Annotated in this window: 55 protein-coding genes and 2 pseudogenes (1 of these 57 running past the window's edge); 19 read left to right on the top strand and 38 right to left on the bottom strand. The window is 67.9% G+C overall.

Annotated features, from left to right (window positions below; translation table 11 throughout):
* From ACH35V_RS40760 to ACH35V_RS40705, 12 genes are all read right to left on the bottom strand, one after another.
* Positions 1-1,596, bottom strand: the 5' portion of a protein-coding gene (locus ACH35V_RS40760; protein ID WP_395980251.1) for a replication initiator. Its footprint begins 486 nt before the window's first position; the window shows 1,596 of its 2,082 coding nt (coding positions 1-1,596); the start codon lies at positions 1,594-1,596; its stop codon lies off the left edge, out of view.
* 341 nt (positions 1,597-1,937) lie between these two features.
* A complete protein-coding gene (locus tag ACH35V_RS40755; RefSeq protein ID WP_395980250.1) occupies positions 1,938-2,642 on the bottom strand; it encodes a hypothetical protein in 705 nt (234 codons plus the stop codon).
* Positions 2,639-2,944, bottom strand: a complete 306-nt coding sequence (locus ACH35V_RS40750) for a hypothetical protein (RefSeq protein WP_395980249.1) — start codon at positions 2,942-2,944, stop codon at positions 2,639-2,641. Before ACH35V_RS40750 ends, ACH35V_RS40755 begins: the two co-directional genes overlap by 4 nt.
* Positions 2,941-3,381 carry an RRQRL motif-containing zinc-binding protein gene (locus ACH35V_RS40745; protein ID WP_395980248.1) on the bottom strand — a complete coding sequence of 147 codons (441 nt, stop codon included), beginning with the start codon at positions 3,379-3,381 and terminating at the stop codon, positions 2,941-2,943. Before ACH35V_RS40745 ends, ACH35V_RS40750 begins: the two co-directional genes overlap by 4 nt.
* A gap of 113 nt (positions 3,382-3,494) precedes the next feature.
* Positions 3,495-4,139 (bottom strand): hypothetical protein, encoded by a 645-nt coding sequence (locus ACH35V_RS40740; protein WP_395980247.1) that lies wholly within the window; start codon positions 4,137-4,139, stop codon positions 3,495-3,497.
* Positions 4,136-4,501, bottom strand: a complete 366-nt coding sequence (locus ACH35V_RS40735; RefSeq protein WP_395980246.1) for a hypothetical protein — start codon at positions 4,499-4,501, stop codon at positions 4,136-4,138. The genes ACH35V_RS40740 and ACH35V_RS40735 overlap by 4 nt, the downstream gene beginning before the upstream one ends.
* The gene (locus tag ACH35V_RS40730; RefSeq protein WP_395980245.1) at positions 4,498-4,815 is read right to left on the bottom strand and encodes a hypothetical protein; all 318 of its coding nucleotides are present in this window, start codon (positions 4,813-4,815) and stop codon (positions 4,498-4,500) included. The genes ACH35V_RS40735 and ACH35V_RS40730 overlap by 4 nt, the downstream gene beginning before the upstream one ends.
* Positions 4,816-4,832: 17 nt before the next feature.
* Positions 4,833-5,717, bottom strand: a complete 885-nt coding sequence (locus ACH35V_RS40725) for an FtsK/SpoIIIE domain-containing protein (RefSeq protein ID WP_395980244.1) — start codon at positions 5,715-5,717, stop codon at positions 4,833-4,835.
* A gap of 198 nt (positions 5,718-5,915) precedes the next feature.
* On the bottom strand, positions 5,916-6,908 hold the full coding sequence (locus ACH35V_RS40720) for a hypothetical protein (RefSeq protein ID WP_395980243.1): 993 nt from the start codon (positions 6,906-6,908) through the stop codon (positions 5,916-5,918).
* An 86-nt stretch (positions 6,909-6,994) separates the two neighbouring features.
* The gene (locus ACH35V_RS40715; RefSeq protein ID WP_395980242.1) at positions 6,995-7,219 is read right to left on the bottom strand and encodes a hypothetical protein; all 225 of its coding nucleotides are present in this window, start codon (positions 7,217-7,219) and stop codon (positions 6,995-6,997) included.
* A 116-nt stretch (positions 7,220-7,335) separates the two neighbouring features.
* Positions 7,336-7,560: a hypothetical protein gene (locus ACH35V_RS40710; RefSeq protein ID WP_395980241.1), complete on the bottom strand. Its 225-nt coding sequence runs from the start codon at positions 7,558-7,560 to the stop codon at positions 7,336-7,338.
* A gap of 168 nt (positions 7,561-7,728) precedes the next feature.
* Positions 7,729-8,049 (bottom strand): hypothetical protein, encoded by a 321-nt coding sequence (locus ACH35V_RS40705; RefSeq protein WP_395980240.1) that lies wholly within the window; start codon positions 8,047-8,049, stop codon positions 7,729-7,731.
* Between the two features lie 143 nt (positions 8,050-8,192).
* Here ACH35V_RS40705 and ACH35V_RS40700 point away from each other — a divergent pair, with 143 nt between their 5' ends.
* The 3 genes from ACH35V_RS40700 (at position 8,193) to ACH35V_RS40690 (ending at position 11,286) form a co-directional block, all read left to right on the top strand.
* Complete coding sequence (locus ACH35V_RS40700) at positions 8,193-9,470, top strand: multiprotein-bridging factor 1 family protein (protein WP_395980239.1); 1,278 nt, start codon at positions 8,193-8,195, stop codon at positions 9,468-9,470.
* The gene (locus ACH35V_RS40695; protein ID WP_395980238.1) at positions 9,467-10,132 is read left to right on the top strand and encodes a 2'-5' RNA ligase family protein; all 666 of its coding nucleotides are present in this window, start codon (positions 9,467-9,469) and stop codon (positions 10,130-10,132) included. Before ACH35V_RS40700 ends, ACH35V_RS40695 begins: the two co-directional genes overlap by 4 nt.
* Positions 10,133-10,575: 443 nt before the next feature.
* Positions 10,576-11,286: a hypothetical protein gene (locus tag ACH35V_RS40690; RefSeq protein WP_395980237.1), complete on the top strand. Its 711-nt coding sequence runs from the start codon at positions 10,576-10,578 to the stop codon at positions 11,284-11,286.
* Between the two features lie 214 nt (positions 11,287-11,500).
* Here ACH35V_RS40690 and ACH35V_RS40685 read toward each other — a convergent pair whose 3' ends face one another.
* Positions 11,501-11,857, bottom strand: coding sequence for a hypothetical protein (locus ACH35V_RS40685; protein WP_395980236.1), 357 nt, complete (start codon positions 11,855-11,857; stop codon positions 11,501-11,503).
* A gap of 32 nt (positions 11,858-11,889) precedes the next feature.
* Positions 11,890-12,195, bottom strand: coding sequence for a LacI family DNA-binding transcriptional regulator (locus ACH35V_RS40680; RefSeq protein ID WP_395980235.1), 306 nt, complete (start codon positions 12,193-12,195; stop codon positions 11,890-11,892).
* Between ACH35V_RS40680 and ACH35V_RS40675 the strand changes: the two genes are divergently transcribed.
* The 3 genes from ACH35V_RS40675 to ACH35V_RS40665 all read left to right on the top strand — a co-directional run bounded on the left by ACH35V_RS40675 (position 12,175) and on the right by ACH35V_RS40665 (position 15,189).
* Positions 12,175-12,939: a tyrosine-type recombinase/integrase gene (locus ACH35V_RS40675; protein WP_395980234.1), complete on the top strand. Its 765-nt coding sequence runs from the start codon at positions 12,175-12,177 to the stop codon at positions 12,937-12,939. The two genes, ACH35V_RS40680 and ACH35V_RS40675, sit on opposite strands and share 21 nt — an antisense overlap.
* Before the next feature lie 109 nt (positions 12,940-13,048).
* A complete protein-coding gene (locus tag ACH35V_RS40670) occupies positions 13,049-14,227 on the top strand; it encodes an NAD(P)/FAD-dependent oxidoreductase (RefSeq protein ID WP_395980233.1) in 1,179 nt (392 codons plus the stop codon).
* 68 nt (positions 14,228-14,295) lie between these two features.
* Positions 14,296-15,189 carry an RNA polymerase sigma-70 factor gene (locus ACH35V_RS40665; RefSeq protein ID WP_395980232.1) on the top strand — a complete coding sequence of 298 codons (894 nt, stop codon included), beginning with the start codon at positions 14,296-14,298 and terminating at the stop codon, positions 15,187-15,189.
* A 205-nt stretch (positions 15,190-15,394) separates the two neighbouring features.
* Here ACH35V_RS40665 and ACH35V_RS40660 read toward each other — a convergent pair whose 3' ends face one another.
* The 4 genes from ACH35V_RS40660 to ACH35V_RS40645 form a co-directional block, all read right to left on the bottom strand.
* On the bottom strand, positions 15,395-15,595 hold the full coding sequence (locus ACH35V_RS40660; RefSeq protein ID WP_395980231.1) for a hypothetical protein: 201 nt from the start codon (positions 15,593-15,595) through the stop codon (positions 15,395-15,397).
* Between the two features lie 268 nt (positions 15,596-15,863).
* On the bottom strand, positions 15,864-16,847 hold the full coding sequence (locus ACH35V_RS40655) for a DUF397 domain-containing protein (RefSeq protein WP_395980230.1): 984 nt from the start codon (positions 16,845-16,847) through the stop codon (positions 15,864-15,866).
* Between the two features lie 1,388 nt (positions 16,848-18,235).
* Positions 18,236-19,207 carry an RNA polymerase subunit sigma-70 gene (locus tag ACH35V_RS40650; RefSeq protein ID WP_395980229.1) on the bottom strand — a complete coding sequence of 324 codons (972 nt, stop codon included), beginning with the start codon at positions 19,205-19,207 and terminating at the stop codon, positions 18,236-18,238.
* A complete protein-coding gene (locus ACH35V_RS40645) occupies positions 19,200-20,675 on the bottom strand; it encodes an MFS transporter (protein WP_395980228.1) in 1,476 nt (491 codons plus the stop codon). Before ACH35V_RS40645 ends, ACH35V_RS40650 begins: the two co-directional genes overlap by 8 nt.
* Positions 20,676-20,750: 75 nt before the next feature.
* Here ACH35V_RS40645 and ACH35V_RS40640 point away from each other — a divergent pair, with 75 nt between their 5' ends.
* Together ACH35V_RS40640 and ACH35V_RS40635 are read left to right on the top strand one after the other, a co-directional pair.
* On the top strand, positions 20,751-21,305 hold the full coding sequence (locus ACH35V_RS40640) for a helix-turn-helix domain-containing protein (protein ID WP_395980227.1): 555 nt from the start codon (positions 20,751-20,753) through the stop codon (positions 21,303-21,305).
* Between the two features lie 364 nt (positions 21,306-21,669).
* Positions 21,670-21,795: a hypothetical protein gene (locus ACH35V_RS40635; protein WP_395980226.1), complete on the top strand. Its 126-nt coding sequence runs from the start codon at positions 21,670-21,672 to the stop codon at positions 21,793-21,795.
* 63 nt (positions 21,796-21,858) lie between these two features.
* Here ACH35V_RS40635 and ACH35V_RS40630 read toward each other — a convergent pair whose 3' ends face one another.
* The gene (locus tag ACH35V_RS40630) at positions 21,859-23,340 is read right to left on the bottom strand and encodes a hypothetical protein (protein WP_395980225.1); all 1,482 of its coding nucleotides are present in this window, start codon (positions 23,338-23,340) and stop codon (positions 21,859-21,861) included.
* A gap of 231 nt (positions 23,341-23,571) precedes the next feature.
* On the opposite strand from ACH35V_RS40630, the pseudogene ACH35V_RS40625 reads away from it, so the two are divergent.
* Positions 23,572-23,850 (top strand): annotated as a pseudogene (locus ACH35V_RS40625) (transposase family protein); the annotation flags it as partial.
* A gap of 605 nt (positions 23,851-24,455) precedes the next feature.
* Here the strand turns inward: ACH35V_RS40625 and ACH35V_RS40620 are convergent.
* Positions 24,456-25,331: an NAD(P)H-binding protein gene (locus tag ACH35V_RS40620; protein WP_395980224.1), complete on the bottom strand. Its 876-nt coding sequence runs from the start codon at positions 25,329-25,331 to the stop codon at positions 24,456-24,458.
* Positions 25,332-25,448: 117 nt separating this feature from the next.
* On the opposite strand from ACH35V_RS40620, the gene ACH35V_RS40615 reads away from it, so the two are divergent.
* Both ACH35V_RS40615 and ACH35V_RS40610 read left to right on the top strand, forming a co-directional pair.
* Positions 25,449-26,396, top strand: coding sequence for an AraC family transcriptional regulator (locus ACH35V_RS40615; protein WP_395980223.1), 948 nt, complete (start codon positions 25,449-25,451; stop codon positions 26,394-26,396).
* Between the two features lie 833 nt (positions 26,397-27,229).
* The gene (locus ACH35V_RS40610; RefSeq protein ID WP_395980222.1) at positions 27,230-29,467 is read left to right on the top strand and encodes a hypothetical protein; all 2,238 of its coding nucleotides are present in this window, start codon (positions 27,230-27,232) and stop codon (positions 29,465-29,467) included.
* A gap of 615 nt (positions 29,468-30,082) precedes the next feature.
* On the opposite strand, the gene ACH35V_RS40605 is transcribed toward ACH35V_RS40610, so the two are convergent.
* The 4 genes from ACH35V_RS40605 to ACH35V_RS40590 form a co-directional block, all read right to left on the bottom strand.
* Entirely contained in the window at positions 30,083-30,313 is a 231-nt protein-coding gene (locus tag ACH35V_RS40605) for a tyrosine-type recombinase/integrase (protein WP_395980271.1), read from the bottom strand.
* Positions 30,310-31,011, bottom strand: coding sequence for a tyrosine-type recombinase/integrase (locus tag ACH35V_RS40600; RefSeq protein ID WP_395980221.1), 702 nt, complete (start codon positions 31,009-31,011; stop codon positions 30,310-30,312). The genes ACH35V_RS40605 and ACH35V_RS40600 overlap by 4 nt, the downstream gene beginning before the upstream one ends.
* A gap of 296 nt (positions 31,012-31,307) precedes the next feature.
* The gene (locus ACH35V_RS40595) at positions 31,308-32,531 is read right to left on the bottom strand and encodes a LuxR C-terminal-related transcriptional regulator (protein ID WP_395980220.1); all 1,224 of its coding nucleotides are present in this window, start codon (positions 32,529-32,531) and stop codon (positions 31,308-31,310) included.
* A gap of 127 nt (positions 32,532-32,658) precedes the next feature.
* Complete coding sequence (locus ACH35V_RS40590) at positions 32,659-34,116, bottom strand: heme peroxidase family protein (RefSeq protein WP_395980219.1); 1,458 nt, start codon at positions 34,114-34,116, stop codon at positions 32,659-32,661.
* Positions 34,117-35,613: 1,497 nt separating this feature from the next.
* Here ACH35V_RS40590 and ACH35V_RS40585 point away from each other — a divergent pair.
* Positions 35,614-36,261, top strand: coding sequence for a class I SAM-dependent methyltransferase (locus ACH35V_RS40585; RefSeq protein WP_395980218.1), 648 nt, complete (start codon positions 35,614-35,616; stop codon positions 36,259-36,261).
* A 120-nt stretch (positions 36,262-36,381) separates the two neighbouring features.
* On the opposite strand, the gene ACH35V_RS40580 is transcribed toward ACH35V_RS40585, so the two are convergent.
* From ACH35V_RS40580 to ACH35V_RS40555, 6 genes are all read right to left on the bottom strand, one after another.
* Entirely contained in the window at positions 36,382-37,017 is a 636-nt protein-coding gene (locus ACH35V_RS40580; RefSeq protein WP_395980217.1) for a hypothetical protein, read from the bottom strand.
* A 323-nt stretch (positions 37,018-37,340) separates the two neighbouring features.
* Positions 37,341-38,420 (bottom strand): DUF3500 domain-containing protein, encoded by a 1,080-nt coding sequence (locus ACH35V_RS40575; RefSeq protein WP_395980216.1) that lies wholly within the window; start codon positions 38,418-38,420, stop codon positions 37,341-37,343.
* Between the two features lie 522 nt (positions 38,421-38,942).
* Entirely contained in the window at positions 38,943-39,221 is a 279-nt protein-coding gene (locus ACH35V_RS40570; RefSeq protein WP_395980215.1) for a hypothetical protein, read from the bottom strand.
* A 128-nt stretch (positions 39,222-39,349) separates the two neighbouring features.
* Complete coding sequence (locus ACH35V_RS40565; RefSeq protein WP_395980214.1) at positions 39,350-39,868, bottom strand: hypothetical protein; 519 nt, start codon at positions 39,866-39,868, stop codon at positions 39,350-39,352.
* Positions 39,869-39,960: 92 nt separating this feature from the next.
* Positions 39,961-40,122, bottom strand: a complete 162-nt coding sequence (locus ACH35V_RS40560) for a hypothetical protein (protein WP_395980213.1) — start codon at positions 40,120-40,122, stop codon at positions 39,961-39,963.
* Between the two features lie 758 nt (positions 40,123-40,880).
* Complete coding sequence (locus tag ACH35V_RS40555) at positions 40,881-41,288, bottom strand: SgcJ/EcaC family oxidoreductase (RefSeq protein WP_395980212.1); 408 nt, start codon at positions 41,286-41,288, stop codon at positions 40,881-40,883.
* Between the two features lie 198 nt (positions 41,289-41,486).
* Here ACH35V_RS40555 and ACH35V_RS40550 point away from each other — a divergent pair, with 198 nt between their 5' ends.
* The gene (locus ACH35V_RS40550; protein ID WP_395980211.1) at positions 41,487-41,990 is read left to right on the top strand and encodes a TetR/AcrR family transcriptional regulator C-terminal ligand-binding domain-containing protein; all 504 of its coding nucleotides are present in this window, start codon (positions 41,487-41,489) and stop codon (positions 41,988-41,990) included.
* Between the two features lie 337 nt (positions 41,991-42,327).
* Here the strand turns inward: ACH35V_RS40550 and ACH35V_RS40545 are convergent, their stop codons facing one another.
* The 5 genes from ACH35V_RS40545 to ACH35V_RS40525 all read right to left on the bottom strand — a co-directional run bounded on the left by ACH35V_RS40545 (position 42,328) and on the right by ACH35V_RS40525 (position 47,822).
* Positions 42,328-42,948, bottom strand: coding sequence for an LmbU family transcriptional regulator (locus ACH35V_RS40545; RefSeq protein ID WP_395980210.1), 621 nt, complete (start codon positions 42,946-42,948; stop codon positions 42,328-42,330).
* Complete coding sequence (locus ACH35V_RS40540; RefSeq protein ID WP_395980209.1) at positions 42,945-44,507, bottom strand: FAD-dependent monooxygenase; 1,563 nt, start codon at positions 44,505-44,507, stop codon at positions 42,945-42,947. The genes ACH35V_RS40545 and ACH35V_RS40540 overlap by 4 nt, the downstream gene beginning before the upstream one ends.
* Positions 44,508-44,758: 251 nt before the next feature.
* Positions 44,759-45,850, bottom strand: a complete 1,092-nt coding sequence (locus ACH35V_RS40535) for a glycosyltransferase (protein ID WP_395980208.1) — start codon at positions 45,848-45,850, stop codon at positions 44,759-44,761.
* Positions 45,847-46,644 carry a DUF2334 domain-containing protein gene (locus ACH35V_RS40530; RefSeq protein ID WP_395980207.1) on the bottom strand — a complete coding sequence of 266 codons (798 nt, stop codon included), beginning with the start codon at positions 46,642-46,644 and terminating at the stop codon, positions 45,847-45,849. The genes ACH35V_RS40535 and ACH35V_RS40530 overlap by 4 nt, the downstream gene beginning before the upstream one ends.
* Positions 46,641-47,822 carry a glycosyltransferase family 4 protein gene (locus ACH35V_RS40525; protein ID WP_395980206.1) on the bottom strand — a complete coding sequence of 394 codons (1,182 nt, stop codon included), beginning with the start codon at positions 47,820-47,822 and terminating at the stop codon, positions 46,641-46,643. Before ACH35V_RS40525 ends, ACH35V_RS40530 begins: the two co-directional genes overlap by 4 nt.
* A gap of 268 nt (positions 47,823-48,090) precedes the next feature.
* Between ACH35V_RS40525 and ACH35V_RS40520 the strand changes: the two genes are divergently transcribed.
* From ACH35V_RS40520 to ACH35V_RS40510, 3 genes are read left to right on the top strand one after another with little or no spacing between them, the layout of a single operon-like run.
* Positions 48,091-48,996, top strand: coding sequence for a metallophosphoesterase family protein (locus ACH35V_RS40520; protein WP_395980205.1), 906 nt, complete (start codon positions 48,091-48,093; stop codon positions 48,994-48,996).
* A gap of 48 nt (positions 48,997-49,044) precedes the next feature.
* On the top strand, positions 49,045-50,271 hold the full coding sequence (locus ACH35V_RS40515) for an MFS transporter (protein WP_395980204.1): 1,227 nt from the start codon (positions 49,045-49,047) through the stop codon (positions 50,269-50,271).
* Complete coding sequence (locus ACH35V_RS40510; protein WP_395980203.1) at positions 50,268-51,209, top strand: hypothetical protein; 942 nt, start codon at positions 50,268-50,270, stop codon at positions 51,207-51,209. Before ACH35V_RS40515 ends, ACH35V_RS40510 begins: the two co-directional genes overlap by 4 nt.
* A 246-nt stretch (positions 51,210-51,455) precedes the next feature.
* Here the strand turns inward: ACH35V_RS40510 and ACH35V_RS40505 are convergent.
* Both ACH35V_RS40505 and ACH35V_RS40500 read right to left on the bottom strand, forming a co-directional pair.
* A pseudogene (locus ACH35V_RS40505) lies at positions 51,456-51,703 on the bottom strand (transposase); the annotation flags it as partial.
* A 64-nt stretch (positions 51,704-51,767) separates the two neighbouring features.
* Positions 51,768-52,058: a hypothetical protein gene (locus tag ACH35V_RS40500; RefSeq protein ID WP_395980202.1), complete on the bottom strand. Its 291-nt coding sequence runs from the start codon at positions 52,056-52,058 to the stop codon at positions 51,768-51,770.
* A 132-nt stretch (positions 52,059-52,190) separates the two neighbouring features.
* On the opposite strand from ACH35V_RS40500, the gene ACH35V_RS40495 reads away from it, so the two are divergent.
* Together ACH35V_RS40495 and ACH35V_RS40490 are read left to right on the top strand one after the other, a co-directional pair.
* Entirely contained in the window at positions 52,191-52,706 is a 516-nt protein-coding gene (locus ACH35V_RS40495; RefSeq protein WP_395980201.1) for a PucR family transcriptional regulator, read from the top strand.
* A gap of 317 nt (positions 52,707-53,023) precedes the next feature.
* Positions 53,024-53,947 carry a phosphotransferase family protein gene (locus tag ACH35V_RS40490; RefSeq protein WP_395980200.1) on the top strand — a complete coding sequence of 308 codons (924 nt, stop codon included), beginning with the start codon at positions 53,024-53,026 and terminating at the stop codon, positions 53,945-53,947.
* A gap of 238 nt (positions 53,948-54,185) precedes the next feature.
* On the opposite strand, the gene ACH35V_RS40485 is transcribed toward ACH35V_RS40490, so the two are convergent.
* A complete protein-coding gene (locus ACH35V_RS40485; protein WP_395980199.1) occupies positions 54,186-54,641 on the bottom strand; it encodes a MarR family winged helix-turn-helix transcriptional regulator in 456 nt (151 codons plus the stop codon).
* A 90-nt stretch (positions 54,642-54,731) separates the two neighbouring features.
* On the opposite strand from ACH35V_RS40485, the gene ACH35V_RS40480 reads away from it, so the two are divergent.
* Positions 54,732-55,604, top strand: a complete 873-nt coding sequence (locus ACH35V_RS40480) for a pirin family protein (protein ID WP_395980198.1) — start codon at positions 54,732-54,734, stop codon at positions 55,602-55,604.
* The last annotated feature ends 345 nt before the right edge of the window (positions 55,605-55,949 follow it).

Raw genomic sequence — 55,949 nt, 5'->3', positions numbered from 1 at the left:
TTTGGTGGCGTATTTGGCGAGGTAACCGGCCACCATGGCGTCACTGACGGACTCGCCGTGCAGGCTGATGATACGGACGTCGACCTGTTCACCCCAGGTGATGGGCCAGCCGCCGGGCCGGTCCGGGTGCGGGTCGGTGGTGTAGACGATGTGCACTGCGGCGTAGCGGATCGCGTCGTCGAGGTCGGCGGCGGTGATCCCGGACGGCGGTGGGACGATCAGCGTCGGGTCGTCGGGGTCGATGCCGTCCAGGCGGAGCAGGGCGTGGAAGTGGATCGCGCCGCGTGCCTGGAATTCGGCGACCTTGCCATGAGAGACCCGGACCGGGGGCAGGCCACGGCGGCGGGCCAGTTGGTTGAGGCGGCGGGTGATGGCTTGTTTGGTGCGTCGCCACAGTTCGCCCGCGTGGTTGTTCCAGATGACGTGGTGGTCGTGGTCGTAGCAGTCCGGGCACAGCGGTTGCCCAAGGCGTTCGTCGCGGGGGTCGTGGCGGGCGAAGCATGCGACAGGTTGACCGTGGGGGCAGTGGGTGAAGTTGCGGCGGGCGTGGCAGGGGTCGGGGCGGCAGCTGCAGCGTGCGCGGTCGGTGCAGGTGTGGCGACGGACGTGGCGGGTGTGGACGGGCCCGAAGGAGGGTGCGGTGAGGGTGGCGAACACGGCCGGATGCCGCGTGACAGTGGTGGGGATGGTTTTGCCTCCGGCCAGGCCGGAGCGGATGAGGTGGAAGGCGTCGCGGCGGTAGGTGTCGGCGCAGGAAGGGCAGACGGTGGCGCGGCGGTTGCCGCAGGCTTTGTAGATCACGCCGTCGGGCATGGCGGTGGTGGACAGGGTGCGGGTGATCTCGCCGGTGCGGGTGTCGACGGTGTCGAGGTCGCCGAACAGGCGGATGGGGTGGGTGCATCCGGCGGCGGGCCAGACGTGGTCGAGCCAGTCGAAGTAGCCGTCTCCGGCGCGTTGTAGGGCGGTGTCGGTGGCGAAGATGTTGGGGCGGGTGATTTTCGAGGTCGGCGTTCGCGTAGAGCGTGGGGTGCGGGGAGGCAGAGTTGCGGGTGTGGTGGTGGGGAGGGTGAGTTGGGCGGGGGCGGTGAGTTTGGTGATGATGCGGTGGTGCCATTGGTAGGCGTAGCGGGGGCAGTTGGCGCAGTTCTTGTGTCCGGTGCAGCCGGGGAGGGGTTGTTGGAGGCGGCGGGCTTCGTAGCTCCAGGCCATGGAGTCGGCTGAGGCGAGCAGATGGCCGTAGCGTTCTAGGCCGCGGGTTTTGATGCCGAAGCCGTGCAGGCGCAGGCCGAGTCCGGCGAGGGTGGTGATGATGTGGGTGATTTCGTCGGTGGATTGGCGGCGGCAGACCGAGCCGACGCCGACGCGGGGTAGTTCGGCGAGGTTGATTCCGGCGTCGGTGTACAGCTGGACGCAGGTGAGGTAGTCGTGCAGGGTCCAACCCTGGAGGACGGGGATGATGGGAAGGTCTGGGGCCAGACTGCGCAGTTGTAGGTAGTTGTCGATGGTGCGGTGTTGGTGTTCGGCGACGGTCAGGCCGGTGCCGATGAAGTGCTGTCCGCCGAGGGTGCCTCCGTGGATGACTGCTGGTTCGCACATCCAGTCCATTGGGGCGGCCCAGTCCAGGCGACCGATTTGGTCTTGGTAGCGACGGATCTGATCGATGTATTGGGCGGGGGTGATGGTCCAACGGCCGTGGTCTTTGAGTTCCTGGAATCCACCGGAATCCAGGGCCCAGCGCGTTGCCGCGCGGGGATAGGTTTTGCGGTCGCGTAGCCGCCGGTCGGAAATGAACAGCGGTACCGCTGCTGTGCTGAGCCAGTTGGGCAGGTGGGTGCCCAGGTAGAACACGGCAGGTTCGGTGTTCGCCCCCGTGCCCGGGGCCGGGAAAGCGGTCCCGGGCGCGAGAGCCAGCGTCGAACCAGACGCCAGATGGTGGTTCACAGGCCGTCCCCCTCCTGCTCAGAGGCGGTGGGGACGGGTGCCTGGAGGTCGCGCAAGATCGCGGCAGCTTGGCCGGTGGTGATGCCAAGGTGGTCGGCGAGAGCGTCGACGGTGATGGGTTGGCCGGTGTTTTGGTGGTGGGTGAAGGCCGCCATCCGGGCACCGGTGATCAGATGCGGCGGAACCGAATCGACCGAAGAATCGGCCGGGGTGTGGTGGTCGGCTTCGAGCGCGGGCAGGTCGGCCGGGACGGCCGGTGTATCGACATACGCGGCAGGTGCAGTGTCGGGGTGCGGAAGGCCGGGCCCGCTGATTGTGGTGGGTGTGGTGCGTGAGAGCACCAACTTCGAGAGGGCGAGGAAGGCCAGGGCCGGGACGGTGGCCAGGAGCCAGCCGGTGGGGCCGGGTTTGGCGACGGCGATTTGTGCGGCAATGGACAAGCTGGCGGCGGCGATCAGGACCGCCATCGGGTAGCCGATGGATTGGTGGTGGCGTTTACGGCGGCGGATCTCCAGTCCGGCGGCGGTGGGGGTGAGTTCGGAGATGACGGCGTTGGCCCAGCCGAACCAGTCACCGGTCCCTTCTGGGCTGTTGGCCATGGTCCAGTCGTGGACGTGAGTGAAGGAGGCGGCACCGGCCATGGTGCCGACCAGCAGCAAGATGAAGACCTGGACGAGGTTCTCGGCGCGTTCGGTGCTCATGGCTGGTCACCGCCGAAGCGCTGTTGGGCGGCTTGGCGGGTGATGCCGAGTGGGCGGGCGATGTCGGCCCAGGAGTAGCCGTAGGCGCGCAGGCCGGTAACGGCGGTGTGCATGGTGATGTGGAGTTCGTCGGCGACCTCGGCGAGGTGGGCGAGGGCTTCGACGTCGCCGGCGGCGATGCGTCGGCTGTAGGCGCGCAGGATGCGGCGCAGGAACGCGGCGTATTCGTCGTTCTCGACCACGCGCCGGACGCGGCGGGGCGTCTGGGGTGTCAGGGTGGGGTTGACGGTGAAGTCGCTCATGCCAGGCCCCCGGACTGTTCTGCGCAGTCGAGGCATTCGCCCAGCGAGCGAGGAATGTAGTACCAGCGCTCACGGCCGCAGGTGGAACAGGTACGCCGGGCGCGGAGCGCTTTGGCGATGGCGGCGAGCTGGGCCGCGGTAGCGGTGCGCTTGGGCTTGGCGAGGTCTTCGCGGTAGAGGTAGGCGACGCGGGCGCCGTCGCGCCACAGGATCTGTGCGGCGATGGGCTGTCCGCCGGGGCGCAGGCCCCGGGCGCGGAGTTGACGGGCGGTGAGCAGTCCTTGGGGTGCCCACCGGTAGGGGTAGGTGGGCAAGCCGAACCGGGCCCCGGTGGGGTCGTAGTACTTGAGGTAGATCATGCCGCCGCGCGCCGTGGCGTCCAGTTGCGGGACGCGCGCGGCGCTGGTCGGGGCATGGGTGTAGTGGGTAGCGTGCATGGGTGTCCACGTCCTTCACATCGAGGGGTGTGGGTGTGTGAAGGCGGAGGGCCGGGTGTCTTGGTGGATGACCGGCCCTCAGCCGTGTTCGGGTGCCGGTTGACGCTTAAGCGTCAAGGCGCTTGCTTGGGTTCGAAATCTCCTCCGCAGGCCCCGCAGGTGACGGCGGCCTGGTCGAGGGAGGATTGGGCGATCCGGATGGTGCGTTCGCATGGGCAGATCGCGGCGATGAGGTTGCTGCTTTTGCCGGTGGCGGTGGGTGCGGTGATCTCTTCGCGTCGCCACAGGACCATGGCCTTTTGCAGACCGCGCAGGGATGTGCGGTAAGCGGCTTGAGTGGTGTCGGGGACGGTTGTGATGGTCCAGCCGAATTTGTCGTTTTTGGCGACGTCGATGCCGAGTTCGGTGGCCAGGTCGCGGAAGCGGGTGTTGTGGTAGCGGCCTTGGCGGCTGGTGTCCTGGATGCCGCGTGCGTCGGCCAGGGCGTGGGCGGCTTCGTGGAGCAGGGTGCCGAGGACTTCGGCGGGGGTGCGGCGCAGGCCTTCGCCGCTGACCATGATTTCGGTGCGGTCGGTGTCGTGGACGCGCCAGCGGCCGGGGGCGTGGTGGCCCCAGCGGGCTTGTTTGCCTTCGGTGCCCGAGGCCAGGATCAGCACCGCGTCGGGGATCTCGGGGTGCCGGGTCCGGATCGAATGCCAGATGCCTTCCAGGGCGCGTAGCACGTTGCTGGCGGTGTCGGTCGGTCGCGCGGCGGTCATTGGTCGCCGTCCGGGTCGGGCGGGAACCACGAGGGCGGTTCGACGAGGAGGATGATTGCGCCGCAGTGGGCGCAGTCGACCAAGCCCGGGTGCTGCTGGTCTGGCGGGGCGTCAAGGTTGCAGGGCCAGAGCCGCAGGTCGATGCGGTCGCAGTCGGGGCAGCGCAGGGCGCTGGTGATGAGTTGGTCAGCCCAGGCGTTGAAGCAGTCGGGACAGTAGATGTTCATGTCGGGCCAGGGCGACACGAGCCATTCGGGGTTTTCGTGGCCGAGTAGGCGTGCGCTGTGGTGGCAGGTGTCGCATTCCATGACCCAGCGGTTCCAGTCGGGTTTGCCGTCTGGGCGGTAGTACTTGTGGATCATTGGGCCCACACTCCGTGGCATGCGCCGCACTGCAGCGCCATGTCTTCGGTGCGGTCGTCGACCAGCACGCGGGTTTCGTAGATGTCGGTGGAGCCGCAGTACAGGCAGCGGGCGATGCGGTCGCCGATCAGTCCGGCGACGAGTTGGGCGCGTTCGGGGTTGCAGGTGTGTTCCTGCGCCCACTGACCGAGGGCCGGGTAGTCGCCGAGTGCGACGGTGTGGGGTTCGAAGCAGACCAGGCACAGGCCGGTGTATCCATTGATCTCCGGGGTGATGGCGGTGACCAAGAACCGTGCCGAGGGTTGTGGTGACATGAGGGGCTCCGTTCTGGTCAGGCGGCCAGTGCCGTGACCGGTGCCGGGACAGGTGACGGCGCGCGGGTGGTGCGGATCCAGGTGGCGTAGTCGACCAGGTGGTTGATCTGGTCGTCGGTGAGGTAGGCGGCCTTGAACAGGGCCGGTACGCCGCCTTCGGCGATGAGGTAGGCGACGCCCTGGTTGACCGGGGAGATGTCGGCGGCGTTGAAGCCGGAGTGGGCCCAGCCGTGGCCGAGGATGATGTCGCTGCTGTTGGGGGTTGTGCAGCGGAACGCGACGCGGAATCCGAAGATGTCGCGCAGCGAGGTGGGGATGATGTCCACGCTGGGGCGTTGGGTCGCGGCGATGACCGGGATGGCGCAGGCGCGGCCGCGGGCGACGATGTCGCGGACCAGGGCGATGAATTCGGCCTGCTGGTCTTTGGTGCCGATGGTGGCCGAGTAGTAGGCCAGTTCGTCGAGGATGACCGGGATCACCGAGACCCCGTCGGCGGGGGTGATCTTCCGGCGGTTGTGGGCGAGCAGCCAGGCGTAGCGGTTATTCATGACCTGCTGCACGCGCCGCAGCGTGGTCAGGGCATGGGTGATGTCAGGGCCGACGAATTCCTCGGCCAGGTCGGCCCACATGCCCAGCTCGACGAGCTTGGGGTCCAGCAGGACGGGCCGGGTGCCGGCGGCCAGGAAGCAGTGTGCGGTGATGTTCTGGATCAGGCCGGACTTGCCGCCGCCGGGTTCTCCGGCGATCAGCATGTTGCGGTAGGCCAGCACCACATACACCGGCTGGCCGAACTCATCGACGCCCAGATAGACGGGGTCGAACATCGACAGCAGTGGTCCCACCGGCACAGCGGCCGACGCCGCAGCCGGTCCGGCCGCAGGTGAGACGGTCAGGGTTGCCATGAGGCGAGGTCCCTTCCAGGAAAGGGGGACCCGGGCACGAGGCGACCCACGACGGGTGACCTCATGCCCAGGACCCGTGCGAGATGGACACGGAACAGGCACGCCCCGTCAGGCGGTGGGATCACCAGGGGCGTCGGTCACCGGACGCAGAAGGGCACCAATCACAGGTGCCGCCGGTGGAGGAGAAGGACCAGGTGGTTACACCCAGTCGAGAACGTCGTCGGGGGTCGACGACTTGCCCGATGCCGGGGCCGGTTTCGGAGCCGGTCGGGCGTCCGCCCGGTCGGTGCGCCTATCAGCGCCCTTATCGCCGTGCTTCTTGGAGCGTGGCGTCTCGTCAGGGTCGACGGTGTCGGCCGGGATGTCGGGCAGGTCCAGCGCGGTCGGTGCCTCAGCGGCCGTCCGGGCAGCTGGAGGGGTGTCGGGGTCGATCAGGTCGACCAGCGGAGAGTCGACGGTGCCGGTCAGCGCGTCACGGCGCTTGATGTCGGCCCGCACGAACGCGGAGTTGCGGGACGAGGCCCGCTCCACGGTGATGTTCGCGGCCCAGCACGCGACCGCGATCTTGTCCAGGCGTGATTCCAGGTCGGCCAGCGACAGGCCGGGCCGCAGCCAGATCCACACGCGTTCCCCGACCGGGGTGGGCTTGGCCCACAGGATCAGCGGCAGACTGCCGGACCGGTTGGAGATGATGAACTCGTTGAAGCAGGCGCGCAGCCGGTGCCGGGAGATGACGCACCAGCCGAAGGCGATCAGCCTGCGGCGCACGACCGGGACCCCAGCGGGCACACCGGCCACCAGAGCGACGACCAGCAGACGCACCACCACGTTGGTGTGCATCGACAGCAGCACGAACCCGTACACGATCAGCGAAACCGTGATGATTTCGGGTGCCCACCACCAGAGGACCCGGATCACGGGCCAGGCGGCGATGAAGCCCGCGATGGGCAGCGCGATCCCGATCCCGATCCCGATTCCGGCGGCCAGCGCGAGGATGGGGTGCCAGGAGGACGCGGCGACCGTGGCGGCCAGCAGCCCGACCACGGCCGTGATGACGTAGAACGCGGTTTTGGCGGTGCGGGCGTAGGACCGGGTGACGCGGTCCTCGATCAGCGTGACGGTTCCGCCACGACGCCCAGAGCGGCCCGACGAGCCTCGCCCGAACGCGGGCAGGCCCTTAGACTTGGACATGATTCACCCTTCTGTTTGGTGTGGAGGGGTTTGGATTGGCGGGGCCGGAGGAGTGAGAGTCCTCCAGGCCCCGCACTTGGTTGAGGTCAGGCCCCGCCGCTGTCGGGGAGCAGGACGAACCCATGCGACCGCGATGCGGCGGCCAGGGTGTAGATGGCAGTGATCAGACCCTGCGCCAGCACCTCGGCGGCCAGGTCGCACGTCTCGGCCTCGTCGGCCTCGTAGACGTCGTTGAACCGGTTGAGCATGTCGCCGAGCTTGTTCAGCGACCGGGTGGCCGCATCAGCAGCCTCGTCAGCGGATGCGCCCAAGGCCGCATCCTGAATGAACATGATGTTGTCGGGCAGGCACATCTTGCACATGCAGGTGCTCCATTCCAGTGGGTCAGCGGACCTCGCGTCCGCAGCCGGAGGGTTGGGCCCGTGGGCTAAACGGTCACGGGCAGCTGGTTGGGTTCGAGTGCGAAGCACACGATGTTGGCGCGGGCGATGCCCGGGTTGTCGCTGTGGGCGTCCTGGACCAGCGCCCACACCTGGTCGTACATGTCCTGCCGGGTCTCGCCCGGACCGGCGGACACGACGCCGCTGTAGGTGGCGTAAGCCATCCCGCCGTGGTTGGGGAACAGCAGCGTGATGATGAAGTGGAACTCCATGCCAGACCTTTCCGTCTCACCGGACATGACGTCCGCGACAGATGGGTTCGGCCAGCTCAACAGGCTGGCAGCGTCCCGCCTCGGGGACAGTTCGATCTTGGGAGCCATACCTTCGGCCCCTTCGTGACTCGCCAGATACAGGCAGGAATGCAGTGACAGGAGTCTCGGTCAGGCCGACTTGGCCACCGGACCGGACGTCTTGATCTCCACCGCGCGGAACGCCACGCCGTTACGCCCGTTGGTCGCCCACGGCAGGGCCTCCAACCGGGACACGGTGACGAACTGCCCCACCTTCACACTCGGCTTCTCACCCGCCGTGGTGACGGTGATGACCTCGCCGCCGTCGTCGTCCTGGACGAACACCTGCGTCGACCACATCGGCCGGCCGGTGTCCCGCTCGGTACGCTGACGCCCGTTCTGGTCCATCTTCTCGACCGGGTCCTTCGACACCATGACCTGCTTCGTACTGGTGTCCACGTAGAGCTTCACGAAGCTCTCCTCTCGATCCAGGGCCGCACCGCCTCTCGGTGCGCTTCCCTTGCTGTGACACCAGGCTGCAAGAGGGCTCGTTAGGAGAACAGGGGATACATTAGGAGACGGACTCGCAATCGTCCTGATGAGGTGGTCCACTAGTGGCAGCTTTCGAAGTTCCCGACTGGGCTGTTCGACTTCGTGACGAGCGCAAAGCTCGGCTGTGGAGTCAGAAGAGCATGGCTGTGCGCCTCATCAACGCAGCGGACGATCGAACCCGCAAGAGTCTGCCGTCCGTCGAAAGTGTTCAGCGCTACGTCCGAGGCTGGGAGAACGGGGACCACAGGCCAAGCGACCTTTACGCCAGCCTTTATTGCCGCATCTTCGGACTCACGCATGAAGCTTTGTTCGGCGAAGCTGGGAAGACAGGCCAGTCAGACCAGGCCCGATCCTCAACGCCAACACTAAACGACGCCGCAGGCCTGATTTCTTGGCTGAGTTCCACTAACACCAGCCGAGAAGCACTCGATCACCTCACCGAGAGGTCGCTGATACTGGCGGACAATCACACACAAATGCCAGCATCCAAAGCGTTGCGCGAAGTGACACAACTGCACGATCAGGCTCAGGGACTGTTGCGCAGTGGACGACAAAAGCTGCATCAGACCCGCGAGTTGTACAAACTCGACGCCGATCTCTTGGCCCACGCCAGTGTGTTGCTCGGCGATCTCAACCAGGATCGAACCGCGATGGCACTCGGCAGAGCAGCATTGATGTGCACGCAGGAAGCTGCAACAAATGAGGCAGCCGCATGGGCCGCTATGTCCAAGACAGCTCGTTGGCAAGGCAAGTACCAAGAATCCGCGGAGTTCGCCCGCCGGGGCTTCGAATCCAGTTCGCCCAGCCCGCTCCGGGCGATGCTCGCCAGCTACGAGGCCAGGGCGGCAGGCCTGTTGGGCGACGTTCACCACGCCCGCGAAGCGTTGGCACGCGCCGAGGCAGCAGCCGAGGCCCTGGACGAGCCCGGCACCGGGGTGTCCGTTTGGTCCTTCTCCCGGCCACGTCAAGCCCTGCTAACGATCTCGGTGACCACGCGCATCGGTGAGCCCGACGCGTCCCTACGAGCCGTAGCCGCAGCCGACGCGGCATGGCAAGCAGGCCTAGCGCGTTCTCCCGGGACCTGGGCCCAGATCCGAGTAGGCGCAGGCATCGCCTACTTGATGAGGGGAGAGCTGGACGGAACAATGAACGAGGTCACCGCCATGCTCGACCTCGCACCAGAGTTCCGAATGGCAACAGTTACCCGCTACCTTGACGACCTTGCGGCCCGTTTGAGGCAGCGCAAGTTCCGAAACAGCCGAGACGCATCCGAACTACTGGCCAGAATCGAAGAATTCAATGCCAGTGCTCTACTCGCAAATAGCCAGGAGGAAGCTTGAGCCCGTTCCCCGTCCGTATGATCGATCGATGGGAGCACAGGGCAGAGCCGGGTCCCAACGAAGGGGCGGTCTACTGGCACATTCTGTTCCAGGATCAGCCGCAGGTCACCAAGCTTGCGCGGTACGCACAAGAGCGACTCGCCTCATTCAGTGGATTGCACATGACTCCACTGAAGTGGCTGCACATGACAACGCTCGCGCTTGGTGCCGCCGAATCCATCAAACCGGATCAACGGAGTCACCTAGTCTCCGAGGCTTCCAGACGCCTTCAAATGATCCAACCAACAACGATCAAAATGGACCGGGTGCTCTACCATCCGGAGGCCATCATGGCCGGAACCTCTTCCCCTGAATCGCTCAGCCCGATACACGAAGCAATCAAAGCCGCGAGCAGGACCGCACTCGGCAGAGACGTACACACCGAGCCCTCATCTTGGACGCCGCACATCACCTTGTGCTACAGCACCGAGGAGCAACAAGCAGCGCCCTTGATCGAGGCTCTCGGCAATGAGCTTCCCCCATACGAGATCACCATCCGAACTGTGAGTCTCGTCCTCCAGCGCGGAGCGGAACGCCTCTGGGACTGGCACCCGATCGCACATGTGCCACTTGGCGGGACGAACGGCGAAGCGAGGGACGACAGCCAGTTTCCGAGCCTGTGAGAACTTTCTGTACGTCTTCAAGGCGGCCCGAGAACCGGGCCGCACGCGCCGCCGACTCGGCGCCTGGCCCTCCGCCTCTGCTAAGGCGCCGGCTCCGAGACCAGGCCCACGCCGGTCGGCAGGCGCGAAGACCGGCAGAAGTCACGGGGCCGCACGAAGACGAAGACCAGCCACGGGGCCGAGCTGGCCGCGCCGGTGCCGCTGGCCGTTTCCTGACTTGCGCGGGGACCCCGCGCGGGGCCTCACGACGGGCCAATGCGGGCAGGCGGCAGCGCCAGCCCGTCCGCCGGTCCAGGCTACGAGGCCCCGCCCCCACGCAAGTCCGCAACCGTCCAGCTTGGATCTCGGATGCTCATCCTCACCAAACCCACGCAAAGCACCCATTGTTCTTAAGCACTAAAACCTGTGGCACGCAACATCAATAGCAGCTAACATTAAGCTCCATGAGTGGAATATTCATTACCAGTGGAATGACGCTACGAATTCCGGCCGGAGGTATCCGCATATCATTAAACGAAGAAAAAGTATCTCCGATAGTTGCGGAGGTCAGTCTCGACACATGGGATCATTGGCTAGATATTGCCAATGAATCACTGCAACAATCCAAAAGTGCGCATACGCTACTAATTCAAGCAATAGACAATAATTCCGACAACAAGAAATCTTCTGCGCTGGAGGCAGAATTTAAGGCCTCATTGACATCAATGTCAGCTACGGCCTTCGCCATGGATGCGCTCTATGCGTCAATCAAGGAGCGTATCCCCGCCTCAAATCATCCACCCACCTCACAGGGTAAGAAGACTCCTCGATACGCTCTAGTCACCGAAATGATTCGTAGAGGATTTCGGCTCACAAATGAGCAAAGCCAACAACTTCGGAAAATCCTAAAGGAGCTATACAAGTTCCGCGACTGGGCGGTTCACCCCCCAGGAGATTTCCGGCAACCCATTCTGCACCCTGATATTGACGCTGGTGTGGAATGGAGGTTTATCGCGTACAGTGCGTCTAACGCGAAAAAGATCTATGACGCCATTATGCAAGTGCTAACACTTCTGTTCCAGCGAGTCCGCCCCGGATTTGACGACCTCGAAAAGTGGGCGAATGCATGCAATAGCCGACTAACTCAGGATTCTCCGCGGTCAACAGCCTCTTGACCATGGATCCACCAGTATCCCGACATCGGTCTTGCCTACCGGCTCACGCCAATGAGGCGCTGCACTCACCCCTCAGGAAGGACATCAAGAACGGGGACCAGATGGGGACCACACGCCATGCATCCGAGCGAACAAGCATCTGATGAACGAACTACGAACGCGTGTTCGAATCATGCCGTGACCTGTAGAGACCTCTCCCCCGCCGTCCTGGGGGTCAAGGGGTCGTGGGTTCAAATCCCGCCGTCCCGACACAGCTCAGGCCTCCTTTTTGGGGCTTGAAACGGAGAACAGAAACGGTCTCTTGTGGGAATTCCGTGGGACGATCTTGTGATCGCTCCATTTCTTTCGCTCGCAGGCGTGCTCGCAGTAGTCCGTCCAGCGCAGCCACCGGTGAGCATGGAGACAGGGCGAGGCGGGCATCCGGAGACGCCTCCCACCGCGCCGTGAGCTCGTCGTTCAGTTCGTCCCGCATCGCCTGCGTGACGTGCGTATAGCGCCGCTGCACTGACCCGTCCTCGTGGCCCATCCGGTCGTCGATCAGCACCGGCCGGATACCGGCCTCCTCCACCATCGTCCGGTGGCTGTGCCAGAGGCCGTGCGGTGTCAGCTCCGGCGCGATCGGCGTCCGGCATGCCTGGGCCCGCCCCTGCGCGTTGCGGCTCGTAGCGGCCGTCCGGGGAACGGCTCGGCGGCAAGCGCCAACGGCCGCGCTGGCTGGGCCGCCTTCTTGGGGTACCAGCCCGAGGCGGCCGAGGCGAACACCCACGTGGCGAGCCCTGACCGCCGCCAGTGCCGAGAGCCCATCGTCGTCGCGCCGGAGGGTGTAAAGCCCAGCTCCGCGATTACCGTCTCGATTCGTTCGCGGGTGGCTTCGGTTACGTGGCTGGGGTGATTGAGAACGTTGGACACGGTGCCGACGCTCACACCCGCGCGCCTGGCGACCCGCACCCGACGCCGCCGCCTGGCCGCGCTCTCCTCCTTCTACACCTACTGGGTCATCGAAACGTCCTGGCCCGCAACCCCGCCGCACACGTCCGCCGACCTCGCCAATCCGACGAACCCAGCAGCATCGCGCTCACCCGCGCCCAAGCAGTCGCCCTGATCGCGGCCGCCGACACCGACGGGCTCCGCTCGGCGATCATCACCCGGCTGCTGCTCGAAATCGGAATGCGCGTCTCGGAACTGTGCGCCGCCGACGCCTTCGCTTCCACCTCCGGGCATCGAACCCTGGGCATCGTCCGCAAAGGCGGCAAGGTCGCCGCCCTGCCCGTCACACCGGCGACCGCGCACGTGATCGACCGCTACCTCAACGGCCGCACCGACGGGCCGCTGCTGTGCACCTCCGGCGCCAAGTGCGCTGGCGTGCCCCAGCCGCTCGACCGCGGCTACGTCCGCGACCTGCTTCGCCGCCTCGCCGTCGAAGCCGGGCTGCCGCGCGAGGTGTGTGAGGCGATGCACCCGCACGTGCTCAAGCACACCGTCGGCACTCTGCTCGATGAGGAGAACGTCCCGGTCCAGGAAATCCAGCGGTTGCTCGGGCACGCCGACCCGCGCACCACCCAGGGCTACGCGCTAGTTCAACCGGCGCTTTCGCCTCCGTACCAAGCGCCCGTGATCGTCGCGGGTCAGTTCCACGGTGCGCTCGAACGGTGAGCGGCAGGTGTGGTGTGGCTCACATCCAGAGGTGTCACGTCGGGTGCGGGTTGTTTGTCCCATAGGCGTCACCGGCACGGAGCGCGGTGCACGAACCAGGGAGAACGACATGAACAACGGCCACCACATCGTCGTCGTCGGCGCCGGCTACACGGGGATGTTCAGCGCGATCCGGCTCGCCCACCGCACCCGCCGGACCGGGGCGCGGATCACGCTGGTCAACCCGTCGAGCCGGTTCGTCGAGCGGCTGCGGATGCACCAGATCGCCGCCGGGCAGGAACTGGCCGACCACCAGATCCCCGGCCTGCTCGCCGGGACCGGCGTCACGTTCGTCCAGGGCGCCGCCACCGCCATCGACCCCGCCGCCCGGCGGATCACCGTCGACGGCGCCGAGACCCTCGGCTACGACACGCTCGTCTACGCGCTGGGCAGCTCGACCGACACCGGCAAGGTCCCCGGCGCCGACACCCACGCGTTCACCCTCAACAGCCCGGAGATCGCGGGCCGGTTCGCCGAGCGGCTCACCGAGGTCGCCGAGGCCGGCGGCACGGTCACCGTCTGCGGCGGCGGGCTGACCGGAATCGAGGCGGCCACCGAGATCGCCGAAAGCCGTCCCGGCCTGAACGTCACGCTGATCAGCCTGGACGAGCCCGGCGGCATGATGGGCGCCAAGGCCCGCGCCCACCTCTACCGCGCGCTGGACCGCCTCGGCATCACCCTGGAAACCGGCGCCCGGATCACCGCGGTGCGGCCCGACGCCGTCGAACTGGCCGACGGCCGGGTCGTCGGTTCCGACGCCTGCCTGTGGACCACCGGCGTCAAAGTGCCGCCGCTCGCCGCCGACGCCGGGATCGCCACCGACGACCGCGGCCTCATCCTGGTCGACGCCACGCTCCGGTCGGTGTCCCACCCGGAGATCCACGCCGTCGGCGACGCCGCCGCCGTCCGCCTGGCCTGGGGACAGATCCACGGCACCTGCCAGAGCGGCCTGCCCACCGCCCAGTACACCGCCGACACCATCGCGCGGCTCGTCCGCGGCAAGGCCGTCAAGCCGTTCCGCTTCGGCTACTTCCACCAGCCGGTCAGCCTCGGCCGCCGCGACGCCGTCATCCAGTTCACCAAGAGCGACGACACCCCGGGCCGCTGGCACCTCACCGGACGGGCCGCCGTCGCCTACAAGGAGTTCGTCAGCGGCAGCCCGCTCTGGACCTACCGGTTCAGCAAGCGCATGAACGTCACCACCATCGTGTCCAAGGGCGGGCGCGCCACCCGCAGGCCCGCGGCATGACCGCACCGACTCCCAGCGCCGTGCTCTCGGCCTTGCCGCCCAGATCACGGCGCTGGCAGCATGAGCCGATGACGGACCCCCGGGACGAGCAGGACCCCTACCTCGCGCATCGCAGGCTGCTGTTCGCAACCGCCTACCGCATGCTGGGCAGCGTCACCGACGCCGAGGACGTCCTCCAGGACGCCTGGCTCACCTGGACTGCCGCGGACCGCGACACGATCCGCCACCCCAAGGCCTACCTGGTGCGCACGGTCACCAACCTCTCGCTGAACCGTCTCACCTCCGCCCGCGCCACCCGCGAGACCTACATCGGCCCGTGGCTCCCCGAGCCCCTGCTCACCTCGCCCGACATCGCCCTGGAGACCGAGTTGGCCGACACCGTCTCCACCGCGATGATGGTCGTCCTGGAAACCCTCAGCCCCGTCGAACGCGCCGTCTTCCTGCTCCGTGAGGTCTTCGGCTACTCCCACGCCGAGATCGCCGAGACGCTGGAGCGCCCTGAGCCGACCGTCCGCCAGATCGCCCACCGCGCCCGCGAGCACGTCCAGGCCCGCCGCCCCCGGTTCGACACCGACCAGGCCCAGCGCCGGCAGGTCACCACCCGGTTCATGCAGGCCTGCGCGGGCGGCGATCTGAACGCCGTCCTGGAGCTGCTCGCCCCCGACGTCACCGCCTGGTCCGACGGCGGCGGCAAGGTCACCGCCGCCCGCCGCCCGCTCTACGGCACCGACCACGTCGCGCGCTGGATCGTGGGCTTCCTGGCCAAGCCCGAACTCACCGGCCTGACCATGGAACCCGCCGTCATCAACGGCGAACTCGGCGTCCTGGCCACCCTCGGAGGCCACACCATCGGCGCGCTCTCGTACGACCTCACCGACGGCCGCATCCAGAACCTGCGCTTCCAGGTCAACCCCGACAAACTTACCGGCCTGACCCCCAACAACAGCCTGACCACACCCTGAGGGCGATCACCCGTACATCTGCCTAACGAAGACGTGGGCCAAAGTACCTAAGCACGACAACTTCCCCATCGTTCTCGTCTCCCCAATCTGGCGGTCACAATGCCACGACCGCGGGGGCCTGCGGCCCAAACGGGCGCGCATCTCTCGGACGGACGACTGACCGATGCCCGCCGCGCAGGGTGTCGCCGCGGCGACCGCGTCTACCTCACAGCAGATCGGCAGCGCGGTCGGGCTTGCCGTGCTGGTGGCGATCACTGCGCCCGGTACGCGTGACACCGCCGACGCCTTCGTCAACCGGGATGCAGGCAGCGGTCATCGTCGCAGCGGCTCTGACTGTGGCCGGGGCACTGGTCGCGCTGGCCGTCCCGTCGACGCGCAGAGACACCGGCGCCGCCCAGCCGGACACCGGTCTCGAAGCCTCCTAAGCCACCCGGTGGGGCGCTCCCACGCCGGAGCGCACACCCGACCACAGCTGTCGAGTGCCACTGGATATGGCGAAGTGCCAGTCACTCTGACGGTACGAGTGGCGAGTGTCACTTGAACTGGCGAGGACCGTCTCAGGGGGATGGCTCAATTGGAAGCAAGCTACCTGCGGCGTTGGGCCTGCGGTCCACGTAGCCCGGCGAGCGGACTCCCGTCGCCAGCCGGGCTACGCGGCCCTCAGTCCCGGTCAACTAGGGCAGCGAGTCGTATTCTCCTTTCTTGATCCTTTGCTCGAGACGCCGCCACTGGTAATCGGAGAGTTCCAGGTGGTTGCCTGGCTCCGTGGTGTCGCGGACGCCGGCCCCGCCTGAAGCCAACCGTGCAACTTCCACGCAGTCGGCGGAATCGTCACATCGGCTGGACTTCCGCCAAGCGGCGCCGGACCCTTCTAGACTCCTCATGAGGGCTGGCCTCCTTGTTGAGCGCTGGTCCGTAAAGCCCGGCGCCCCCCTACTGGATGGGAGGCGCCGGGAACGGCCCTCCTTTCTTGTGGAGATGGGCCAGGGGGCCCGCGCCGGAGGCTCGCCAACCGTGTCGGCGCGGGTCCTTTCCTTGGTGCCACTTTGTGGCCAGATGCACACTACCGAGTCGAACGCTTTCTGCAAGAGGAAAGCCCATACAACATTGAGACTTCTTGGCTGTGTGGCAGTCCCCGGCGAATGGCGCAGGGCGAGCGACTGGTAGCCAAAGGGGCAACAACCAGGCCAACTAAGCGCATTATCCCAGGTCAGCGCCTCATTATGACCTTCGACGCGACACGGCCCGAACTTCTTCGTGGGCTGTTGAGCGTCGTCTCGATGGAGGTCGAGCGCCTCTTCGCAGTCGCCCAGCGCGCGCAGATCTAGCACCAAGTTGACGGCAGCCAACAGAATCTTTTTATGCTCGCGCCCGAACTTCGCCGTGGCGTGTTGAGCGTCGTCTCGACGGAGATCGAGCGCCTCTTCGCAGTCGCCCAGCACGCACAGATCTAGCACCAAGTTGACGGCAGCCAACAGAATCTTTTTATGCTCGCGCCCGAACTTCGCCGTGGCGTGTTGAGCGTCGTCTCGACGGAGATCGAGCGCCTCTTCGCAGTCGCCCAGCACGCGCAGATCTAGCACCAAGTTGACGGCGGAGGGGAGGTCGCGCGGGCGGTCGTGGCCGAGCCACAGCAGAACCTGTTGAACGTGCGCCAATCAGGTTCCTCAACCGCTTGGGTGCCGCCGGTCCGTGTCAGGCGAAGTGGCGAACGCAAGGTCAGGGCCAACCGACAGATCAATCGTCGCCTGTCAACAGCATCGACGTGCCGACCGCCACAGACTCTGTGGGAGTCGGCGTCGATGGCGCGCGTCTCGACGGTCGGTCAGGCGTGCCGCTGCGCCCGGGGGGCAAGCGCGCCCCGCGATGCAGGACAGGGCAGCGCCCAGGGTCGTTAACGTCCTGCAGGTTCGTTCCCGATCGTGAGCCGCTGCCCGCAGGGCAGAAAGATGATGGCGGTGCGGGCGGCGTCGGCCGGGTAGGCGAGTGTGACGGGGGCGTCGCATCCCGGGCATGCCGGCCACGGCCGCGAGGTGGTTCGGATGCCGTGCGGGGGTGGGAGGAATTGGCTGCCCTCGTCGGGGGTGCACCACCAGCGCCACCGATTTGGGAGCTAGCAGTACCCCTGCTTACGCGGCTAGCTCGCAGGCCACGCAGAATGCGGCCGGAGTCGGGGGAATTGAACCCGGCCCGCCGGTGCGGGCCGGGTTCCGTCGCCGATGTGATCCCGAATCGAGATCGCGTACGGAGCCGCCAACAAGAACTGGGAAGCTTCGCCAACTAAACCTGGGAGACCGGGCAACGTCGCCGGTCGCCACTCCCGCAGCCGCCATCTTTAGCTGGGGTCGCAGGTGCCCATTATCGATCTTGTGGGTGAGTTCGAGGGCGTAGGAGCCGAGGAGGGATGGAGTGCGGCGGTGGGCCCGTGGGGTCTTGGCGGATCCGGTAGCGGGCCTGCCGGCTGTCGAACATGAGCATGTTCGACTTGCCACCGTTGGCTCGGCGGTGCTCGTTGCTGATTAGTGGAGCGAGATGCTAGCCCCCTTGGGTGATGGCTGCCCAGACCAGGACGGATGCTGCACGACGTTTGCGGTTTCCCCAACTGCGTCGGCGCAAGGTTGGGCGTGATGCGATGAGTTGTTCGAGCAGGTCGTGCCGGTGGTCGGTGGGGATTTCCCAGTTTGCGAGTGCGGTTCGCCGGTTGCCGTAGTCGATCAAGCTTGTGGCGGTGTTGAGCTGGTCGGGGAGCACACGGGAGAGGTGCGACCCCAGGTATAGATGGCGGCTCCCAGTTATAGATGGCGGCTGGGGCTTAGTTCGCGGTGTCGATCGTTCGGGCGTGTCCTGTCGCACGAAACCTGGCCGAATCTCGGTGGTCCTGGCGCTCGTCTCTCGGCGCGAGCCCCGACTGCCGAGTTCGGTGACTCGACGGTGACGGTCTGGGTCCTCGCCGAGATCGACGCTCGCGGCCGCGTCCAAGCGGTGATCTTCGCCTTCGACACCCGCCTGGTCACCGCCCGCCTGACGTGCTCCCCGGGCGCCGGGGTCACTCCAGCGTTGGAGGGAGCGCGAAGAGCGGAAACAGCTCCGGGCGGTCGTAGTCGACGATCTCGGAGATCAGGCCGCCTTCGATGCGGAGCACTTCCACGGCCATCGGCCGGAAGAGCGTGTCGCCGGGGGCACGCAGATAGAGCGCGACCGCCGGCTGGCGGTTGGCGGCGGTGGCCAGCGTTCTGAGGTCCCCGGCGCGGGCGTGTTTCGCGCTGCCGGCAAGGAAGGCGTCCCGGCCTGCGTACCAGAGTCCGCGTGGCGGGAACTGCACGCGGACGTCCTGGCTCAGCAGCTCGGCCATTGCCGCGCGGTCCTGGCGGTCGATCGCGTCCATATATCGTCTGACCAGATTGGACGTACCCGGCATTCCGCTCCACTCCTCGCGTCGCCGCGGGAGATGCTCCTGCAGCGTCGGCCTGGCCCGTTGCAGCGCACTCTTCACGGCGGCGACGCTCATACCGAGCAGGTCGGCGGTCTCGGCCGCAGGCCGGCCGAGCACGTCCCGCATGATCAGCACGGCGCGCTGGCGGGGCGGCAGATGCTGGATCGCCGCCATGAACGCCAGCTCGATCGTCTCCTTCGCGACGACCACACTGCCCGGATCCGCGTCCGGCGCCTCGACATCGAGCAGCCGGTCGGGGTACGGGCCGAGCCATGCGTGATCGGACGGCGCAGGCGGCACCCGCTCGGGATCCGATGCCCCCGACAGATCCCGGGGAAGGACGCGCCGAGGTCGCCGCTCGAGCGCGTCCAGGCAGGCATTGGTCGCGATCCGGTAGAGCCACACGCGCACGCTCGACCGTCCGGCGAACCCGTCGCGGCCGCGCCACGCCCGCAGGAACGTCTCCTGAACGGCGTCTTCGGCGTCCTCCAGCGAACCGAGCATGCGATAGCAGTGCACATGCAGTTCACGCCGGTGCCGGCCGACGAACTGCTCGAAGGTCTCCCCCGTCAGCCACTCAGCCACGGCGGAACACCCTGGCCGCGAGGACGGCGCATCCGGCGATCGCGATCGCGGAGATCGCGGCGACGGCGGCCAGGCCCGAGGCGAACGCCCGCTCGGCCGTGGCCACAAGCTCGGCGGCCTCCGCCGCAGGCAGGTGCGCCGACTCCGCGACCGCGTCGGCGATGCTCTCCCGCGCGGGGCCGTCGACACCGCCGCGGTAGACCGCCATCCCGATCGTCCCGAGGACGGCGACGCCCAGGGCGATACCCAGCTCCCCGCTGGTCTGCATGATCGACGCGGCCGACCCCGCTCGCCGGGGCGGCGCCGAGCCGATCACCAGATCAGGGATGAGCGCCGTCATCGGGCCGATGCCGAGTCCGCCGATGATGTTGGCCGTGATGAGCGGCCCGAGGTCGCCGGGCCGGGCGACGATGAGGAGGTAGCTCGCCGCGTTGACCGCCAGACCCGCCGTGATCACCCTGCCCGTCCCGAACCGGTGGGCGAGCCAAGGAGCCGTGAGCGAGCCGAGGACCATGGCGACGCTGGCCGGTACGAGCGCCAGCCCAGTCTGCACGGGCGACAGCCCGCCCACCATCTGGATCCACACCGTGAGCATAAGGAACGTGCCGCCGCCCGTGATGCCGGGCACGCCATAGACGATCATGGCCGAGCGGAACGTCGGGTTTCGGAGCAGCCCCAGGTCCAGCAGCGGGTCGTCCAGGATGCTCTGCCGGCGCACGAAGACGGCCCCGGACCCGAGACCCACCACCAAAGCCAGAACGGGCCCGGCCTCCCAACCATGCCGCGCCAGCTCCTTCAGCCCATGGATAAGAGGAAGGATCGCGGCCAAGGAGAGCACGACGCTCAAGGGATCGAGCCGTCCGGCGTCCGCGTTCCTCTCCTCTGGGAGTACCACGCGGCCCACCAGCACGGTCAGCACCATGACGGGGACGCCCAGCAGGAACACCGAACCCCACCAGAACCATTCGAGCAACAGCCCACCGATGAGCGGCCCGGCCGCCAGGCCGCCCTGGAGACCGCCCATCCAGACGGCGATGGCCATCGCCCGCCGCCGTCCCTCGGTGAACATCACACTGATCAACGCCAGTGTCGACGGCACCACGGTCGCACCGGCGATCCCCATCACGGCGCGCGCGGTGATGAGCATCTCCGCGCTCCCGGCGAACGCCGCGGCCACGGACCCCGCCGCGAACACCGTGGCGCCGCCCAGCAGCAACCGCCGCCGCCCGATGCGATCCCCGAGCGTGCCCATCGTCACCAGAAAGCCAGCGATCATGAACCCATAGACGTCGACGATCCACAACTGCTGCGTGCCGCTCGGCCTCAAGTCCGCGGCCAGTCCCGGCAACGCCAGATACAGGACGCTGAAATCGACCATCAGCAACACCGTCGGCACGACGAGCACCACCAGGCCCAACCGCGGTCGTCGCGTGGCCCCTTCGATCGACTTCGCCTCGGCAACCGTCATGACTCCTCCGTCCGCTGATCGAACAACGACCATGCAGACGGCCACCGTCGCGAAAAGGAATCGCTCAAGCGTTCGATGTCGGGGGATCGAGTCGGTGCTTGCCGCCGCCGGACCGGAGCAGGCGCGTCCCGACAGGGCCTTGCTGCGGACAAGAGCCCCGTCACAGTTCCGACCGCTGCTCCGGGCCCAGCGTCGCTCCGGGCCCCGCGTCGGCCATCACCCCTGACGCCGTACAAGGAGTCCGATGACCGCCTCCAACACGACCTCCGCGGTCGCTCGACCACTGACCCAGATGAAGTCATATTGGGAGTCGAGGCGCACAAGGACATTCACGTCGCGGCGGTCATCTCGGCAGTCGGGGCGTTGCTCGCCTGCCAGCGTTCCCGGCCGACGCGGCCCGCCGGGCTCACCCAAACCGAGCCGGCCAGACGAGCGGACATCGACCGCTCCTACTACGCCGAAGTCGAAACCGGACTCCACAGCGTCTCCATCGACCGCATCTTCGCCATCGCGGACGCCCTGAACGTCTCCCCGCGAGAGCTGATACACCGAGACCTCAGCCCCAGGGCCAGCCAAGACCAAGTACGGATGGCAACAGGTGTGGCGCAAGGAGACGGGAGAGCAGGCTGACCGTGCCCCCTCTGTCCCTGATCGGCCCCGGAGTCCTAGCCCGGACACCAGGGAACAAGTAACCCGCCAGTAGGTTTCCAGGGATCTGGTCACTCACCGAGGGTGTTGACGCGGTTCTACTCGCGGCGGACCTTGCGCTGTGCCGAGATCGCCGTGGCGTTGTCGAGCGGCTGGCAGCGGTGAGGAGTTGGCTGTGGGCTTCCGGCGTGGTGGTGACCCGCAGGGGTGTAGCCCTGGCCACGTCGAGTCAGTGAGGCTTTTTTCAGGGATCATCGCCAGACGTTGTTGAGGGCGAGGGCCAGGATGCCTCCGCTTGCATTCACTGAGGGGGACGTCCAATGCCTGGGCCGCCTGAGTACAGCTGGTGGACAGTACCTACAAGGCGTTGGTTTCGTTCCAGGAACTCGACCCGGAAACGCGCTCCTTCGACGCCCCGTACGCACAGGCCATCCGCATCGCTGCACGCCGGGCGAATCAGGACATCGGCTAGCACCACGGGCCTGCGCGGACGACAGGCCCACCGGTCGGAACTGAACGCCGCCGCTTTACCCCTTCACCCTCCTGCCCCACTGCACCACGAGGCGATGAGCACGACGAGTACCAAGGTCACGATGAGGACGCCGACACGGCCCGCCACGTTGAGGGACGGCAACTGCTGGGGCCCTTTCGCCCGGCCGGTCGTCAAGTGGTCGACGACGGGCCGCAGCCCGTGCTTGAGCGCCACGTAGACCTTGTTGCGGAACTCCGCGAACCGCAGCATCGGAATAAGCTCGGCCTCCAGCCAGACGAAGTACGGCTGCCAGGTGCGGCCGTCGGGTGCCCGGCCGTAGTGGATGAGCGCCTTCATCCGCTGAGACGCGCCAAAGTATTTCTGCCGGGGGTCGGGGGTGTACGGGGGCAGCGATGGCGGGTTGGGCAGCGCCCGTAGCCGCTCGTGTGCCTTCGTACGGAACTCCTCGTACTCCTCTTTCTGCATGGGCACGAGCAGCACCAGGCGCTCGGGCGGCAGAATCCGCGCTGCCTCGACCAACTCCCACATGGTGCCGGGCCCGGGGCCGAGGGAGAGGACGACTAGGCGAGCGTCGGCGATCATACGACTCACCACGCTCTCCCAGCCGACTTCGGGTAGATACAGACGCCGGGCACCGGCGTAGGGCAGGGTCTCGCCGGGCTGGCCGACGGCGACCAGTGGGCCAAGCCTCTTCACCGCATCAGCCAGTTGTTCCTCCTCGCTACGGCCCGGAATGAAGAAGTGATGCATGACTGGCGAGCCCGCGCGGTCCTGGACCCTGTCGAAGGCGGCATCATCGGTGAAGGACCTGAGGTAGAGGACGTAGGAGTCCGTCGCCAACTCGCCCGGTTCGGCAATGGTCGGTGTGAGGTGCCGACGGCCCCGGCGGCGCAAGTTCAGGCCCGCCATGTAAACGAGGGGCGAAATGAAGACCACGATGGGCGGCGTGAGGATGAGCAGCGGCCCCTCCGCTCCGTTCCTGAATCCCACCTGGAATGTCAGGTAGACACAGCTGATCGCGGTCGCCAGACACACCAGCGTGCCTGCGGCGATCAACCACCGGCCCTTGACCGGGGACTGTCCTTGGCCGGTGGATGGGGACTGTCCTTGGCCGGTGGATGGACCGTCCTGCTCCCGCCTTCTCCCGAATATGCGGGCCACCAGAAGGACGCTGATCACGATCCAGTTGATGACGATGACCTTGCCGACATCGAGCCACGGACTGGACGAAGCGGAGAAGAGACGTAACTTCTCACCCCCGATGGAGAGTTCGTCTTCGGGCCCCCTCACGAGAGCCGAACCAGCGCTGAGCGCGGTGAAGTTTCCGAATCCCATCAGCACCATGCCGTACAGAAGAAGGACGAACCCCAGGCGCTGCGGATCACCGTCGAAGCGGCCTGGACGCCTGAAGTCCTCCGGCACAGGGTGTCCCTTAAGGAATCTCGTGCCCCACATCATCCAGCGCAGGCCCCGGACTGCGCCCACAACCCCAACGGTCAGCAGAAGTACGAGCAGTAGCGCCATGCAAGCCCCTCTGTATGCAGCGACGAGCATCACCCAGAACATCCTGGCCCGTGGTACGCCGTCTCGCAGGATTCCGGAAAGTGTGCCCGATATCCCGCCCACGACGAGAAGCTCTCCGTGCCATGTTTGGACATTACGCACCTCGCCGGATGATGATTCGGAGTAACCTCGCGGCTTCGCCGTTGGATGCAGACGCCAGCGGACGCGGCTCAGCGCGAAGAGGGTCCGGGCTCCGCCGCCCGGATCTGGGGCATCATCGGCGCCCTGGCCGCCACGGGCAGCCTCGTTCTGGCCGATAAGGCGTATCAGGGAGCCGGTGATCACGTCCTGACGACCTATCGGGGACGCGGCAAGCCCGAGTCCCAGAAGGACGCCAACCGGGCTCATGCCCGCCTGCGAGAACCGGGCGAACGCGCGAATGCACAGCTCCAAGCATGGCGGATCCTCCGTAAGCTGCGATGCTGCCCGTTCCGGGCCGGACGGATCGCCAAGGCAATCCACACCCTTCAACTCCGCGAAACCCGATTACGTCAACGAGGTCAGGCGTCATCGGACTTCGAGTTCGCCGAGGATCTGTGCGCTCTGGTGCAGGTTCGGGAGCTCGATCTCCAGCGACCGATCATCGGTTCCTCTGACGCCCCGTGTCACAACATTCGGGCCCGCTCATCCGTCAGAGACTGGACCAGCATCCCCGACAGCGTTCACATCGCCGGCATCAAGCCCTGCTAGTTCGGGCGCCAAGGTCGCTGCGGCCCGCGAACGTGTGGGCCGCAGCGACCGCCCGGAGGTCACCGCCTCTGGCAGAGAGCCCCCACGTACAGCGCTGTGGGAACAAGTCAGAGATCCTTCAACACGCGAGGCGTGTCCTAGGCACCCGTAGCTGTCCTCGACGGCGGGCGGGCGGGCCGGGCTGCGCTGGGCGAGTTTGTGCCGTGCCGGGGCCAGCCAGTCCCACGCCCAACCTCGATAGCGCCATCGAGCGCCCGATCAGCGGCAGGTGAGTGCGTTCGTCTCGAGCGCTTGCCGGCAGGAGTTGGTGCATTCGAAGAAGCACCGGCCCCAGGATTCTGCCTCACGCGTCCAGGCCGTGGAGCGCGGTCGGAGGTCAGCCCTTTCTATGTCGCGGGCGTGCGGGTGGCGGTCTGGACGACGTGCCGCAGTGTCTCGTCGATCTCGGTGGTGCACGCGTGGTCCCGGTCTCCGTGAGGGTGGAACAGGCCGCGTTGGTCCGCGTCGTACAGTGCCGCGAGTTCGTGGGCGAGCGGCGCGGGGAGACCGGCGTCGAGCATCGCCTCGATCCATCCGGCCTGGGGGATGGTGACCACCTGGAGCGGCTTGCCGAGCACGGCCGCCAGTCGTTCGGCGACATCGCGTTCGGTGTACTCGGGGCCGACCAGGTCGACGGTTTCGCTGGTCGGGGGAGGTGCGAGCAGTGCCGCGGCGGCGGTCTTCCCGATGTCGCGAGTGGCGATCATCGGGGTGGGGACGTCGGCGTTCTCGCCGAAGACGGGATAGATCCCGGCGCCCAGAGCGGCCTCGAGCACCGTCTCGACCTTCTCCTGGAAATGCGGCGAACGCAGCGCGGTCAGCCGCACTCCGGTCTGCCGCAGCCGGTTCTCCAGATGATGCAGCCAGCGGACCGGCCCGGTGCCTTCGGCCAACTCGGCGCCGATCGAGGACAGCATGACGACATGAGCGACACCGCTGTCGCCGACCGCGCCGGCGATCGAATCGGCCAGCCGGCGATGCTCGGCGTCCCCGAAGGCCGGGATGGTGGGCAGCATGATGAAGGCCCCGTCGCTCCCGTGGAGTGCCTCGGCCAGTGCCGCCCGATCGCCGAAGTCGGCGACCACGGCCTGTGCTCCCCGCTGTTCCCAAGCCAGACCCTTGGTCGCGTCACGGACCACGGCCCGGACCGGTGCGCCCCGATCCAGCAGCTCCTGGGCGGTCACCGCTCCGACATGTCCGGTGACTCCAGTGATCGTGTACATCGGCTTTCCCTCCGTGCTCGCTTGGGGTGGACGTTCGCTGTCCAGCCAAGCGGCACCCGCTGAGCCGATCCATATCTGATAGGCGCATTTCCATGTCTGTGCGTCTACGATGGTGCCGTGGATCCCCTGAGCGACCTCCTGGAAGGCGTCCGCGCACGGACCGCGGCGTTCTGCCAGGCGATCCTCGAGCCGCCGTGGGCCTTGCGCATCGCCGACGGCGCCGCCCTGGCCCTGGCCACCACGTTGCGCGGGCACGCGTGGATCGTGCCCGACCACGGACAGCCGGCACTGATGCGCGCCGGAGACGTGGCCATCATCAAGGGCCCGCATCCCTATACCGTCAGCGACGATCCGGCCACCGTCCCTGACATCGTCGTCCACCACGAGAATCGCCTGACCACCACCGACGGCACGGACGTCACCGACGCTCTGCGACTCGGACCGCGCACCAGCGGACGCACCCGCGACGGCTCGGCGATCGTCGCCAGCGGCACCTACCAGATCAGCAGCGACGTCACCGAACGACTCCTGAACGCCTTGCCCGACATCGTGCTGGTGCCTGCGGCCGAGGCCCAGAACCCGGTGATGACCCTGCTGGCGCGGGAGGTGGGCCGCGACGGCCCGGCCCAGGAAATCGTGCTCGCCCGGCTGCTCGACATCGCACTCGTCGTCACGTTGAGCGCGTGGTTCGCCCGTCCTGACGCACAAGCACCGGGCTGGTACCGGGCACAAAGCGACCCGCAGGCCGGTCCGGCGCTGCGGCTCATGCATGACGACCCCGCCCACCCCTGGAACATCGCCGACCTCGCCGCGAAAGTGGGCTGCTCCCGAGCCGCTCTCGCGCGCCGCTTCACCGCGCTGGTCGGCGAACCGCCCATCACCTACCTGACCCACTGGCGGATGGCGCTGGCCGCCGACCTGCTCCGCACATCCGACCTCACCATCGAGACCATCGCCCACCGAGTCGGTTACGCCAACGCCTTCGCCTTGAGCGTCGCCTTCAAACGCACCCGCGGAATATCACCCAGGCAGTACCGCGCAAGCGACCGCCCCGTGACGCGCTGAACATCCGGAACCCCCAACCACACACAGGTACCGGGATCCTCACGCCGCCGACCTGGAAGGGCGGGCACGCAAAAGCACGCTGATCCCCGGAATGGTCGGCGTCGAGACCGCAGACGTCGCCATGCAACTCGCCGTCGATCCATGCCCCCGGGCCGTCGCGATTTCAACGTCAGCTCTACTCATCGGCACCGGCAAGCGACCAGCGGCATGAGAGTGCGCGGTGGCCGAGCCGGTGCCGCGCGAGTTGGGCGGACAGAAAACGGGGCCGGCAGCGTCTGCGGCGGAGGGCAAGACCCGTGAAGGGGGCGGCATCGCCTCGTCACCGGGCGGGTGTGATTGTGGCCGGACTCTCCCGGCAGGTTCAAAGCTAACCAACCAAAATTCGAACCATTCCGGGAAGAGACTTGCGATGGCAGGGCGGCTGCGTTACGGGCGGTGCTGGGGCGCAAGGAGCTTGGGCCCTTTCTCCGGCGGGTTGCGGTCCTGAAGAATCCTCGGATGTTTGCGCGAACTATGCGTATTCGTGCGTTTCGAGGGCGGCGAGCTGGAGGCCGTCGTACCGTCAGCGGCGGCTGCTCAGCACGAGCGAGTCGTGATCTTGCCTCCACCCTGTCGGCGGCGATCGGGCACAGCGAGCCTTCGGGTCATCCCCTGCGCCCTGGTCGATGCGAGACGCGTCCTTTGTGACTGTTGCGAGCAGGTCGGCCTTCGCGTCCACGCGTGGTGGCAGGCGCTGTCGTGGGATCACGTCCCGAGCAGCGGCCCCGTTATAGGGGCCCGTTGTCAGATGAGCCTCGGTACGCACCGAGGCGCCCCGACGGGAGCGCACCCCCGTGTCCACCAAGCCCCAGTTCTTCCCGCCCAGCGGGGACCGCGACGAAGCCCTGAACCCCGACCTAGATGGGAAGCTCACAGCCGAGCAGGGCGCATCGCTGGCCGTCGGCCTCACGGAGATGCAGCCAGTCCCGACCCCTTCCGAGCTGAAGATCATCGCTGGTGAAGCCTCGGCCCACTCGTCGGTGACGCTCGACTCGGAAATGATCACCGCACTGATCTCCGGTGTCACTCACCCGCACGAGGTCACGGACCAGCTCGTCCATCCAAACGCGATCGCAGAGCAGCTCCAGAACAGGCGAACAGGTAACCGCCGGAAGCTGCCGCCGCCGGCCGTATCCACTGTCGGTCGGCTCCAGCGGCTGGCCACGGACACCTGTTATGCCACAGCCGCCCTCAGTCCTCTCCACCTGCTGCCTGGGCTGAAAGTCCTGGTGGTCAATCCGAGGTTCCTGGCGAGGCTGCAGCACACTTTCACCAGCGGGAAGGTCACCGACCCCACCCTGGAGGGCTCGGCTCCGGGCCTGCTAAAGATTCGCCTCCCATCGCCCGTCGACCTGCGACGCATGATCACCGGCATGGTGAAGTACCACCTGCTGGACTATGACTGGTCCGGCTCCATCGCACGAACCGGGGTCCAAGAGCCCCTGGTGGCGATGCTGATGCGCGTGTACTACGACGACGGCCGGTCGGAGATGATCATCGTCGTCATCGATGGTCAGTCTCGTCTGGTCTCGGCCTGGCGCAACATGCTCGGGCACGACCCGGGCAAGAACCTCGCCAGGGCGGACACCGACGAGGTGGCACATCAGATCGTCGGCCAGATGTTCGCGCATGATGCGGTCGCGCAATCGCGTAAGACGGTGAACTCGACTCTGGAGACCATCAAAACCCGCGGCACGACCAGTCGTGAGATCCGGGTCTTGCACTCTCAACTCGCTCCCGTGAATCTCGTGCTCGGCACGTTCACCCGGTCCGGCGAGCCGTGCGACACCACCCTCTGGTTCACCGAATTCCTCACCCAGATCCACCTGCGGACCCGACCTTGGACCGGAGGCAGCGACAGAGAGAAGGCCGTCGCTGATGCCCTCTCCGCCGCAGCCCGTCAAGGCAGACTCACCGAGGAGCAGGCCGCCGCCCTATCCGGGCACCTCTACGGAGCCGACTTCACTCGCGCCACCGGCCTCCCATTCCACCCCGCGTACGCGCGTGCGGCCCTCATCGAAGCGGTGCTCTCCGCCGAGTCCGGGCCCGTGATCCGCACCGCCATCGCCGAGTACTTGTCCCTCGACCCCCACGACCCCGACAAGTTCATGCGCGAACTACGCGCGGTCGTGGCGACCTTCGCCACCCGGTTCCTGCGGTCGGACACCAACCAGGCCTTCCCCCAGGTGGTCCACGCATGGACCGACGGCGGAGCCATCACCAAACAGATGATGGACCGCGTCGCCGCAGATCAGAACGCGGTCTCCCTGACCCGTCTTTCCCCCGACCGCCTCGGCCTTCCACCCCAGGAGGCAGCAGCGGCGGCCATAGCGGATCTCCGTAAGCGCGCTGAAGAGGACGAGGACGCTCGTGCCGAACTTGCCCTTTTGGGCGGCGACGCCCTGATCGTGGCGGAGGCGCTAACGCGGGATCGCGGCTCCAAGGAGGACCTGCAATCAGACAAGCCCCGAGAGCTACGCACCCCCTACCGGGCCAAGCCCCCCACCATCATCGCAGGGCTCAGCGCGACCGCGGCCGGCCGGCTGATGCTCGGAGACGCCCTCGCCAACTGGGCCGAACGAGTCCCCGGCGACCCAGAGGACTTCTCCCGCGGCTTCACTGTCCCGAAAGTAGCCACGGATGGTGACAGCGTTCCGCACGTTGTCACCTCGTACGGGCTCCCGGAGCGGGCTATCGAGTGGGATGTGTTCGACGTCGCGTTCGATGGGCTGCCCAGCAGCCGCCGCAGCCAGATCAATAAGAGGCGTGTGGCAGCCCGCCACAACGAAGACTCGTCTGACGCCAGGCCCGTCACGCTCGAACAATTCCAAACAAAGATCCACAGCGCGTCCCAGGCGTTGTCGCGGATCCTCGACGGCGAGGTGCTGCCCCATTTCGGAGCCGAGCGCGACCGGGAGTCCCTGCAGCAGTACGTGTGGAAGATGGCGATCGACATCGGGAAGATCCCGTTCGACCCGCCGCCCCCAGCCCCGGACGTATACCGGGCACCAGACGAGGAGGATGACCCGTGAGGTCCGGGTGGATCCTGACTGCCGGCCTCGCTGAACGCATCGCCTCCATCCCCGCGAGCCAACTGGCTGTGCCTCCGGCGGATCTGGTGCGCTGCGTCTATCCACTACGCGATCGTGAAGGCTCCTGGACGGTCGGGGCCCTCCCGGCATGGCCATCCGCGCTCTACGTCGCGCTCGACCACGCGCACCGCTGCCTATACGCCGGAGTCGTTCAGCGAGGTGTTGAGGAGCGACCGAACTTGCGAGCTATCCGAGACCGGGCGCGTGAGCACTACCAAGACAACCAGCCGCGCGGAACCCGGGACACGTGGGAATATCTGTGGGTGATTCCTGTCCATTTTGGGGTGGCCCGTGACGTCCTTGAAGGGTGGGAGACCAACGTGCGTTGGGTGACGGCTTCACCGCAGACACTCAAGAGCAGGCTCCCTCGGTCAGCCCCGTGAAGACTAGGGTTGCCGGCTCGGCCTAGCGACAACCGCGCCCACACACCGGCAAGGTGGCTGCCCAAATTGGAGCGGCCGATGCTGCCGTCACCGCTCCACGTCCGCCACCCGATCGTCGTTCGCAGCGCCCTCATCTCGGCAGACCAGCGTGTTCCGCGCCCGAAACTCGGGTTCAGGTGCCGGAAGCCATGTAGGCGGCGAGGATGTAGTTGGGGTGGCGATCAAGGTTGTTGCGGGCCCGGTCATATCGCATGGTCGTACGTGGATCAGCGTGGCGGGCGGCGATCTGAACGTCGCGGAGGTCGACGCCTGCGTCGAGCATGGTGGTGACGAAGGTGTGCCGGAGCATGTGCGGGTGCATCCGCGGCAACCATACGACCGATTCGGCCGCGAGGCGTCTCAGGCGCGGGTGGCGACGTGCCGGTCCATCCGGTTGCCGCGGGTGTTGAGCAGGATCGGCCCGGCTGTCCGGTCGCCGATGGCGCGGTCGATCGCTCTCCCGACCGCCGGCGGGAGTGGCAGCAGCACGATCCGGGTGCCCTTGCCGACCACGCGCAGCACCCGGTGGCCGTGTTCCTCGCCCAGGTCGCCGATGTCGGCGCCGGTGGCCTCGAAGATCCGTAGCCCGAGCAGGCCGAGCATGGCCACCAAGGCGAAGTCGTTGGGGTTGGCCGAGGCGCGGGCAGCCGAGAGCAGGGCCTCGAACTGCGAATGCGACAGCCCCAGCGTGGGCGACTCGGGCGGGACGTTGGGACGGCGGACATGCTCGGCGGGCGAATGCTCCAGGATGCCGTCGATCACGCAGGTCCGGTAGAACCCGGCGACCACCGACAGTCGTCGGGACACCGTGGAGGGCCGGAATCTGCGGACCTCCTGCAGCCACCGCACGTACAGCTCCACCTGGGCCCGCTTGGCCGTCAAGGGTTCCAGCTGCCGTTCGGCGCACCAGGACAGGTAGATCCGCAGGTCTGACTCGGTGTGCATCCGTGAGAGGCCCTTGTACCGGGCCAGGTAGGCGACCGTCGCCGATCGCAGCACGTCTGTGGCGGTGGCTCCGGGCTGGGGCGTCGCCGTTGTCACGAAATCATCGAATGAAGTCATGCCTTGGACGCTGCGGCCGGATCCAGCACGAGGCCAGAGCCGACTGGCGCCAACCACCCAGAACGCGGCATGAGCGGATGTTGTTTGGTGCATTGTTGAGACCCTGCGCAACTGGGCCCCGTGGCGCCACGGGCCCGGTCAGTCCGCCGACTCCTTGTGCAGGAGCCCGTCCCGCCGCCATGAGCCGGTTGGGGTGACCAGGCACCACGGGGTCATTTTGATCACGGTGATGCCCTTGTCGTGGTTGCCAGTCCTCGCCTACGAGTTCGGCCTGGTGGCGCCGCCGCTATGGGGGGCTACTCCTCCATGACCAAGCCCAGGGAGTAGGCGACGGCGAGGGCTTCGGCTCGGTTGCGGACGGAGAGCTTGCGGAAGAGCCTGGCCTGGGTGTTCTCCACGGTCTTGCTGGTGATGCCGAGTGCGGCGGCGGTCTGGCGTACCGAATGGCCCAGCGCTATGGAGCGGAGAATGTCCAGCTCGCGCGGAGTGATGTCGGAGCGGATCACGTGGGAGCGGGCCGGCGTGGCGCGGGCGGCCTCCGAGGTCGCGTAGCTCTGGGCGGCCAGCGCGATGACGTGGGTCAGTTGCTCGGAGACGTCGTGCGCGCCCACCACCGCGTCCGCGCCGCGGAGGAGTTCCCCGGCGATGGTCGCGTGCTCGTACGGGCTGATCACCACGACGGTGCGGGTGCCGAGGAGGCGGGTGGCGCGCCAGTCGGCGGCGGTGCCGTCGACGAGGACGGCGATTGCCCCGTTGCGCAGCCGGATCAGCTCGTCCTCCTCCGACGGGATGTCGGGGCCCAGCACCAGCACGGGCACCGCGTGCCTGATCAGGGTCAGCACCACGCTGTGCCGGACGTCGCAGCCGGTGCCGATGACCACGACCACCAGGGAGCGACCGGGTCGGCCCGGCGCCGGGCCGGTGTACGGCGGGGTCTGGAGCAGGCCCATGCGGGCGGCGCGTGCCACGACGTGGGTCTGGCTGTGCACGTCCAGCTTGGCGAAGATCCGCCGCTTGTGGTTCTGGACGGTGGCCTCGGAGACGCCGATGAGCGAGGCCATCTCGCGGACGCTGAAGCCGGTGCTGATCAGTGACAGGACCTGCCGGTCCCGGTCGGTGAGGACCGCCGGCCCGGGGTGGCGGTCCACCGGCGCCGGGCCCTCCAGCACGGCCTCCACGAGCGCGTGGAGGCCTCGGGAGTGCGGGACGAGCCGGGTCGCACCCGCGTGGGCGGCCGCGAGGGTGGCCTCCGCCGAGAGCCGCTCGTAGGTCAGCACGATCGCCAGCTCGCTGCTCAGCGACCGCAGCGCGAGCACGCCCGCCGTCTCTTCCTCCCCGAACCGGAGGCCGATGTCGACGAGCACGACGTCGGTGCGCCGCAGCCCGCACAAGGTGAGCAGATCGGAGAACCGGTCGGTGGCGCCGGTCACGATCACGTCCGGAAGCGTGGACAGTGAGTCGGCGACCGCCTCCCGCAGCAGACGGTCGGACGACCGCAAAGCGACCCGAGTACCGGCCATGGATCTGGAGCATTCTGTTCCGACGCTTATCTGGATTTTGGCGCTTCTGGACGGCTTGTCACCATTCGCTGGGAACCGAAATTTCACAACCGGGAATTGAACGCCTGAAAAGACGCGGGACGCGTCGCTACTGGCCGCGGCTCGACGGGTCCACCTGCGCGAACGTGAGCAGGTCCACCATGCGGAAATCGCCCGCGCGGCGGCTCGGCAGGGTGGGCCGCCAGTTCGGCTCGACCCGCAGGAAGGACTGCGGGTCGAGTTGCAGCAGCCCGATGAAGACTTCGCCGACGAGCCGGGCGCCGACCCCGGTCATCAGCCGGCCGTCGCCCAGGGCCTGCGCCTCCTTGAGGACGTAGTACCAGAGCGGGGCGCTGTTCTCGATGCCGATGCCGAAGGTCGCGAGCTCGGGGGTGTCGATCGTCGGGATGCCCATGGTGCGGGCGAGTCGCTGACCCGACGGCAGCGACCACGTGAGGTGCCGCAGCAGGTTGCGCTGGGGAAGGGCGGTCGGGGCGGTCTGCCCCGGGATGGCGGGCAGCGGCAGGTCGAACAGCGGCGTCGAGACCTTGGCGTCGATCAGCTTGTTGCGCTTCAGTTCGCCGTCGCCGAAGTCGAAGAACGTCTGCCAGCCGATGAAGCGCCGCCGGGCCCGGGAGAAGCCGCGCAGGTCGACCGGGTCGGCCTGGCCCTCGCCGGCCGGGTCGAAGATGAACCCGAAGAACGGCTGCCCGTCGTCGCCGGCCAGGTTGGCCCGGTACGAGGGGCGCACCATGCTGTGCCCCAGCCGGTAGGCGATCTGGAATTCCACCGGGATGTAGGCCGCGCCGGGCGGCCGGTAGAACTGCCGGCCGAAGCGCAGGACGTGGTCGATCAGCGGCTGCCCGACGATCTGCGGCAGGAACTCGCGCAGGATGATCCACTGGTAGTGCCAGGTGACGGTGCGGCGGGCGGTGGCGAAGACCAGGGCCGGTGGCACACCCTGCGCGCGCGTCCGATCCACCACGCGGTTGTGGAAGCGCAGGAACGCCGCGTGCAGGCCGGAGATCATCAGGTTCTCGTCGTTGCGTTCGTCCGCGATGATCGCGGTGGCGCCGTCGGTGCGCGGCAGGTCCTCGAACAGGCCGCCGCTCTCCACCCTGAACTTGTCGCGGTCGGCCGGGTCGTAGAACTGCGGGTCGGACGCCGGGCCCCGGCCGTAGACCGAGTCGAGGTCGAACACCGCGGTGCGGGTGTTGGGTGAAGTCTCCGGCGGAGTCGGCACGCCGAGTCGTGACGTCTGATCGAACGTCATGTCATGGTCGAGGAACTGCCCCAGGAACGTGGTGCCCGCCGTCTGGAACGGGTTGTCGACGTTGTCCGGGCTGAGCTCAGGGTTGGTGATCAGCCGGATCGGCCCCTCCTGCAAGGGGTCCTTGGCATCGAGCAGCCCGCCCTTCTCCCCCATCTCGAGCAGGCCGGCCCGCACCCGGTCGTTGGCTTCGGCGAACGGCGGCAGCTGGAAGATCCGCCCGAAGTTGTTGGCGAGCGTCCCCTCGGCTCTGGCACGCGCCGCCGCCGCGCTCACGCCGGCCGGGTCGAATGTCATGACGGTGACGGCCGTGGCCCCCGCGCCCCCCAGGAAGGCCCTTCTGCTGAGTCCCCCGCCGGATCCCTGGTTGAACCCTCGGCCTGCTCTTTCGGGGTTCCCATTCGAGGGTCCCATTTCGAGCCTCCTGGCCAATCGACTTTGGTAGTCGCGAAGTTTGCGGCCCAGAGGAAACGGAGGCAATGATCCCAGGGGATACCTATTCACCCAGGGGGTTTGGCCCTACCTGGTGGATTCGTGTTCCCCTGGTGGTTACGTGTGCCGACGCGCCGTACAGAACCGATCGATCCTCACCATCCGCACATCGGCAAACCAGCCTCGGGGTGACGGTGCGCCGGTATCGGGCGCAGGTCCAGAGCGACCACACGCGGCATGGGCGAGCGACCCAGACGCCGGTGCCGAGGAGCAGCGACCGACCCTAGATGGTCCAGGTACAACCGCATGCCCTGGACGATGGGCGCCTTTTAGCGCAGACATGTCTCACCAACCAAAGACTTACGCACATGCTCACTGACTTGGATGATGCGGTTTCCGATCAAACTTCTGGAGGATCTCGTGGCCCACAACTGGAGTTGTGCTGAGGCTAGACTTCCTGGTTGTGTATGCGCATGTGGTGGCGCTAGACATGGCTGCCGGGGGCCTTCAAGATCGCAGACGGGTCACTTGATGGTGTGCTTGCGTTTGTGAGCCTGCGAGAGGACGAGTGGGACCCGAAGAGCGCGAGGCCCACAAGGCTCACCCGCGGCCAGGCCGTGATTGGTTGTGCACAAGCGGAGGTCGTCCACTGGTTGCATCGTGACCGCGGGCTGCTCAATTGCGCTATGACGACGCAGGCGGTTGCGTTCGACGACATGGATGCCCCTACGCAAGGCCTAGTCTTGCGCAGGGTTGGCGAACGCCTCGGCCCGAATCTAATGAATGAGTTTCAACAATGGGCTCGAAAGACGCATTTCTGGTGTGAGTTACTTGCGCAGATGGCGTGTGCGATCACACAGTACGAGAATCTGCGCGGACAGTTATTCCGAACGGTGGAGAGTGTTTTCCAGCAGCAAGATAAGCAGGCGTTGCCGGATACGTTGCGCCATGCGGGAGCGATCGGATCCGCAGTTCATTGGGCCTGGCGATATGTGCTCGCAAGCGTCGTCGCGGTATCGGGTGCCGGCAGCTTGGCGACGGTACTGGCCGGCGGAGACCTTGAGCGGCTCCTCTGGCCCATTCGGGTCATCGCGGTACTGATGTGCCCAGACGCCTCGCATCACCCAACAGTCAGGGAATATTGCTGGTATCCGATCCTCCGTCTTGCTAGAGCCGAGGTCCGGAGCACCGTCCGCGAACGATTCACCCAAGTCTTCCGGGAGGGCCCGTGGTCCGCCCCGGGGCAAACGCTCCGGGATTAGCCTAGTGTCGTCAGAACACCTGAGCGCCGAGCCCATGGAGCGCGGGTCATTCGGCGGCAACGTCTACGACTCAAGTAATTTGAAGGGCTACGGTGCTTTGATGACCTGGTTGACCGATGCCCGGAACGTCTACGACGCCCTCGCGGCCGGCTACGCCGACCAGACCCGGGACCTGCTCGACAGGCTGCTCCACGTTCGCGCGGGGGTGGTGCTGTTCGCCGACCTGGTCCGCGCGATCGACGGCGGGCCCGTCGCCGATGTGGGCTGCGGGCCGGGGCACACCACCGCCCTGCTGCGGGAGCTGGGCGCGGACGCGTTCGGCATCGACCTGTCACCCGCGATGATCGAGATCGCCCGCCGCGAGCACCCCGGCGCGCGGTTCGAGGTCGGTTCGATGACCGACCTGGAGCTCCCCGACGACTCTCTGGCCGGTGTGCTCGCGTGGTGGTCGCTGATCTACATCCCGGACGAGGCGGTGCCGGGCGTGCTCGGACAGTTCCACCGGGTCCTGCGGCCGGGCGGGGTGCTGGCCGTAGGTTTCCACGTCGGCGACGAGTCAAAGATCGAGACGAGTGCTGACGGCGACCAGCCCGTCCAGGCGTACGTGCACTACCGCCAGCCGTCCCGCGTGGCCGACTGGCTCCGCGAGGCGGGCTTCAGCATAGAGGCGCAGCACCTGCTGAACCCGGACGAGCCGAAGCCGGGCGCGATCCTGTTCGCCCGCCGCCCCGCAGCGCCGTCCCGGTAACCTCCGCCAGCGGGCTTGCCCGCTACTACCTACCGGCCAGCGCGTCTACCTGCCGGTCAGCGCGTCCGACCGGCGGCGGCAAGAGAGGGATGTCAGGGCTGACACAGCCCCCGGGATGGATCATTCGGTCAGGGACCGTAGGTAGGCCATGAGGGCCTCGCCGCGCGGGGAGAGGCGGTATCCGGTCTCCAGGCTTTCGGTGAGGCCGAGGGCTTTGAGGCGGCGGACGTCGGCCTTGAAAGGGAGTTTGTCGCGGTCCATGCGTTCGGCCAGGTCCAGGGCGCGCAGGCCGGGGTGTTCCTCGATGAGGCGCAGGACCTCGCGGGTCCAGGGGCCGCGGCGGCTGCGGGTGTCGACGGCGTCCAGGGCGGCTTTGAGGTCGGCCAGTTCCTGGTCGGTCAAGTCGGCGTTCCCGGCCAGCTCTGATCGGGGGTCGGGGCCGCCCAGATGGAGCATGACGCGGTGGTAGCCGCCCTCCTTGGTGCTCTTGGACAGGGCGGTCAGCAGCGCCGCGCGGCTTTTGAAGCCCGAACGCAGGGCGTCCTCCTCGGTGATCTCCTCGGGGGTGACGGCCGTGACCGAGTCGATGACGATGATCCCCGCCCAGGTGCGCTGGGTGCTCCCCGCGCGAACCCGGGGCTCGGCCCACACCCGGAACACCCGGTCGATCCGTCCGCCCGCGATCCCCTCAAGGACCTCCCGCCTGAACAGCATCGTTCCCTCCCGGGTGATGGGCCTCTCCTTCTGCAACTTCATGCAGGTCACCCAATAGATCATGCTAGGCGAGTCGCAGGAGGCCGCCCGGAGCAGGAACGACAACCCGGACGGCCGCCACGACCGGTCGTCGATCAGATTCGCCGACGACCGGTGGTCACCGCCGGCGGCCGAGTTCGATCGAGGCCAAGCTGGCGCTGTCCGCGGCGGAAGAGGGCGTTGATGCTTCGGTTTGACCGGGACTCGGCAGATCGTTGGCGACGTGGTCGCGATCCGGCACGCTGACTTGCCTGACAGCCATGCCGACCCCCTCACGGACAGGGATTAGCCTGGGACGGGCTGGTGTCTGGGCGGTAGTACTGGTTCTAAGGCGTCATGTGGTGCTGACGGTAATGCTCGGCCAAGATGTCGTCGCCGAAGTCGTCGGCGGGGTTGCGCCAGACCGAGTGGATGTGGGCGCCGTTGTTTTGGGAGTTGTCGTGTTCGATCAGCAGGACCGGTCCTTGGATACGGAAGTAGTGCCGGTCTCCGGGTGAGGTGCCGCCGGCCCAGGCGAACACCAGGTTCTGCAGGCCGGCGCGCTCGATGTTGCGGAGCTGCGCTGCCGCCACGTCCGACGGCAGCCGACCGGCGAACGCTTCGACGATGTCGAACAGGGCGCTGAGCTGGTCCTCGCGCAACGCGTTTCCGGGCAGCCCGCGCGGGTCGTCGCGCACGTAGCTGAGGATGTCGCGCTCGGCCTCGCTGAGCACGTAGTCGGGTTCGGGCGCGAACACCGGATCCGGCCGCTCGAGGTGACCGATCTTGGGTGTGATGCGGGTCGCCAGATCCGGCGGCGGTCGATGGTGGATGATCGCGGAGGCGCGTTGCGCGGGGTCGAGGGAGTTGACGAAGCGGTAGCCGGCTTCCTCGTCATCGGCGAGCGGGGCGAGTGTGCCGAAGGTGGCCGGCTGCGAGCCGAGCATGGACGGGGTGGGAGAGACGTAACGTCCGTCCACCACGGTGAAGTTGAGCGAAACGTGATGCCCGGCGAGCTGCCATCCCCACGCGCCGGCGTCACCGGGGCGGCCGAACACCTTGAAGCAGTACCGTCCCGGGTCGAACAGGTCCGCGCTCGCCGGACGTTTCGCCGCGGTCAGCGCGCGGAGCACATGCTCCATGGCGATCACCGAGACGACCTTGGCGTAGCCGGGCATGCTCGTACCCGACACGATCAACTCGTGCGCCAGTTTGCGTTGCACCTCGTCGAGCGCGCCGATCGGCAAGCCGTCTCGCTGCCTGGCGGGCAGGAACGACCAGTCGCGCCGCTGAGCCTCATCGGCGAAGTCGAAACCCACCTTGTCGCGCTGCGCCTCGGTCAGTGCCGCAAGGAAGGCGGCTGCGGCCTCGGCCATCGCGCTCGCGGTCTCAGGAGCAGTCAGCGACAGGTCATTCACTGTGTCCATCCCCGGTCTCTAAGCCTGCACAACCCCACAACCCGTCCAGCGCTCGGCGTTGCCCCGGGGGCGGGTGAATGGAGGCAACGATTGCACAGACTCGAACATCGATGCCATGCGGCCATTCTGGCAGCTGACAATCAAGGAGTGGCGACTTGGGTCCCCTGCGCAGCCGGAGGGGCTTAAGCGCGGGGACGCCGACCTGGACTCCCACTACTGGCCGCGGCGCAAGGGAACCGTTTGGGGAGCTGCATGCCTTGCAGCGGAGACCAGACACGCAGGTGGGTGGTGGCTCGCAGACAGCCTGGAAGGATGCGGCACGGCTCATCGGAGACGGCAGCGCGGGACTGGGCAACGAACCCCCGAAGCGAAAGCAGCACTCTTATCCTGACGGAGGAGGGTGCTGATTCGGACTCTCTAGGTGGCCTTTGGAAGGCCAAGGATTCCAGTAGGTCTGTTGTGGTGGTCCTTACGGTGTGAGGACGTCGGCGGGATCGTCGAGCCACAGCGCCTGCCCATTACGGGCGACGGTCAGGCCGAACCGATCCCGCTCGGTGCGGCCCCAATCCCTCCACCGCCGTTAGGCGTCGTCGACCTCGTCCCACAGGTCGCGAGGACCGCCTGCAGCGCGCGATGCTCACCGGCGCCGGACTGGCGGCGCAGCCCCCACAAAGTGCCCGCCACGTCCGCCAGCGCCAGCTCGGAGCCGTCACGGTCGCGGGGTACGCCCATGCCGTCGGGCAGCAACCCAGCAATCGCGGCGTCGGCGCCGCAGACATCGAACACGACCTGCCACGCATCGAGCCGCATCGTCGACGGTGCAGTACGTTCTCAGGGACATTTTGAGCTGCGCGCCGGGTCAGGAAGAGCGGGGCGTACCGAAGTTGGAAGCTGAGGTTTCCTAGGTCAGCACGATCGAGCTGTCCAGTTGGCGGGCTTCAACACCCTAGAGAGGTCTGGTCAATAGGAGCAGGCTCGACCAGAGCGCCGGATTCGTAGCGTTCGAGTCGGCGAAAGATCTCGGCGAGGTCGTACATCGGGAAACAGACGTGCAGCACTCGCACGCCGAAGTCCGACTCGCGGGTCTGATCCAGCACCGCGGCATCGAACGGTCGGCTCGACACTTGCCAGGAATCGGGTGCGGCCCAATGAACCATCCGTACGTAAAAGGCATCTCGGGGGCCGGCCTTCGCGATCGCGGTCAGGAACGCAAGTCCGCTGTCCAAGGGGAAGTCGATGAACGCCCAACCTCTGCGTGATGCAACGTATGCGGTCATATGCGGAAGCCGGTCTGCCCACGCCGCATTGCTCTCTCCTACGTCCTGGCAACTGGTCAGCGTCTCGAACCCGTTGCGCCACAGCGCCTCCACGACCGGCGCCAACGCCTCATCGATCTCCGCACACCTGTGGTCTACCCGTACCATCCGGGTCGGATGAATATTGTTCGAGTCAGCCATCCGAGCAAGGATACCGCCGGTCTGTGCCGACAAATCCACGAAATAGTCAGTATCTATGATTGGGTGCCATTGCATCCCGGTGATCAAGCCGATCAATCCGTGAGGCCGCATTTGCCCTTGTCGGAGCTGGTCATGCGGCGGGAATCGCCCCGAAAGGCGACCCGGCCGGGTGCCGATGGATCGCGCTCCGCCACGCCGACGACCACATCCACATCGTCGCGACGCTGCGGCGCATGGACGGCAAGCTCCCCCACCTGGGGAACGACTACCTCCGGCCACGGTAGGCCGCCCTGGATTTGGAGAAGCGCTTCGAACTGACCCCGACACCGCCGGTGAACTGGACCGCATGCAAGCGTCCGACACGCGGCGAGCACGCCAAGGCACAACAACGGCGCGCACCGGTGGCGAACGGCCCGATCGAGGCCGTCAGGCGGTGGCGGACGCGCTCAATGTCGTCGAGGAGAGGCTGGTGTGGAGAACAGGAATCGGGCGGGCGCCTGTGGCGTCGGCCCGATGGTGGAGCGCTGATGCGCCAGGTGCAGCACATCAGACTCGTGGTGGATGTCGCTGAGGCCGGTGACGTGGACTCAAATGATCTGCATTCCACTTTGCCCTTTTGCCCGATCATCGAGCCCGCACCGGCCATCAGTCAGGTGAAGAATGGACGTCCTCGAGTTTGACCGGCTTTGTTGGTGTCACCGTTAGCTTTGCGCTGATGGTGTAGTTCGACGGCCTTGGAGCTTAACGGCCGGCAGGTGCCCTGGGCCGTCTTCGCCGCTTCCGCCGATAGCCTTGCCCGGTGGCTTATGAGGGCGCTCAACAGCGAACGTGTCGCGCTGCGATCACCGATGCCCGGGTCGCGTTCACCGAGTACGGCGGGCCATGACCATGCGCTGGGTCTGGTTGGTGCCCTTGTAGATCTGCATGATCCTCACCGGGCCGGTCGCGATGCTCCTCTTCATCGGCTGCCAGGTGGACGGGGCTCGCTCGATTTGCCCGTCCACCCGGCGGATCAGTCGGTGACGACGGGTGTGTTCTGGTTCGCGGTCAGGAGCCAGCGGCCGTCCTCGTGGGAGATGACGTACATGGGGGTGCCTTCGCTGTCGAAGGCTCCGTCGTTGGTGAAGTACCGCTGGCGCACCTTCACGGCCGCCACGTCCGGACGGATGAACTGGACGTGCTCCACTTCGTAGGTCGCCTTGCCGCGCACGCTCGATCCGGGGAGCACCTTCGCGGTGAACTCGGCGATCGCCTCGCGGCCGAAGAGGCGCTTGCCGTGCCCGGTCGTCCAGATCGCATCCTCGCGGAAGAGGGCGACGAACTCGTCGACGAGCTCGTTCTGCTGCACCCGTTCGACCTCGGTCACCAGCTTCCGGATCGCCGCCAGCTCCGTCTCGTGGTCCTTCGGTTCATCGGTCATGGGGCCAGTCTGCTGCGACGAGCGGTCGTGAGGCCAAACTCGGGCGGCCGGCCTCGCGGGCCACGTTGAGGTGGTGGAACGTCAGTAGTCTCGTGTTCTATTCCGAGACTGAGAGTTTCTGATATTTGGAGTGTCGCGGTGAAGCCTCGCGGGCGTAAACCCGATCCGGATGTCGACGCGCGCATCAAGCAGGCGGCGGTGACGTTGCTGGTGACCAAGGGGCCCTCGTTCACCATGGACGAGGTGGCATCGACCGCCGGGGTGGGCAGGGCCAGCGTCTTCCGCCGCTACGCGACCAAGCGCGACATACTGCTCGACGCCCTCGCCGTCGCCATGGACGCCCAGGTCCCCACCGCCCCCGACACCGGCACGCTGGAAGGCGATCTGCTCGTGATCGTCACCGAGACCCTCGCCATCTGGAACTCACCCGAGCTCGCCGGGCAAACCCGGCAGGTCTTCGGAGAGGCGGGCCGGGACCCCGCCGTCGCCGAGATCATCCGCACCGCCATGCGCAACCGGACGGCACGCGGCGGCGCGATCTACGACCGGGCCCTCGCCAGAGGCGAACTGTCCCCCGACGCCGACCTGACGCTGCTCTCCGACATGCTCGTCGGCCTGACCATCTACCGCGGCCTCCTCGGCATCCCGCAGCCACCTCCCGAACAACTGCTCCAGGCACTCTTGCGCGGCTTCACACGATGAGCACGCGGTCACCCGAACGCCGGAAGGTCCGAGCATCGAGGGACGCGCCGCCCCCGTGGTGGGAACCAATCCGCGGGCGCATTCCGGCGCGTTCCTGCTTTTGTTGGCAGTCCTTTTCACCGACGGTATGCTCTGCCCATGCAGAAAAGGATGCTCTATGTGGTCGTGTTGTGTATCGCCGGCGCAATACTTACGCTTCTGGACCAGGTCTATGCGAATAACAGGTCCTGGTACTTCGCGGCCTTTCTAGGTTTGGTCACCTTGGCCGTGGTCTGCGGCTTGTGGCTGCTCCGGAGAAAGCACGATTCGCGGTGACCGCAAGCCGCTCTGCGATGTTTCAGTCGGGGTCGGGGCGGGTGTGGAGGGTGCGCAGGGCGGCTTGGTCGAGGATCTGCGTGGCCCAGAAGGCGAGGTCGGACCCGGCCTGCTCGGCGGCCTGCGCCCAGCGCCGCCGCCGGTTCGGGTCGATCTCCATCTTCAGAACGACGACGGGATCGCTCGCCGGCGCCGGACGGGAACGTTCGGCGCGCACCCGGCTCTTCAGCCGGTTGACCGACCAGCTCTCACGTTCGGCAAGCTCGAGCCAGATCTCCTGTTCGTCGTCGCTCAGCGCGGCGACGACGGCATGGTGCTGCATGCTCAACGTGTCCCGCCGACGGGACACCGGGAACCGCCGCGCGATCCACGCATAGTTCCGGAGCGTCTGGTAAGACAGCCCGGTCCGGTCGATGGCACGCTGATACCGATCCGGATAGCGCGCCTGCCCATACAGCAGCCAATCACCCAGCCACCACGCCGACGCATCGGCGATCACGGCGATCTGACGTCCGATTTCCACCCACGAACGCAACGGCAGCTCAGCCGGAAGTGACAGGCCGGTGCGGCGGGTCATCACACGCTTGTTCAGCGAGAGCCGCTTGCCTGGATTCGCATCGATCATCGTCTCGTTATTCGTCATTTGTTCTTTCCGGTCCAGGCGGTCAGAGCGGCGCGCAGTGCCCTGGTGCCGGGATTGCCGGCGGCCCAAGCGATGTATCCGTCGGGACGGACCAGGACGGTGGTGCGCCTGTCGATGCCGGTGCGCCTGTCGTTGATCGTCGGCCGGTCGTGGCTCCAGCGTGCGCGGGTGACACTCGTGGCGATTGCGGGTTCAGGAGTGTCCGAGGGGCCGCGGTCAGGGGTGATCAGGACGAATTCGCCGCCACGCAGCAACTCGTACAGCCGTCCCTCGGCGAGTTCCAGGTCGGGGGCGCGTTTGCCGGCCAGGCGGTGCGAGCCGCGTTCCGCGCGGTAGGCGAGGCCGATCCCCGAGATCATGGAGGCGGCCTTGTCGGTGGCCGGACGCAGGCGGGTGAGCACGGCGCCCAGCACCGAACGGGCGAGCCTGGCCGGTCCGGCGTGCAGGACGCCGACCCGCACCAGCATCCCGCTCATCCGCAGGACGACCTTGCCGACCGCGTGCCGTTCACGCTCGTAGGAGTCCAGCAGCCGCTCGTCGGCCCCATCGCGGATGACCGCGACCAGCTTCCAGCTGAGGTTGGCGGCATCCTGCAGCCCGGTGTTCATCCCCATCGCACCGGCCGGAGAGTGCACGTGCGCGGCGTCGCCGGCCAGGAACACCCGGCCCACGCGGTAGGACGGCGACTGGCGCTCGTCACTGTGGAAACGCGACTTCCACCGGCACTCCGACAGGCCGTAGTCGGTGCCGAAGTTGGCCTGCAGCAGTTCCTTGACCTCGGCCAGGTCCAGCGGAGCGTCATCGGGGAGCTGATGTCGGCGGCTCCACCCGGTGATCCGGTGCCAGCCCTGCCCCATTTCGGTGAGCAGGCAGAACCCGTCCGACACCGCGTTCACCGTGAACGCCCGCTCCGGCGCCCGCGCCAGCCGCACATCCGCCAAGATCAGCGAACTCAGCAGGGTCGTACCCGGAAACGGCAGGCCCAGAGCCTCCCGCACACTGCTGTGCACCCCATCGGCACCGACCAGGAACGACCCGCGGTAGAAGGACGGTCCCCTCGAATCGGCGCCCTCGCCCGGGGCCACGTGGGCGCACACACCCGACTCGTCCTGCTCCACCGACACCACCCGGGTGTCGTACACGAAGGCCACCCCGGCCTCGCGAGCCCGCCGCTCCAGCACCCGCTCCACCTCGTACTGCGGCGTGAACAGCACGAACGGGAAACGCGTCGGCAGCCGTGACGGATCCAGCCGCACCCGCTGAAACAACTGCAGCGAGGAGACCGGATGCCCGCCCGCCACCAACTCATCGGCGATGCCTCGGGCATCGAACTGCTCCAGCGTACGAGCATGGACCACCAAGGCCCGCGAGAGATTACTGATCTCGGCCCGCCGCCGCTCGACCAACCGCACCGACAAACCCGCCAACGCCAAATCCCCCGCCAGCAGCAAACCCGTCGGCCCCGCACCCACGACCACCACATCGCTGTCACCGACGGCACCCGGGGAAACAGACATGACACTCCGTCCGCAGAATGGCCGGCACACCCCGCGACCCATTTCTGATACTGACAATCTCAGATACTTGGAGTATCACAATGCAGCTCGGCGAACGCAACCCCCGGGATCAGTGACGAGAGCCCGGCTCCCTCACCCGGCCGCCTGCCGAGACCCGGCCGATCCGCAGCCGGTCGGGTGAGGCGCACGTTCGACCGCAGTGGGCCGACGACAGGCCAGGGAAATGCAACTGCCGGTCCCCGTGGCCGACGCCGCTGTCCGCGCGGTCCTCGGCGACACGGGTGAGCGCGTGGTCAGGGGCCTTGGAGGATCTTCAGCATCCGGGTGGTCGTGGTGGCCCAGGGGTACTGTTCGGCGCGGGTGCGGGCGGCGGATCGGCGGCGGGGACGCGGGCGGAGGAGGAGTTCTTCGGTTCCGTCGGCGAATCGTTGCGGGGTGGGCGGGACGGCGACTCCGGCGCCGGGGGCGAGCAGTTCGCGGGCGGCGCCGCGGTCGGCCGTGACGACGGGAACGCCGCAGGCCAGCGCCTCCAGGACTGCCAGGCCGAACGATTCGACGGGGCAGGTGGCGAGGGCTATGTCCGCCGCGGCGAGCAGCCGGGCCACGTCCGCGCGGCGGTGCACGTGCCCGTGGAAGCGGACGGGCAGTGCCTCCCGGACGGCCATCGAGCGGAGCGCGGTCTGCAGCGGCCCGCTTCCCATGACGTCCAGGTGCACGGGAACGCCGCGCCGCCGTAGTTCCCGCACCGTCGTCAATGCCAGGTCGGGGCGTTTTTCTCGGGAGAGCCGCCCCAGATGGACGAGCCGGAGCGGTCCAGAGCGTTCGGCGAGGTCGTCGCCGGGACGGAAGGCGGCGAGGTCGACGCCGAGCGGGACGCGATGCAGGTGGGGCGTCCCCACCCGGGCGAACTCGGCCGCGGCGAACGCCGAGGTCGTCACGACCTCGTCGAACATCGCGGCGAGCCGGCGGTTCCAGCGGTCGGTGACCGGGCCCACCGGCAGGCGGCCGGGCAGGTGCGGGGCCAGGATCGCGTCCAGCCGTTCGTGGGAGAACAGCACTGCGCGGACACCGCGCCGCCTGGCCCAGCGGGCCGCCACCGTGAGGCTGGCCTTGTCGGAGACCTCCACAACGTCCGGTTTCAGGCGGGCGAGTACGCGCAGTACCGGGCGCGGGTCCAGGACGAGCCGGTAGCCGGGCGCGACCGACGCGCCGGGCACCGTGATGAGCAGGCCCTTCTCGCTTTCCGTGCAGGTGTGGGAGCGGCCGGGCACCACCAGCGCGCGCTGGTGACCGGCGGCGGCGTAGCCCGCGCCGAGCGTGTCGACGGCGGTGCGCAGCCCGCCGGACACCGGGCTGTAGAGGTTGGCGAGTTGCACGATCCTCATGCCGTGACCAGCGCCTGGTAGGTCGTCGGGCGCCCGCCCGCCGCGACGGCCAGGTCGACGGCGGCGAGCGCGGCGCGGCGCAGGCCGGGACGGGTCAGGTCCGCGGGGTGCAGCGCGATCCGGAACGGCATCCGCAGCCGGGCGAACGTTCTCGCCGCGTCGACCATCAGCCGGGCGCCGGCGCGTTCCCCCGCCGCTCCCGGACGGTGGGACAGCGCGGGCATCCGCCGGACCGACCCGTCGAGCGGAGCTCGTCGATTGATTGGTGGTGGGTGGGGGCTGGAGGACGGTCCGTCCGGCAGGCAGTGGACGGCCAGGTGGCTCGTCCAGTAGGCGAACCCGAGCGCGGCCAGCGCCCGCCGGGTGCCGGGGGACGCCAGCCAGCCCGGCGGGGTGAACCCGGCCGGCTCGATACCCGCGTCCGCCAGCAGGTCCATGCCCGCGCGCAGCCGCTGCCGGGCCTGCTGCTCGGTCAGCGTCCAGAATTCCCCGGCCCCTCTGACCAGGACCCGGTTCACACCGCGCCGCCAGGACGGGCCGCCGGGGAGTCCTTCGTGCCGGTATCCGTGCAGGGCGAGTTCGTGCCCCCGGGCGGCCGCCTCGTGCAGGTGCCCGACCAGGACGGCGTCGCCGGGCAGCGCCGGGCCGCCCCCGAAGGGGCCGGGGATGAGGAGCAGCGTGGCGGGCACGCCGCGCTCGTCGAGGTCGGCGAGCCACCGCCGGGTGGCCGTCGCGCTGCTCGCGGCCACGTCGTGCACGGACACCACGAACGGGAAGCTCTTCGGCGGGTTCATGCGGCATCGTCGGCGTGGTGGACGGCCGCCGGGCACGCGCCGCCGGACACCTGCCGGTAGTGGCCGAACAGCTCTTCGCACACGACGTCCCAGCCGCGTCCCTCGACGGAGGCCAGCGCCCCACTGCCCAGGCGACGGCGCAGCTCCGCGTCGGCGGCCAGCGCGGACACGGCCGCTCGCAGGCCGTCGCCGTCGTCGGGCGCGAACAGCAGCCCGTTCACCCCGGGCCGGACGAGGTCGAGCGGGCCGCCCGCCGCGGCCGCCACGACGGGCACCCCGCAGGCCAGCGCCTCCTGGATCGCCTGGCAGAACGTGTCGTCGGCGCCGGTGTGGACGAAGACGTCCAGGGACGCCATGAGCTGCGACAGTTCCGTCCCGGTGCGGAATCCGGTGAACACCGCGTCCGGCATCATGCGGCGCAGGCGGCGTTCCTCCGGGCCGTCGCCGACGAGCACCAGCCGCGTTCCGGGAAGGCCGGCCAGCGTCGCGAGCATCCTCGGACGTTTCTCGGCGGCGAGCCGTCCGACGTATCCGACGAGGACCTCGCCGTCCGGGGCGAGCGCGGCCCGCACCCCGGCGGACCGGTGCGCGGGGTGGAACCGCTTCCGGTCCACGCCCCGTCCCCACAGCGACAGCCGCGGAACACCGCGGCGGTCGAGCTCGGCGAGCACCGGGGTGGAGGGTGCGAGCGTCAGGTCGGCGCGCCGGTGCAGGCGGCGCAGCCACCACCACACGGTCCGGTCGGTGCCGCGCAGCCCGTACCGCCGGGCGAACCCGGCGATGTCGGTCTGGAACACCGCGACGGCCGGGACGTCCAGCCGTTCCGCCGCGGCCAGCCCGGAGGCGCCGAGCACGATCGGTGCGGCGAGATGGACGATGTCGGGCGCGAAGTCCCGCAGCACCTCGGTGACCCGCCGGGTCGGCAGTCCGACGGCGACCGAGGAGTAGAAGGGGAGCCTGACGCCGGGAAGGAGCTCCACCCGGGCTCCGGCGTAGGACTCCGGGCAGTTCCGGGGAGCGCGGGGAGTCGTCTCCCCACCGGAGGTCAAGCCGGGACGGGGCGCGACGACCAGCGCCTGGTGCCCGCGCGCGGCGAGCTGTTCGAGGACGCGGCAGACCGACCCGGTGACACCGTTGACCTGCGGCAGGAACGACTCGGTCACAATGGCGACTTTCACGCCGCACAGAGTGACCACGCCGTACGACCTCCCAGCCGCGCATGGCATCCGAAAAGGCGAACAACACGGAAACCTTGGACCCGCCCGGCCGAGGCGGTGGCCGCGGACGCGGCGGGCCGCCCCAATCACTGACTCCCGATTTTTACGGATCTTCGTTCTCCGGCGTCATTCATCCACTGGATGGCGTCCGCTCGCCAGAGCAACCCCGCGATGTGTGACGGCGAAATTACCGTCCGGAGCGCTCGATTCCACCGCAAAGGGAGTGGACATGACCCCAAGCAGGAGCACGGTCGCGATCGCCCTCACGGGCGTTCTCGGCGCCGCGTCGATCACGGCGCTCGCGCTGCCCGGCGGCGCGGCCTCGGCGGCGGCCGATCCGGTCCTCGTCGGCGCCGGCGACATCAGCAACTCCGGCAGCGGCGACACCGCCACCGCGGCGCTGCTCGACAACATCCCCGGGACGGTCTTCACCGCCGGCGACAACGTCTACAGCAACGGCACGACCAGCGAGTTCAACAACTACTACAACCCGACGTGGGGACGGCACAAGGCGCGCACCCGGCCCTCGCCCGGCAACCACGACTACAACACGTCCGGGGCCAGCGGCTACTACGGGTACTTCGGCTCCGCCGCGGGCGACCCGTCCAAGGGCTACTACTCCTACAACATCGGCACCAACTGGCACGTCGTCGCGCTCAACTCCAACTGCGGGTCGATCAGCGGCGGCTGCGCGGCCGGCGGGGCGCAGGAGCGGTGGCTGCGGGCCGACCTCGCCGCCAACCCGCGGCCGTGCACCGTCGCCTACTGGCACCACCCGCGGTGGACGTCCGGCGCCAACCACTCGCCGAACACCGCCGTGGCCCCGCTGGTGCAGGCGCTCTACGACGGCAACGCCGACGTCATCGTCACCGGCCACAACCACCAGTACGAGCGGTTCGCGCCTCAGAACCCGAGCGGCGCAGCCGACTCCGCGCGCGGAATCCGCCAGTTCGTCGCCGGGATGGGCGGGGCGAGCCACTACTCGTTCGGCACCATCCGGCCGAACAGCCAGGCCCGCAACAGCGACACCTACGGCGTCCTCAAGCTGACGCTCCACGCGAGCAGTTACACCTGGCAGTTCGTCCCGCAGGCCGGAAAGAGCTACGCCGACAGCGGCACCACCAACTGCCACTGACGTCCAGGGCCCGGCGCGCGACGCGCCGGGCCCGCCCAAGGAGCCGGCGTGTACCTTTCCACCCTCAACCGCCCGGCAAGGGACCATCGCCGCGCGGGCCCGGTCGCCGCCAACGTGGTGGCCCTCGGCGCCGTCAGCCTGATCACGGACGTGTCCGCCGAGATGGTCACCGCGATCCTGCCGCTCTACCTGGTGGTCGGGCTCCAGTTCAGCCCGGCGGCCTACGGCGCGATCGACGGGCTCTACACCGGTGCGACCGTCCTGCTCCGCCTGGTCGGCGGGTACGCGGCCGACCGCGTCGACCGGCGCAAGCCGGTGGCGCTGCTCGGGTACGGCGCGTCCGCCGCCGCGAAACTCGGGCTGCTCGCCGCGGCGGGCTCCGGCGTCGGGATAGGCCTCGCCATCACCGCGGACCGTGCGGGCAAGGGCCTGCGCACCGCCCCGCGGGACGCGCTCATCACCCTGTCCACGCCGTCCGACCGGCTCGGCCGGGCGTTCGGCGTGCACCGGACGATGGACGCCGCCGGGGCGTTCGCCGGTCCGCTCGTCGCGCTCGCCGTCCTGGCCGCCGCGCCCGGCTCCTACGACTCGGTCATCATGACGAGTTTCTGCGTCGCGCTCCTCGGCGTCATGGTGCTGGTGCTGTTCGTCCGCGACACGCCGGGACCGAGGCCGCCCCGCGAGGCGCTGCGCTGGCGGGAGCTGCCGCGCGGGCCCGCCGCACGGCGGCTGGTCCCGGCCTCGTTCCTGCTCGGGCTCGCCACCATCGGGGACGGCTTCACCTACCTGCTGGTCGCCGAGCGCACGGACCTCGCGCTCGGCTGGTTCCCGCTGCTCGCCGTCGCCACCAGCGGCGTCTACCTCCTGCTCGCCACGCCCCTCGGCCTGCTCGCCGACCGGGCCGGACGGCTCCCCGTCGTGCTCGGCGGCTACCTGGCGCTCACCGCCACCTACCTGCTGCTCGGCCTCGCGTCCGGCGGCGGGCTCTGGCTCGTCGGCGCCGTCGTCGTCCTGCATGGGACGTTCTACGCCGCGACCGACGGCGGGCTGATGGCACTCGCCGCCCCGCTCCTCCCGGCGGGCCTCCGCACGACCGGCATCGCGCTCGTGCAGAGCGGGCAGGCGCTGGCCTACCTGATCTCGTCGGTGCTGTTCGGGGTGGCGTGGCAGGTGTGGGGCACGCGTCCCGCGCTGCTGGCCGCCGCCACCGTCAGCGTCATCGCCCTTGCCGGGACCGCCGCCGTTCTCCGCGCCCCAGAAAGGGCCACCCCATGAACCGCGTCATCGTCCTGGCGGCCACGGCCGTGCTGCTCGCCGCCGTGGCCGTCACCTACACGGTGTCGCGCGGCGCGGAGCCCGCGCCCGCCGAGAGCCGCGGGACCGCCGGCGGCCGGCGGCTCCAACTGCTCACCAACGGCCGGCTGTCCTACACCTCCCCACCGGGATCGCGGCGCGTGACCCCGGTGGAGTGCGACCGCGCCTACGCCGCCGCCGGCACGGTCGCCTGCCTGCGCCCGGTCGGCGCGCTGAGCGCGGGCGCGCTGGTCGTCATGGACGCCCGGCTGCACCAGCGGCGGCGCGTCCCGCTCACCGGGTTCCCCAACCGGCTGCGGGTGTCGGCCTCCGGACGCATGGTCGCCTGGACGCTCTTCATCGACGGCCACAGCTACGCGACCACAGGGTTCTCAACCCGGGTCGGCATCCTCGACACACGCACCGGACGCCTCGTCCCGTCCCTGGAGGACTTCGCGATCACCAAGGACGGCGCCCCCTACCGGAACCGGGACGTCAACTTCTGGGGCATCACCTTCGCCGCCGACGACAACCGGTTCTACGCGACGCTGTCCACTCGCGGCGGACGCTACCTCGTCCAGGGAGACCTCGCCGCCCGCACGGTCCGGACACTCGCGCCCAACGTCGAATGCCCCTCCCTGTCACCGGACGGCACCCGCCTCGCCTTCAAGTCCGCGATCGCCGGCGACCCCAGACGCGGTTGGCGCCTGTCGACGCTCGCCCTCGCCACGCTGAAGACCGCTCCGCTCGCCGAGACCCGCAGCGTCGACGACCAGCCCGTCTGGCTGGACGACCACACCATCGCCTACACACTCCAGCTCAACGACGGCACGAACCGGACGTGGGCCGTCCCGGCATCCGGCCCCGGAAAGCCGCGCCCCCTGCTCGACAACGCGAGCTCGGTGTCACCGCCCCCATGACATCCCAAGCCCATCCCACACTCAGTGGCCGGAGCGCGGCCGCGTGCCTCACTCGCGCCCGGAGGCCTGCCCGCCCCACGGGCCAGGCGTTACAGTCACCTCGTCCTCACCACATCCGAGCACCCATGCGCCGCGAACGCGCGATCGACGGCGGCCGCGGTGTTCTCGGGAGCCCAAAGCTGGACCCGAGGACAGGAGCGCAACCGAGCCCGGTGTACGCCGGGTCATTCTCGGCGACCGGCGCCGGTCGACGCGTCGGCGGGCCAGGGCGATGATGGTTTGGGTGTGCTTGAGGCCTGGGCGCGTTTCTTGAGGTGGAAGTCGCGGTTGGGGCCGGGTCTGATGATGCTGGACTGGGCGGAAAGGGAGAACACACGTCGCAGGCGTCGGCTGTAGCGCTTGGGCCGGTGCAGGTTGCCGGTGCGGCGGCCCGAGTCACGGGGCACGGGCACCAGCCCGGCCACCGAGGCGAGCCGTCCGGCGTCCGCGTAGGATCGATCTCAAGTTCGAGGCCGTCGCCGTTCCCCCGTTTTCCGACGCCGACCGGTCCAAGGCGTTCTACGCGATGCTCGGCTGAAGGTTCGACGCCGACTTCGCCTTCGACAACGGCGTCCGGGGCTTCCAGTTCGGGACGACCATCACCGTGGCCGCACCCGGCTCGGCCACGGCCTCTACCTGGTCGTCTCCGACATCGAGGCCGTGCGGGACGATCTCGCGTCCTGCGGCGTCGAGGTCACCGAGGTCTTCCACCCCGAGACGCCGGGCACGCAGATCCAGCCCCGCGGCGCCGGCGGTCGCGTCGGCGGGCGGGAACGGCAGGTTATCGCGGACTTTCTCAATAGGCGCCATAGGAATGCATCTTATGAGGCGGCATCGATTCACTCGGCATTCGGAGACATATCCCTATGTGCCCGGTCAGCAGTAACGACGGCCACCCGCGCCGAGATTCTGGGCATCCTGATCGACAAGGACCGGGTGCCCATGAAATGGAAAGACCGGCTGGAGTTCGTCGTGCTGCTGCCCGGCGCGGACCAGGACCGCGAACGCGCCCTGCCGCTGGTCGCCGCGTTCGCCGAATCCGTGGGACGTCCCTGTGCCGCCGGCGCCACCACCGCGAACGTGTCCGCCCTTCCCCGTGCCCTATCCCTGGCACAGCAAATCAGCCAAGCCGCCCCTGTCGAGCGCCTCCCCCACCGGGTCAGCACCATCGCCGAGGTGTTCGTCGAGCTCGGCGCAGCTCAAATGCCCGAGGTCGACCAATGGCTACGCCAGGTCGCCCATCAACTCTCGCGAGGGCCGGATCTGGTGGCCACCCTGGACGTCTACTACCGCCATGACATGAAGCGCATGGCCACCGCGACCCACCTCTACGTCCACCCGCGCACTCTCGACTACCGCCTGCGCCGAACGCGAGAACTGACCGGCATCGACCCCACCACCACCCACGGCATACGCACGCTGTCCGCCACCGTCACTCGCGTCCTCGCCGACAAGTAGAGCCGGCCGTCGACACCGAGTTGGTTGAGCGCCGCGACGGTGGCGTCGGCGACGGAAACGGGTCGGCCAGCGCGGACTCGGTTCGGGGAGCGGTCACGACGTAGACAGGCACGGCTCCCACGGACGATCGATCCTCGACCGGTTCCGTTCCGCCGCAACGGACGGCCGACATAGTGCGATTGGTGGTTGCAGCGGGATCTAAGGTGTGTTTGGTAAATGGTCGGGCTGTGGCCGTTCGTCGGCGTGGCGGTGATCGCGAGCATGCAGCGCGGGAAAGTCCGGCGCATCGATGAACTGCCAGCTCCTAGATTGCGTGGGTGGACCTTTCGCATCTCGGCGCGCCGATCGGGCCGATGATCCGCGTCCACGGCGGGTTCGCCAACCGGATGTACCGGCTCGACACCGACCAAGGGTCGTTCGCGGTGAAGGAGTTGAACCTCGTCGACCGCCGCTGGACCTATCGCGCCGACGACGTGTTCAGGTTTGAGCGGGCCGCCTTCGCAACCGGCATTCCGATGCCAGAGCCGATCTCGGCCGACCACCACACGCTCGTTCACCGGTGGGTCGAGGGAGAGAAGGTGCCTGAAGCGCCGGTGTCGGCGGCGTACGCGTTTGAGATCGGTGAGATCCTTGCGCGCATCCACGCGCTCGACGTCGCGTGGCCCCATGTGTCGATCGAGGGCCCGGCGTCACGGGACTGGCCCGAGCTCGCCGAGCGGGCGGCGTCGACCGGACAGCCGTGGGCCGACGAGCTCGCCTCTCACATCGAGAAGTTCCTCGCGATCGCCCACTTCGTCGACACCTGCGAACGGCCAGGCCCCATCGTGCTGACTCACAGGGACATCCAACCGTGGAACCTGCTGGCTCGGGAGGGTCGGCCGGTGGTGCTCGACTGGGAGCTCTCGGGGATGCTCGACCTGTCCGGTGAGCTCGGCTCGACCGCGCTGAGCCTCGCGAAGGGACCTGGCCTCGACGGCATCAAGCCCGCCATCTTCCGCTCGGTTCTCGACGGCTATGTCGCGGGGGGCGGAGTTCTGCCGCCGTCAGGTCCAAGCTGGTTCGTGTTCATGATCGGCGGCTGGCTGGGGCACACGAGGTGGAACATCCTGCGGTGCCTCGCCGGCGTCGAGGCGAGCACTGGCCCTGACCTCGCGCTGTCGCACGAGTCCGTGCGCAACGGGGTGCACGGCCTTGCCGAACTGTTCGGCCGACTTCCGGAACTCGAGACGCTGCTCGTGTGACAGTGACCTGCGTCGGTGCTCGGCAGGCGGCGCAAGGCGCGCTCCCGATTCCGCTCAGGCCCATCTGCCTCAAGCGCTACACCGCCCGCGAACTCTTCAAGCCCTCACCAGACCAACACGCCAACCCCATAAATCTGCCGCCACCGATTGACACCCATAGGAGCACCGGTGATCTCCACGCAGGGGGAAGTTCAGTACCTGGCGGAGTGCTGGATGCGTGGCGGCTTGTCGGGTGGAGCTACTGCGGCGGTTGTTGAGTTTGCAGGTTGTCGAGGATCTTGGCGGCGATGGCGGCGAACTGGTCGAGCTCTTCGGGTGTGAGGCGGTCGACGAACAGGCGCCGGACTTCTTGGGCGTGGCCGGGGGCGGCGTCCTTGATCGCGGTAAGGCCCTTCTCGGTGAGCGCCGCGTAGACGCCGCGGGAGCCGGACCGTTCCCGGGTGACCAGGCCCCGTTTGCACATCCGGGTGAGCTGATGGTGGGTACGGCTCTTCTCCCAGCCGGCCGCATGGCCGAGCTCGTACGCGCGCAGCCGCCGGTCGGGCGCCTCGGAGAGCAGCACCAGCACCGAGTATTCGGCGTTGGACAGACCGCTGTCGGCCTGGAGCTGCTGCCCGAGGCGCGCCCGCAGCACCTGCAGCATCTGGAAGGACGTCCGCCATGCGCGGAGCTCGCGTTCGGTCAGGCCCTGCATGGCATCGATCCTACCCTTGAGTTGATGAATCAACTCGATGAGGTACCGTCGAGGTGACACATCAACTCAACGTCGAGGAGGGCGGCACCGATGGACACCGTGCGCCGCGGCATCGAACGCGTCGAAAGCAGGACCCATCTCGGTCCCGACGAGAAGGTCGACGACAAATACATGTTGTTCGGCCCGGAGCGGCCGGAGCTGACCGACCCGTTCCTGGTGCTGGGCGAGGACTGGTTCTCCTCACCGGGCTACGACTGGCATCCGCACCGCGGCCTGGAGACCGTGACCCTGGTCCTCGACGGTGTCCTCGAACACGGCGACAGCCTCGGCAACGGCGGGGCGCTGGCCGCCGGAGACGTGCAGTGGATGACCGCGGGACAGGGCATCATCCACCGCGAACTTGCCTTCCGGGACGAGCGGGCGCACACCCTCCAGTTGTGGGTCAACCTGCCCGGGGACAGCAAGCTAACGGGCACGCGCTACCAGGACCTGCTCGCCGCACGGCGTCCGGTCATCGAGCGCGACGGCGCCCGGATCGACTTGATCGCCGGCGAGGCGGACGGTGTCGCCGGCCCGGCGATCAACCAATGGCCCGTCTCCGGCGCGATCATCACCCTGGAGCCCCGCCGGCGGTTCGAGCACCGGCTGCCCGGCCGCGACCGCGCGTTCCTGTACGTCCTGCAAGGCCGCGTCACCATCGCTGGACGCACCGTGGAAGCAGGTCAGATCGCCTGGTCCGACCCGGCCCCCGCCGTGCCCATTTCGTCGATCACGCTGGAGACGACCGACGGTGAGACGCAGAGCGTGGTGATGGTCTACAGCGGGGAGCCGATCAGGGAGCCCGTCGCCATCGGCGGGCCCTTCGTCATGAACACTCAGGCCGAGATCGCCCAGGCATTCCGTGACTTCCACGGCGGCAAATTCGGCGACCTCCCCCGGCAGGCACGCCTGCAGTACCGATGAAAGGTGATCGCATCTCCCGGATGAAGAGGGCCGGCCCGGCGATCGGCAGTTCCTCCGCCTCGCCGAGGACGCCGGCTTTGCATGCGTCTCGGCCGGGGAACGCGCCTGGAGGCATCCGCATCGGCGGCGGCATTCACCAGCCTGCGGGGCGGGGCGAGCCAGGTGCCGCCGGGGGCGACCGCCAACCCAGCTACCTCCCTTGCGTTCAGAAAGTCGGTCTAGGCCGTGTCTGACAAAACACCGCCGCACAGCGGCGGTGTTTTGTTTGATGGTGTGTGTGGTCCGTCGTGGTGAGTTGACCGAAGCCGCCTGGGCGGCGATTGAACCGTTGTTGCCGGTGACCGA

This window comes from Actinomadura sp. 1N219 (assembly GCF_044326405.1).
Lineage (GTDB): Bacteria > Actinomycetota > Actinomycetes > Streptosporangiales > Streptosporangiaceae > Spirillospora.
The sequence above is the reverse complement of the archived record's forward strand: the minus strand, read 5'-3'. Positions and strand labels throughout refer to the sequence as shown.

Coding starts and splice junctions, on each gene's coding strand:
- ACH35V_RS40755 (WP_395980250.1), bottom strand. CDS start 2,642: ATGAGCACCGAACGCGCCGAGAACCTCGTCCAGGTCTTCATCTTGCTG.
- ACH35V_RS40750 (WP_395980249.1), bottom strand. CDS start 2,944: ATGAGCGACTTCACCGTCAACCCCACCCTGACACCCCAGACGCCCCGC.
- ACH35V_RS40745 (WP_395980248.1), bottom strand. CDS start 3,381: ATGCACGCTACCCACTACACCCATGCCCCGACCAGCGCCGCGCGCGTC.
- ACH35V_RS40740 (WP_395980247.1), bottom strand. CDS start 4,139: ATGACCGCCGCGCGACCGACCGACACCGCCAGCAACGTGCTACGCGCC.
- ACH35V_RS40735 (WP_395980246.1), bottom strand. CDS start 4,501: ATGATCCACAAGTACTACCGCCCAGACGGCAAACCCGACTGGAACCGC.
- ACH35V_RS40730 (WP_395980245.1), bottom strand. CDS start 4,815: ATGTCACCACAACCCTCGGCACGGTTCTTGGTCACCGCCATCACCCCG.
- ACH35V_RS40725 (WP_395980244.1), bottom strand. CDS start 5,717: ATGGCAACCCTGACCGTCTCACCTGCGGCCGGACCGGCTGCGGCGTCG.
- ACH35V_RS40720 (WP_395980243.1), bottom strand. CDS start 6,908: ATGTCCAAGTCTAAGGGCCTGCCCGCGTTCGGGCGAGGCTCGTCGGGC.
- ACH35V_RS40710 (WP_395980241.1), bottom strand. CDS start 7,560: ATGGAGTTCCACTTCATCATCACGCTGCTGTTCCCCAACCACGGCGGG.
- ACH35V_RS40690 (WP_395980237.1), top strand. CDS start 10,576: ATGAGTGGAATATTCATTACCAGTGGAATGACGCTACGAATTCCGGCC.
- ACH35V_RS40685 (WP_395980236.1), bottom strand. CDS start 11,857: ATGGTGGAGGAGGCCGGTATCCGGCCGGTGCTGATCGACGACCGGATG.
- ACH35V_RS40670 (WP_395980233.1), top strand. CDS start 13,049: ATGAACAACGGCCACCACATCGTCGTCGTCGGCGCCGGCTACACGGGG.
- ACH35V_RS40665 (WP_395980232.1), top strand. CDS start 14,296: ATGACGGACCCCCGGGACGAGCAGGACCCCTACCTCGCGCATCGCAGG.
- ACH35V_RS40645 (WP_395980228.1), bottom strand. CDS start 20,675: ATGACGGTTGCCGAGGCGAAGTCGATCGAAGGGGCCACGCGACGACCG.
- ACH35V_RS40640 (WP_395980227.1), top strand. CDS start 20,751: ATGTCGGGGGATCGAGTCGGTGCTTGCCGCCGCCGGACCGGAGCAGGC.
- ACH35V_RS40630 (WP_395980225.1), bottom strand. CDS start 23,340: ATGGCGCTACTGCTCGTACTTCTGCTGACCGTTGGGGTTGTGGGCGCA.
- ACH35V_RS40620 (WP_395980224.1), bottom strand. CDS start 25,331: ATGTACACGATCACTGGAGTCACCGGACATGTCGGAGCGGTGACCGCC.
- ACH35V_RS40600 (WP_395980221.1), bottom strand. CDS start 31,011: ATGACTTCATTCGATGATTTCGTGACAACGGCGACGCCCCAGCCCGGA.
- ACH35V_RS40595 (WP_395980220.1), bottom strand. CDS start 32,531: ATGGCCGGTACTCGGGTCGCTTTGCGGTCGTCCGACCGTCTGCTGCGG.
- ACH35V_RS40590 (WP_395980219.1), bottom strand. CDS start 34,116: ATGACATTCGACCCGGCCGGCGTGAGCGCGGCGGCGGCGCGTGCCAGA.
- ACH35V_RS40585 (WP_395980218.1), top strand. CDS start 35,614: ATGACCTGGTTGACCGATGCCCGGAACGTCTACGACGCCCTCGCGGCC.
- ACH35V_RS40580 (WP_395980217.1), bottom strand. CDS start 37,017: ATGAAGTTGCAGAAGGAGAGGCCCATCACCCGGGAGGGAACGATGCTG.
- ACH35V_RS40575 (WP_395980216.1), bottom strand. CDS start 38,420: ATGGACACAGTGAATGACCTGTCGCTGACTGCTCCTGAGACCGCGAGC.
- ACH35V_RS40570 (WP_395980215.1), bottom strand. CDS start 39,221: ATGCGGCTCGATGCGTGGCAGGTCGTGTTCGATGTCTGCGGCGCCGAC.
- ACH35V_RS40565 (WP_395980214.1), bottom strand. CDS start 39,868: ATGGCTGACTCGAACAATATTCATCCGACCCGGATGGTACGGGTAGAC.
- ACH35V_RS40555 (WP_395980212.1), bottom strand. CDS start 41,288: ATGACCGATGAACCGAAGGACCACGAGACGGAGCTGGCGGCGATCCGG.
- ACH35V_RS40545 (WP_395980210.1), bottom strand. CDS start 42,948: ATGACGAATAACGAGACGATGATCGATGCGAATCCAGGCAAGCGGCTC.
- ACH35V_RS40540 (WP_395980209.1), bottom strand. CDS start 44,507: ATGGGTCGCGGGGTGTGCCGGCCATTCTGCGGACGGAGTGTCATGTCT.
- ACH35V_RS40535 (WP_395980208.1), bottom strand. CDS start 45,850: ATGAGGATCGTGCAACTCGCCAACCTCTACAGCCCGGTGTCCGGCGGG.
- ACH35V_RS40530 (WP_395980207.1), bottom strand. CDS start 46,644: ATGAACCCGCCGAAGAGCTTCCCGTTCGTGGTGTCCGTGCACGACGTG.
- ACH35V_RS40520 (WP_395980205.1), top strand. CDS start 48,091: ATGACCCCAAGCAGGAGCACGGTCGCGATCGCCCTCACGGGCGTTCTC.
- ACH35V_RS40510 (WP_395980203.1), top strand. CDS start 50,268: ATGAACCGCGTCATCGTCCTGGCGGCCACGGCCGTGCTGCTCGCCGCC.
- ACH35V_RS40500 (WP_395980202.1), bottom strand. CDS start 52,058: ATGGCGCCTATTGAGAAAGTCCGCGATAACCTGCCGTTCCCGCCCGCC.
- ACH35V_RS40495 (WP_395980201.1), top strand. CDS start 52,191: ATGAAATGGAAAGACCGGCTGGAGTTCGTCGTGCTGCTGCCCGGCGCG.
- ACH35V_RS40485 (WP_395980199.1), bottom strand. CDS start 54,641: ATGCAGGGCCTGACCGAACGCGAGCTCCGCGCATGGCGGACGTCCTTC.
- ACH35V_RS40480 (WP_395980198.1), top strand. CDS start 54,732: ATGGACACCGTGCGCCGCGGCATCGAACGCGTCGAAAGCAGGACCCAT.